Origin of the sequence: Microcoleus sp. S28C3 (assembly GCF_036700785.1) — a bacterium.
GTDB lineage: Bacteria > Cyanobacteriota > Cyanobacteriia > Cyanobacteriales > Microcoleaceae > Microcoleus > Microcoleus asticus.
On the sequence record NZ_JAUBPO010000062.1, the window covers coordinates 1 to 46,222 of the forward strand.

Below are 46,222 nucleotides of genomic sequence, written 5' to 3' on the forward strand. Positions count from 1 at the left end.
TGATTGCTGGTATTTATAATTATGAACTTTCTTTGAAGATAAATTAGCGATCGCCTGAGAATTTCGCAAGAGGTCTAATATCTCCTTTCTTATTCTGTTAGAGAGGGATTTTGTTTGACTATTGATCGGTTTAAACCGAGTATGCAATGAATTTTTAACGCTGATTTAGTATCTTAGGCAAAGTTGACTTATGAGCGAACATCGCTTAGCTGAAAATGTCATTGAGCGGCCTCGTGGAGGGTTGAGGATCAGCTCAAGAAAGGTAAAAGGGCAAAAAACATCTCTGGTAAAACTAACTGAAGAAGCTACTACAGATGGACTGCTTAGCCCCTACTTAATTAAGCCTAGAAACAAGACAAAATGGTTTTCCGATTGTCTGGGCCCGCTGTACCAATGGCTGCAATCTCATGTAGGTCAGTATTGGGATGATGTTTACAGCAAACTGTGTCAAATTCTCGATATCACTACTTTATCCGGTCAACATATTGTCTCTCACGTATGGGGCTATGTGGAACGGAATGCTGTGTTAATTGATGGGGTTCCTTATCGAAAAAAACGTGGATTTCATGGTACAGATCTTCCTCTTGGTTATTGGTACAAGCAACTTTATATCCATCCTGAGACTGGAATTCTTTGTTTAGCTAAGAGAATTCCGAAAGTACCTAAAAAAAAGCCAGATGATTTTGTATTCGTAGATGCTTATCATCATTATCGCAAAATAGATGATTTGTGGTATGCGTTCGAGCTAGCAGATATTGAACCCTTGGCAATAAACACAAATAAATCTTCTGTGAACCGGGAGAAGTACGTTGCGAGCAAACGTCAGTGCAACAAAAAACAAATTAAGTTAATTATGGAACAAATAGCTAAAACTAAGGACTGAAGTCCTGACTGCAAACGAAAGATGTGAAAGTGGTGAGGAAGGAGAATTAAATTATGAAAACTACAACTATAATTTACCGATCGCCCAAGGAGATAGACAGTCTAATTCATGCTTTCCAAGAATGCAGCTTGCCGCGAAGTCAATGGACTCACGAAGCGCATTTAACCGTTGCTCTGTGGTATCTGTTTTATGACTCCGAGCAAGAAGCAATCAATGCGATTCGCAATGGCATTAAACGTTACAACTCGGTTCAAGGAATTGAAACCACACAAAACAGCGGGTATCACGAAACGGTAACGCTATTTTGGGTGCGAAATGTTGGCCGATATCTCGCCGATGAAAGTCACAATCGCTCGATCGTACATCTGGCTAACGGTTTGATTGCAAAATATGCCGATTCCCTACGGGATAGCTCCGCTTCACGCACTTTACCATTTCGCTATTACACCCGCGATCGCCTGATGTCCTGGGAAGCCAGAAATAGCTGGGTTGAACCCGATTTGAAGCCTCTCGAATCCGAAACAGCCAGGGATTTCAATCCATCGCGGAATGAGGCGATAAGCACAAAATATTAGTTAACAATCAAAATGGGAGATTGTACAATGAATATGAATGCAGCCGAGCGCGATTTACGTTTGGAAATGCTCAACAGTCTGCTCACCACTCCTCACCGTCTATTAGAAAAAGTAGCAGAAATTCACAAGTTAATTATCGAATTAGACCCAATATTTTACGGTCATTTAGCAGTGTGGTATCAACGTCACGGCGACGTGCGCGATCACAAGGAAGTTTTTGCCGGAAACTTGCTAACTTCGGCGCTGACGGAACACCGAGATGCCGGTTTTATGATGCTGCAAGAGTTTCCTCCCTACGAGGTTTCGCGGATTGTGGACTTTATGAAGCGGCACCAGAATAAGGTGCCTCGCAGCGCGCGCACTGCTGTTACTCGCTATCTGAAATCGCGGGAAAAGAATTCGCAGTTTTTCGATCGCGCCGCCATCCGCAACCGCAAGGCGATGAAGCATTTGTACGCAACGCTGCACGTCAAGCCGAGCGATCGCGCTAATGCTATTCTGTTTAAAGACAATCCGCCGGAAGACTCTCTGGCATTCGTTTTGAAGCAGTTAGCAAAGGCGGCGACACCTGCGGAACAGGCGAATTTGATTGTTGAGTACAAGATTCCGTATACGATCGCAGTTGGTGCGATCAAACAGCTAACGCCAACGGTTTTGGCCGCGCTGATTAACTCGATGTCGCCGCAGGAAGTCATCAACAATTTGAAATCGATTCAGTCGCGCGGCGCGATGGATCACCCGGAAGTCAAGCAGTTGATTGACTCGAAGTTGGATGAAGCGGCAAAGTGCGATCGGGTTTCTGCTTACAAAGCGAGTGTTGCGGGTGCGGGCGCGAACTTGGACGCAGCAACGGCGGCGAAGCTGGAAGCGGTGACAAACGAACAGGTGAAGAAACGCGGCAAGATTGCGAAAGCAACTGGTTTGTTGATTGACAAGTCGGGTTCAATGGAAAGTGCGATCGAAGTCGGGAAGCGTCTCGCTGCTTTGATTTCCGGCATTTCCGACGCTGCACTGTTCGTTTATGCCTTTGACACGATGCCGTATCCAGTGCAAGCAAACGGCAGCGAATTGACAGACTGGGAACGCGCTTTCAAGCACATTCGCGCTGGCGGCGGCACAAGTTGCGGTTGCGCGGTGGAAGCAATGCGAATTAAAAAGCAGGTTGTCGAGCAATTCATTATGGTAACAGATGAAGGCGAAAACTCTTCACCTTACTTCGCGGATGCTTATCAGAATTACTGTCGCAGTTTGGGGGTAATTCCTGATGTTGTGATTGTGCGAGTTGGTTCTTGGTGCGAATATGTCCAGAAGCAATTGAAGGACAAACAAGTATCGGTGGAAACCTTTACGTTTGCGGGTGATTATTACTCCTTGCCGAATTTAGTGCCGATGTTGAGTCGTCCTTCGCGCTTGGAATTGTTGATGGAAATTCTGGACACGTCGCTGCCTGTGAGGGATGATAAGTAAATTGTAGGGTGCGCACTGCGCACCTTACTTATTATATGCTAAAATTGGCACGGAGCTGAAGGACAAGACACTATGAAACTAGCTGAAGCTTTAATTTTAAGAGCTGACTGTCAAAAAAGAATGGAACAACTGCGATCCAGATTGACAAGAAGTGCTAAAGTACAGGAAGGAGAAGAACCTCCGGAAAATCCCCAAGCACTGATGAGCGAAATAGATGCTGGGGTGCAAGAACTGGAAGACTTAATTAAAAAAATTAACAAGACTAATTCGCTGACAACTCTGGAAGAGGGAGTGACTTTATCGGATGCTTTAGCCAAGAGAGATGTTCTCGCCCTCAAGCGCGGCATCTACAATTATGTAGTTGACGCAAGCGCTTTGAGGCAAGACCGCTATACTCGATCGGAAGTCAAATTTTTCAGTACGATCGACGTTGGTGAACTGCAAACGCAAATGGATCGAATGTCTAGACAGTATCGGGAGTTAGATACTAAAATACAGCAAGCAAACTGGAATACTGAACTTATTGATTGAGCAAGTTGGTAGCCAAACCAATAGAAGCGAGCACAAAACCCTGCCAATTGGGTTAAGTTGGCACCAGCCTTTTAAGCTGGCATGAGGGGTCATGCTAAAACCTCACAAATTAAGCCCAGTATTGTTACAAGGGTACAGGGCATTGTTAAAGTTACTACCGCGTGCAGGTCTATTGATATTGGTGAGGGTGGGTTAGGGGTTTCTTGCTCAATTGCAAAAAATATTGGGAATTCCAGTATGATGTCAACTAAGATTACATACACTGAAGCTGAAGCAAATTTAAAAATCTGTGCGATCGCGCTGTTGAAACTGGGGAGGTAATAGTTATTACTAGACCGAACGGCAAAAATGCGGTTTTGATTTCTGAGGCAGAATTAGAAAGTTTGCTAGAAACGCTTTATTTGCTGAGGTCGCCTGCCAATGCAACTCGTTTGTTTACAGCATTAAAAAGAGCTAAAGCAAGAGTCATTCAACCTCAGACACTCGATGAAATTTGCAAAAAATTTGGCATTAATGAAGAGGATGATACTGAAAATGAGGTAGCGATCGCCAGTTAAACCATTGATGACCGAATCACAATCTTCCACTATACTCTAAACTTGGGAGGAGCAGTTGTTGACTTCAATATTAATCAAAGATTTAGAGGGATAATAAGTAAATTGTAGGGTGCGCACTGCGCACCTTACTTATTTTTAGGGTATCATAGACCTGACGGGGTTGTCACCCTGTCAGCTAGCGCTCAATATTTAAATGCTCTATCATTTTGGCAAACACCTAATGAGCAAAAAGAAACCTGAACCCAGACAAATAATTTATGAAAGTCCAAACCGTCACCCCTACGCAGCAAAGGTTGGAATCATCTTGGATAAAGGATATGAATTACCCTTTCAGGGTGAAGCGTGCCTTTTAGTTGATGATAAGTCTATTGTCCGTATATTACCATCACAAGATGTGAGCCAGTTGGGGAGTGAAAAGCCGCAAAAACTAGATGTATACGTGGAAGGATTTGCGACTGCGGGTGAAGCTGAACAGAAGGGATTAAAGCTCTCATTGGCTCTGCTATGGGCAGCCGTATCAAGGAAGCATCCACTTCGCCTTGATTATCATACTCCACGACCTTGTATGGTATACGATCGTACCAAAGAGAGCGGAAGTGGATGTATGGTAACGGCAAGTTTCACCGTGGTTATGAACAGCAGCAGAATGGTGCAGCTTGTCAAGGAGATATTTTCAGCTAATATTATTGATGTTGATGAAAAACTCTTAGTATCAATGGAGCTGTTTGCATCTGCCAGACTCGAAACTACTGAGCGTGCTCGATTTGTTGGACTGGTCTCTTCCCTTGAACCACTCGCCCAGCAAGAAGCTTATGAGAACGCAGAACTTAAAGAGTTAGTGAAGAGTTTTGTCGATCAATTAAAAACTACCTCTATTCCCGACGATATTAAATCGTCACTCATAGGTCGGATTAATGGCCTAAAGCAGGAATCAGTTTCTCGAGCGATTAGGCGCCTTGTCAAGGAACATTTTCCTGAAAATAAAGATGCAGTTTCTACGGTTGAAGAAGCTTATGACATTCGGAGCAAAATTTTGCATGAAGGTGCTTTTGATGCAGATTTGGCTCAAAAAAGCAACGAGATTGAGGATATTATTAGGCAAATCTACTCTCGCATCCTCAAATTAGAGTTGTATGTTCGGCCAAACCAATAAGCAAGCGAAAGTTATCTTATGTGGAGCAACTAGATCCCCTTGAGGCGGTGTTGGAGTTTCGAGAAAGAGTTAGAGAAAATTTAAGGGGAAGTTGAGATTTAATATCAATCTTTACTACCAAACATCTCCCTCAATATCCTCAAGCGACAACTTTTTACCTTTTTTAAATTATTCTCTACTTTGAGCAATAATTTCTTGTAATTCTGGATTAGCGATGGATGACACTAACTGGGAATCCGCAGCAGCCAAAGCCGCGCGCAACTTTTCCGAAGTGAGTGCAGGATATTTTTCTAACACCTGCTGTTCCGTCCATCCCGCAGCAAAGAGGCCCAGCAAGAATTCTACAGACAATCGAGTTTCTGGCGCTGCTGGTTGACTTGTTGAAGCTTTCGGGTTTGGATGAATGAGCTTTCGCCAGTCCATTGTTTTACTTAAACGATTGGGGAAGATTCCGCCGATTATACTGCATTTGGGTACAGTAAAAACACTGACCTCGTTGACTGACTTTGTAACAGTGCCACCGCAGGTCATACCATTTTAGATTTTAGATTTTGGATTTTAGATTGGGAATCACTGATGAGTTAAGGGTTTGGAGTTTGGCTAGAGTCACATTTTTTTTGAACTGGTGTCATTTCGCGGTTTTGCGATTAAATTGTTATTACGATCGCACTACAGCACTTTCTTATAGAGTAGAGTGATGGGGTAGCGACGGGGCGATCGCCCTTTTTCCTTTTGTCCGTTTAAATACCAAACCGCGTTAGCGAAGCCCTCGAAGAGGATCGTACTAAATCTCAACCCACTGTGTAACCCACGGTGTAGCCCACAATACAACTACTTTAACTTCTTAAAACTATGGGAAAAAAGTCGAAAGCCAAAAAATCCCAGGTCAAAAAACCCAGTTTGCTCTGCCAGCGACTGCAAGAAGCTCTCGATCGAGGCAGCAAAGTTTGGATTAAAACAAATAATAGCAGTTTCGGCGGCATCCCGATTAATCTGTTCGGGGAGTTTGCGGAACTTTTGGTAATAGTTCCCCCTCACGAACAGGCGGAAAATATCGATGCTTACGGACAAGTTACGTGGCTGATTCGAGTCTCTGATATTATTGCACTCGCTTACCCTACTGAATACTGGTCTAAAGATAGATTAGAAAGTTTGCTGCCACCTGATGCAGTTACTTCCGAAGTAGGAGATTCACTGTAAGGCGCGCAATGCGCACCCAACTTTTAGCGGAGTTGTATTTGGTAAGGTGCGCAATGCGCACCCTACATTTCCTATTTTTTAAGCGGTTTTACGAACGAAAATATACACCGCTCGGCTCAATTTTTATCAATTTAATTAGTTGTTGCAAGCTGAAAGTTGGACTTTACAGTTGCCGCCATCTAGTTCGCTGCAACCGGCGAGAGCTTGAGCTTCTGCTGCTGCTTTATCGTCGCCCCAGCCCGCACCTGCTCCTCCTTTGCCTACTGCGATCGCTCCACAATTATTGCTATTAGATGTCAGCGGTTCGCAGTCGTTAGCACCTTCGCTTTGTTCATTGCAGACGGCTACTGCTGCGTTTAGCGCTTCTTTCTCTGTAGCATGATCCCAACTAATACCAGTGGCGTCAGAAGTCGGAGAATAAGCAGTAGCTCCATAGGTGTCCTGAGCTTTAGCTACCTGGACTGAGCCAAAAAGAGGAAGTGTCAAAGCTGTCACTACAACCAACTTAGAAAAGAGCTTTTGCAGCATATTTACTTGAGAAATCTACAAGGTTAAATTTGGAGGTTCGCTCAATATTAGATTAGGATATTCATTCCTGTCAACACTCTTTACAAATATTTATATTAGTTAAATTAAAAGTGTGTTCTGTAAAAAAAAGTAAGATTACGGAGGTCAATTCAGTGGCAGATATCCGCAAAATCCTCAGCCAACTCGCGGCTAAAGAAGGGCAGCTACTCGATACCCAATTCCTAGCTCCCTGCGTGCGCGGGGGAAGCGTGCGGATAAGGGTTAGCTCAATGATTTATACTTTTCAACCGCAGCCGCGAAACTTTGAAGGATGGGCTATTTTTGAACCAATTAATGAGAAAATTGCTGCGGTGATTGAGGAGCCGAGTTTGCCGCAAGTGGCAGAGTATTTGCAACTGCTCGTACCCGTTCGCTTGCAGTTGGCTTGCGTGCTGCAAGGGCAAACTTGGCTGGCTTATCCTGTTAACGAATCTGATGCTAAACAGCGCACTGGTGTTGCGAAACCCGTACCAGTTCATTTAGTAACTGAAGGTTCGCAGTTTGAGCCGATTGTTGCGCGGTGGGACGGTCATTGTTTGTGGTTTGAAGAGATTGACAGGCGCGCCGCTCCGCTGCCGTCTGAGGAATTGAAAGCAGCTTTGAAAAAGTTGATTTTGCCTCAAGATGTTCGCTTTAAAGGGATGACGCCAGAAATGCGAACTGTTTACGGATTGGTGTCCCAAAATATTAAAGATTTCGATCCGAAAGTGCGGGAAGAAAAGCGCTTGCAGCGGGCGTTGAAAATGGGCGGCGGTGAATTGCGGGATTTTTTCGATCGCGAAAATTATTGGCTGGTTGAATGGACTAGCGGGAGTGGAGAACACCACACTTCTGCGATCGCCAAAAATGACTTGACAGTTATGAGTGCGGGCATTTGTCTCAGCGGATTGGACAAAGACTTCGACTTGCATTCATTGGTTGGAGTCGTCGAAAATCGATAATTCTTGATTACCATGAGTATATTTTTTCACGAACAACTTTACAGAAGTGCCGCAGTGATGTCGCTGGTAAAAAATTTCCCGGTAACGGTGTGCGGCGCGGGCGCTTTGGGTGCGAATATAACAGAAAGTCTGGCGCGATCGGGCTTTTGTCAGTTAAAAGTCATCGATCGCGATCGCATCGAGGAACGCAACCTTTCCACTCAACCCTATTATCGATCGGACATCGGCGCATTCAAAGCCAAAATTCTCGCCAACAACCTCTACCGTGCTTTGGGAGTCAGCATTGACGTTCACTCAAAAGAATTGACGCCTGCAAATGCCGATCGGCTGCTGGTTAACAGCGCCACAGTCATCGATACTTTTGATAACAGTATCGGCCGACAAGCAGTCAAGGATTACTGTGCGAGTGTGTCGATTCCCTGCGTGCACGTCGGATTAGCTGCGGATTACTCCGAAATAATTTGGAACCAGCACTATCGGGTTCCTTCAGCGGCGAATGATGACGTTTGCGATTACCCGCTGGCTAGAAACTTGGTAATGCTGACAGTTGCAGTTGCCTGCGAAGTAATTGTTACCTTTGCTGCTACCCAAGAGCAACAAAATTTAACTTGCACGATCGGAGATTTTGCCGTTAAGCCACTTATATTGTAGAATGTCGGTTGACTGTTGCCAGAAACCCGGTCGAGATTGGATATGTCCATCCCAGAAACCCGGTTTCTCACTCTCAAACAATCGTCAAACTTGCAAAAAACGCTTGAAAATTTAACAGGGAAAGTATGGCAGGATCGCAGACTTTTTATTTTGTACTAGCAATTCTCGGTCTATTAGTTTTGACTGGCGCAAATGGAGCCAACTATGCAGCGGGCGACGCAGTTTGCCACACTAATGATTGCCATAGACCAGAGGTGAGACACCATAAAAGGATTTTAAAATGCGGCTCGAAAGGGCACGATGTGAAGAAACTGCAAAAGTTGTTGAACGCGCGGGGCTTGTCCCCACACCCGATCGTAATTGATGGCGTTTTCGGTCCGACAACCGAAAATGCAGTGAAAAGATTTCAGCGGCAAGCTCATATTCCTGTAGACGGAGTTGTGGGAGGCAAAACTTGGGACAGACTGTTTGCTAGTTCGTAACTTGAAGCACCGGACAACAAAGGTTCCTAAGTCATCATTGCTAATCATTAATCGCTGCGGTTTGTAGTTGGACAGATAGCGCATTTTGTGCAACTACAGACACAGAAGCTTTAATCAACAATCAATCGCATATCTAGATTGCTAATGAATGAAGTTTTAGATTTTTGGTTTGGTCCATCGCACTCTCCTGAGTTTGGCAAAGTCCACAAGAAATGGTTTGAAAAAGATGCGGATTTTGATGCCGAAGTGCGATCGCGCTTTTTGCAGCAATACGAACTAGCTGCCTCCGGTCAACTCGACTCATGGCAAGATTCCCCCGAAAACTGCCTAGCATTAATTCTACTGCTCGATCAATTTCCGCGCAATATGTTTCGCGCCACACCTCAAGCCTTCGCCACAGACAGCAAAGCTTTAGCCACCGCCGAATACGCTGTTAATCACAACTTCGATCGCGAATTGCTGACTGTACAAAAATTGTTTATTTATCTCCCTTTTCAACACAGCGAAAACTTAGAAAACCAGCAAAAATCTGTGGAACTATTTCGCCAACTCAGCGGCGAACCCGACAGCGATTCACTCATTGAATACGCGTTGCAGCATTTGAAAATAATCGAGCGTTTTGGGAGATTTCCCCACCGAAATCAAATTCTCGGACGCGAAACAACCCCGGAAGAAGCAGAGTTTCTTAGACAACCCGGTTCGGGATTTTAAAGCGCGATCGCAAAACCTCGCTCGTTCTGATATATTCGAGGCTTGTAGAGGCAGTTTTAAGCCGCAATCAGAACCAACAGCAGACAATCTCTCTACCAAATTCGCTGCAACCCAACGCATCTCAAATTGAATAGTGAAATTAGAAAAGAAGATAAATTCTTGATTCAACAAAAAGTATACGAGGGTGAAGAATTTATCTACCGCCCAATCCTCACCCCCGATACTGCACCCGGTAAATCCGGTTGTTCGCTTCCTCAGTAAACAGCAAACTCCCGTCAGGTAAAACCAGCAAACCAACAGGCCGTCCCCAAGTTTTCGGGCCCGACGGATCTGTCAGAAAACCAGTCAGAAAATCCTCATAATAACCTTGAGGGCGTCCGTTCGCCGCATTAAAAGGTACAAACACAATTTTATAACCAGTTCCAGAGTTCCGATTCCAACTGCCGCGAAACGCCACAAACGCCCCGTTCAGGAATCTTTTGGGAAACGTTTTGCCGTCGTAAAACTGAAGCCCCAAAGCCGCCGAATGCGCCTGAAACAGCACGTCCGGCATTAATGTTTTAGCCGCTAAATCAGGTCGCTCGCTCGTACCGTTTCGGACGTGGCGCGGGTCGAGCAAATTCGGCTTAAAATAAGCGTAAGGCCAGCCGTAAAATTCGCCTTGACGAATTCTTGTCAAGTAATCCGGCACCAAATCATCTCCCAAACCGTCGCGTTCGTTGATTGTCGCGTAGAGTTGATTGGTTTTTGGGTGAAAATCCAATCCCACCGGATTTCGCAAACCGGAAGCAAAAATTTGCGGGTTCTTGCCGTCCAAATTCATCACTTGAACAGACGCCCTCGGCAGCGGTTCGACATTTGCATTAGACTGCGATCCAACTGATACGAAAAGCTTGCTATTATCTGGGGAAACGACAACATTCCGCGTCCAGTGTTGGTTATAGCCGCCGCCCGGTAAATCGGCAATTTTTTGACCGCTACCTGTCAATTGTTCCTGCCCTTTTGTGTAGGGAAATCGGCGGACTTCATCGGTATTTCCGAGGAAAAAATAGCGATCTGCAAAAGCCATGCCAAAGGGAATATTTAACCCGTTTTGGGTACTTGCAAAAGTTTTGCGAACCTCAGCAACGCCGTCGCCGTTGCCATCCCGCAGCAGCGTAATCCGATTCTGCCGGGTTTCTGTTACCAAAACATCGCCTGTGGGCGTCAAAGCCAGCCATCGGGGAGCGTCTAAATTGTCAGCAAAAACGTTGACGACAAAGCCAGGAGGCACTCGCAGCACTGGCGATGCGGGAATCGGTACTACTTGAGGGGATTTCGAGGCGCTTTCGCTGGCGAAAGGCTGCGGCAAAGAAGTTGCAACAATGCGGATTGGCTGTGGCGAAAGCGGTTTGGTCGGTACAATTTGACTTGTCCCAACCTTTGTCAGCGGTGCACGGGAGGGAATTTGCGACAGGGGGCCGTTGCCACCAACAGGAGGGGCGATCGCATCTGTAGCCCGATCGCACGCAATCAGCGGCAGCAGCAGAATTAGCAGCAAGAAACGCAGGTAATACATAGCAGCTATTTCTCAACAATTGCTGGACAATTCTATTATTCTAACTGTTATTAAACAGCGAAGCCACCGCGCACGCGGTGGCTTAATTTTGCTTACTCATACCAGTTGCAAAAAAGAATGCAACTGTAGGCCCGCGATCCAAACCTTGAGCTTCATCAGTCAATAGATTTTAGATTTTAGATTTTAGATTTTAGATTTTAGATTGAAGAAAACGACCCACTGATAAATCCGGTGGCTTGCGAATTGCTTTTGGTCATTCGCAATTCTCTAATCGAAAATCGAAAATCGAAAATGGTATAACCTAGCTCTACCAAAGTCCTCTCACAGGAGCCGGAGCCGGAGCCGGAATCGGACGGGGAGCCGGAATCGGAGCCGGAGCCGGACGCGGAATTGGAGCCGGACGCGGTACCGGTGCTGGGGTCGGACGCGGTGCCGGTGCTGGGGTTGGGGGACGAACCACCGTTGTGGCTACCACGTCATAATCGGGGATCACCGCGATATTTTGTATCTGAGATCCGGCTACGGTGGCTCTGACTTTCATTCCCGGTACGAGGCCAATAATTCTCAGGACGCATCTTTGAATCCTGAGAGTCCTGTACGGCGCGTTTTCTTCGCGAATTGTTACTACGTCGCCGACAATACTTTTGACAAAACCGATAATGGTTCGAGTGTTTGCTGTTGTGGTGGTCTGCGTTTGGGCTATTTCAGTTGCAGGGTTAGCCATCGCAGGATGCACGGAAACGGCCGAAATTAGCACGGACAGGGTTGCACCTGTCAATAATTTGATTTTCTGAAGACGCATTGAAACCTCACATTAACTGCTATTGAGGGTCGGGTTTGCTTCCGCTGCGCGAAAGTCCCAACCTCTAGACCTTATCTAGTTTAATCCCCAGAGTAGGAAATTTATGACAATCTCAAAAAAAGATTATCGAACAAGTATTAAAAGACTAAATTATACATTATAAGTTCCCGGTTTACAACAAGTTCAGCGGTTCGCAACTCTAGAGTGTTGGCGTGATATATTGAGTTTGTTCGATCGAGCGTTGCAGTTGTTTTAAGCCAACCTAACTGTTACTGCTGGGCGGGCAAATCTCCCAAAAGACAGATTGTGCTTGCTGGATGCAGCACCCCCATAGTTTCAATTCTCGATCTGCAGCCGGCCATTGCTAAACAATCAAATTAGTCGGAGGCAAAATTTAATCATTTTCTTGCATAATTTACGCATAAACCGGGTTTTTTCACGAAAATCTCTCACAGATCTGCACTGATCCCCTTATATAAACCCAGTTTTTTTGGTATTATTGTCTAAGCTTTGTATTGAGTTACAAGTTATCAGTTGTGGAATATAAGCTAAAAAATGCGTAGCATTGGCAGTGAAAAAGCCATCTCAAAACTTTAGTGAGCGGGTGCAGTTTGCGGATAATTACATAGGAACTTTGTAGGAACTGCTGGTGAGGAGTGTAGCGAACAAAAAAATGGTGAACAGCAAATTTTTATTTAACCAGCTAATTGTGCTGAGCTTGAGTGCAGCGGCGCTGTCGGTCGCCCTACAGCAGCAGGCGACTGCCGAACTGATGCCTAATTCAAGTCATAGTGCGATCGCAGCGGAGTCGGTCAAGTCCGATCGCAAATTGCCGAATCTCGGAGCACCAGAATTGCCGCCATTGGGAGAACCATTTCGGCATATTCCACAGGAACCCAAACCTCCGGTAACTCCAATTGAAGAAGTGCGTTTAGTGCTGAAATTGCGAGAACGCCGCGTCTATCTTTACCGACAAGATAAGGTGCAAGCCAGTTTTCCGGTTGCTGTCGGAAAAGGCGGCTGGGAAACTCCTACAGGCAATTTTAAAGTTATCCAAATGATCAAAGATCCAGTTTGGCAAAATCCTTGGACAGGAGAACTTATTCCTGCTGGGCCGGACAACCCATTAGGGAGTAGGTGGATGGGGTTTTGGACGGATGGCAAAAATGTGATTGGTTTTCACGGTACTCCGAATCCAGAGTCGATCGGGGGGGCGGCTTCTCACGGCTGCGTCAGAATGTTTGATAAAGACGCACAGGCTTTATTTGAGAAAGTCGCAGTTGGTACACCGGTGATAGTTGAGCATTAGTTATTAGCAAGTATAAAAACATCAATTCCCGGCGATTCAAATCGCGGCTACACATACAAAGTCCGCCTACGCGGACTGAGAAATTCTTCAGTCCGCGTAGGCGGACTTCGTTTGTATAGTAGCGGTTTCAACCGCCGAGGGATCAAGGGGTGTGGTTTCAACCGCCGAGGGATCGAGTAACGAACCCGGATTTGACCAAATATTAGATCGCACCTTGGCGGCTGGTTGGATAGTTGAAAAGCGATCGGGCATTTTCCCCGTTGGTACCGCATTTTGAATACCGCACCAATGTCAGCACAGAATTGGCTAAAGATTTCTTTACCCTCCGGATCGGTTGTGCGACTCAATGATAATACTAAAAGATTAAGGTAACAAAAAAATAGGTATCAGCAGCTATTGCTTGTAGTAATGGTGAAGCTGACTACCATATATCGTTAATTTAACAGGAGTTAGGCTCGCATGGACTTAAAGCAAAGGTTAGCTGATTTAGAAAAACGCATAAAAACTAATTATCAAAAACTCGCTAAGTTCCAAGAGAGGCTTGACTTCGCAGCAGGCGTTGCGGAACAGTATGATATTGAATGTCGCATTCGGAAGATTAGAGAAACTATACGCGATTCTCAGACTGAGTATTGGGGACTGCTGGTGCAAGAAGCATACACTTGTGAATTGGCAGAAGTGGATGCGAGTAATGCCATCATTGAGGTTGTGCCGAAAGTTGAACAAATTGTGAACAAATCCAGTGCCAACTATCCCGATGACTTGATGCGGAAGTTGCAGGAGATTCTCGACACGCTAAATGAACAGCATACACCTGCCGCAGCTAAGCTGATAGCTGCTCTGCCTCTTATACCTGGGATTCTGTCTTGTGAGATGGAACTTGGTACAGAAATATCGTTGACAAGCGTATTTGAGGGAATTAAAAAACTCTTAAAAAAAAAACAGTACCACTAGACTCACCAGTTCCACGCACACTACCAGAAATTGAGCCGGGTAGTCCTCAATTAATTTCCCCAGAAGCATCAGTTGTACGCTCACAACTTTATCAGGCGATTGAGCAACCAGGGGCATTAATATGCGTAAAAACTTCCAGACACAGGGACACAATCTATTTAATAGCCAATGAAATTATCAAGGAGCACACTCCGAAAGACTATGAAGCAGTTGGCGTGAACTTTCAGTGGGCAAACGCTGCTTTAACCAACTCAGATCAGTTATGGCAGTGGTTCTGCACCAAAATTACCAGGAAACTTAAGCTAAAAAATACACTACCTGAGTCTTGGGAGGGAGTAACACCGAGCAACAACTGTAGTAACTACTTTGAAACATACCTGTTACCGAAAATCCCAACTGCCCTTGTTTTGGTCTTGTATAACGTGGAATGGATTCTTGAACATCAAGCGATCGCAAACGACTTTGTTAGATTGCTGGTATTTTGGCATAATAATGCTGCGAACAACGATAGTTGGAAGAAACTACGGCTGGTAATTGTGCATTCTCAAGATATCAGAACCAATCGGGAGTTTAATGTAGGATTTGTGATTGATTTTCCAGAAGCCGAAACGGGACAATAATGTTTCGATTCGGTAGGATTTGTATCAAGAGTATTTTCACAGTTAGTGGAGGATTAATAGATGTACATATTATCAGGAAATTTGCCCCCTAATTCCCCCACCTATGTCGAGCGGGATGCAGATGAAAACTTGTATCAAGCCTTGGAAGATGGGCAGTTTTGTTATGTCCTGAGTTCGCGACAAACTGGCAAATCAAGTTTGAAAGTCAGAACAATGCAACGGTTGCCAGCAGAAAAATTTGATTGTATTAATATTGACCTTAATAATATCGGCACGGATATCACGATAGAGCAATGGTACGCAGGAGTTATTGATTGTCTGGCAAAAGGTATAAATCTCCCTGATTTTAATTCAAAGACATGGTGCAATCTTCATAGTCAACTGTCGCCGGTGAATCGATTGAGTAAATTTATTGAAGAAAAATTGGTTCCTCATTCCAAAAATATTGTCATTTTTGTAGATGAAATCGACTCGGTTCTCAGTGATAGTCTGAAGGGCAAGCTAGATGATTTTTTCGCATTGATTCGAAGTTGTTACAACCAACGGGCTAGTCAATCAGAATTCCAGCGTATAACTTTCGTGCTGTTAGGGGTAGCCACTCCCTCAGATTTGATCGCCGATCCAAACATCACTCCGTTTAATATTGGTACGGCGATTGAGCTTAAGGGCTTTCATCGAGATGAAGCTAGACCTTTGCTTCAGGGATTAGAGGGGAGAGTTAGCAATCCGCAGGCGGTGCTGCAAGAAGTCTTAAATTGGACAGGTGGGCAACCTTTTCTTACCCAAAAACTTTGCGATCTTATTGTACAAAATGGTATCGGGGTATCGGGAGTAGGAGGGTTGGTGCAACAGTGGATCGTCCAAAACTGGGAATACCAGGATAACCCGCAGCATTTGAAGACTATACGCAAGCGTATTGTTCCCGGTCGCTATGACCCCGATTTCATTGTTCACACTATCTCCAGTCTGCAAAGTGTACATCAATTACTAAAGCTATATGAGCAAATATTATATAATGATGAAATCCCTGCTGATGACAGTTATGAACAACAAGAATTGCTGTTATCAGGGTTAGTTATAAAATCGCAGAAAAACTTAAGAGTTTACAATCTGATTTATCCACTAATTTTTAATTATAAATGGATTAAAAATCAGCTAAGCTGGGTTGAAGAGCAGATAGCTTTAGTGAAAGCCGATCAATTTAATCAGATGTTCAGTAAACGACCTTACCGGACGAAAATAGAGGAATGGCTTACTAATAATCGACCCCAATCCAAACTGTTGACTGGAAAAGATTTAAAGGAGGCACTCGAATGGGGTAAGGATAAGACATTAACCTCAGAAGACGAGGAATTTATAAATGCCAGCCTAAAATGGAAATATCAAAAAAAACGGAAGTTAAAGTTATGGATTTTTAGGGTAATTTTATTGCTTTTGCTTGTGGGTATAGGTCGGTCTGGCTACTGGCTTTGGTGGCATATTAAAGATGTGAATGAGCCATTGAGCGAAGGTGAGCGGACTCTCTTTAAGGGTATTGAAAATTCCAATCGAGATAAAGGTATTGAAGCTTTAAAAAAAAATAATTATGAAGAAGCTTATAGGTTTTTTGACAAAGCGACAAAAGCCGATCGTAAAGATCCAGAAATAGAAATTTATTTCAATAATGCCAAAGCCTTGAAAGAGCAGAAATCAGGAAACAAGGAAAAGAAAGAATTAGTCACTCTTGCAGTAGTTGTACCTCTGGATACTAAAGACGAAATCGCTCAGGAAATCTTGCGAGGAGTTGCACAAGCACAATATAAGTTCAACGACAAAAAACAGAATCGGTTCTTGAAGATTCTAATAGCTAAGGATGGGAATGACCCCAATCAAGCAAAAAAAGTTGCTAAAAAGCTAATAGAAAACCAAGATATTATGGGAGTGATTGGACACAATACCAGTAAAGTTACGGAAGCTGCACTACGTGAGTATCAAACAGGTAAGCTAGCTCTAATCTCCCCCACTAGCACTAGCACTACACTCCCTAGCACTACGCTCACTAGCGCTAAACCGGAGAGTCAGGTTTTTTTCAGAACCGTGCCAAACGACACAGAAACTGCTAAAAAATTAGCGAGTTATGCTATAAACAACAACTACAAAAAAGTTGGTATTTGCAATAACCCTAAGAGTACATATAGTGGGAGCATAACAAAGGCGTTTAAAGACTCTTTTGAAAAAGAAGATAGAGAAGTTGTAGGAGATCCGATTGATTTGACATATCCTGCACTGGATGCTTCTGGCGTAGTTGCAACAATGCTTAATAATCAAGCTAATGCTTCTGTATTGTTGCCAGACACAGAGAGTATTTCTGTGGCAATTGAAATTGCCAGCGCCCAGGAAAAACTAAGCCAGTCTGGAACCAAAAAGCTACAGCTACTCGGAGGGGATGCTTTGTACAATCCACAGATTTTAGAAGGCGGAAAGGCTGTTGAAGGTTTGGTTTTAGCTGTACCTTGGTTTCGAGATCAAAAAAATTCAAAAACATTTGCTGCTGAAGCTAAGAAAAGATGGGAAGGGGATGTTAGCTGGCGCACAGCAACCAGTTATGATGCGACTCAAGCTTTAATTAAAGCTCTGCCTGTGGATAAAAAACCCTCCCGCGATGCTGTATTGAAAAACCTCCAATCTATTAATCTTACACCAAATGAAACTTCAGGAAGTCCACTAAGTTTTGTTAACGGTGAGCGCCAAGGCCAAAAACCAGTTCTCGTCAAGGTATTTAAAGGTAGTAATGGCCTCGATTTTAAACTGGAGAATGAGTGATAATTCCCGGCGATTGAAATTGCGGTTATACATACAAAGTCCGCGCAACACGAGACTAATAAATTTCTTAGTCCGCGTCGGCAAACTTCGTTTGTATAGTAGCGGTTTCAACCGCCGAGCGATTTTGATATTAGATAGATTGCTGGTATTTTTCCAGCAACTCCGGGATGTAATCGTAGCCGTCAACACCGATCGCCGGAATGATGTTTGCTCGACTTCTAGCCAAAGATTCTTTAAAAGATTCTGCCCCCATTTGACCCCGCAAAATAATCAGCAAACCCGCCGATTGGCGCCACTCCGCTGCCCCAATTTGCTCCAAAGTATACATCGCCAAACTGCCAGCGAATATCGCTTGTTCTAGTGCGTTGATTCTGTAATAAGCTTGAGCCAAATAAGCCAAATTCAGACCTTGCAAATACAAGTCGCCCGAAAATTGGGCAGCTTGCCAACCTTTTAGCAAATATTCGATCGCACCTTCAGCATTTTCCAGGGCAATTTTCGCGATACCGAGACTGCTGGAACAAAAAGCTTGACTTTGCCTGTCTCCTAATTTTTCCGATAGCAACAAACCTTGTTCCAAATAACCGATCGCACTCTCATAAACCTCCGGTTCCACCTCCTCCAACTGCCGCGCTTGAAACACTTCGCTGTAACCCAAATTAGCCAGGGCATTTGCCTCGCCTTGGCGTTCTCCCGTTTGTCGTGCCATAATTAAAGCCCGCTGGCTGTAATTAATCGCTTCTTGATAATTTTTTTGAGCAACATAGTTGCGGCTGATGTGATTGAGATTGGCAACTTCGCAAGCTTTGTCTCCTTCCAGACGGGCAATTTCCAGCGCTTGCTTGTGCAGCAAGATCGATCGCTCGTAGGCCCCAGCCGCCTGCATCGAATAACCAAGAAGCGTCAGAATCCGAGCTTTCGCTTGAGTGCCTTCAACTCGCCGCAGCGGTTCGTCTAAATAATCCAAAGTATGGCGCAGAGCTTTACCATCAAAGGAAGCAAAAATTCCGCCGTAAAGCGGAAAATATTCTCGCTGAGAAAAAGCGCGCAAAATTTGCAAAGTTACTTGAAAACAAGCATTTGCCAACTGTTCCCCGCTCTTGGTAGAATTATTAAACCCACTAGCTAGCTGACTCCAAATTACAGCAAAAGTAATGTAAGTAGAAATTGAAGCTTTTGTTGACACTTTGGAATCGTAAACTTGCTTGTCAAACCATATCGCTAACGCCCGCTGCAAGCACTGCAAGATAATCGCTAATTCCACCAATCCGCCTAACTCTAAATTCGATTGCTTGGCTGCGAATTGAACAACCGATTCACCCAGCGCAATAGTATTCAAAAGATCCTGGGGAAAGGGACTATTAACTTTTTTTGCCCAAAAAGCCCAAGGCCCATTTTGTTCGGGACTACCGGCAAATCCTAGCTGCTGCGGCTGATAAATCCAGCCGACGAGTTCCGGTTCCAACCGCTGCCAAGATTCTAAACCTTTGGCAATACCGGCGGTGATTTGCTGCAAATCTCGCTCGGTTTCGGGATTGGCAGTTTGCAGCATTTGTTGGTGCAGAGATTTTGCCAATTGCTGCAATTGAGCCAGAGTTAACGGATGTTCTTTATTCGGATCGATTACTTGCAACAATGCCAGGAGGCGGCCGCTAGATTCGGCGGTAAGGATTTGTTGGATTGAGGATGCAATTTCGCGATCTACCCGGTTATCTTTCTGCCAGCGTTCCCATTCTCCTTGGATGGTTTTGAGAGCTCGGAGGGTACGATTTGCCTTTGCTTGTTTGATTTCGTCTTTCTCATTTCTGAGTTGATTTTCTGCGGCATCAAGGCGTTCGCCGAAACAGCGTTCAAAGATTTCGCCGGTACCGGTGCCAATGTCTTGCACCAGCATTTGATAGACTTGTTCTTTAGAGCGAATTTGACCTTTGAGGGTCATTTCGACAATTTTGTCGATTAGGGCTAAGTAGCGATCGCGCAATGAGGTAGATTCTGGCATAATTTATTTTTAGTTAATAACTTTTTATGGACAGCGCTTGCAGCTTGCACCATTTCATGCTGCTATTTAATTTTACAGCTCCTCTGGATTAATGCCCATTGCTCTGAGGCGATCGGCTAATCGATTTGCTCGCTGACTTTCTAATTCTGCTCGCTGACTTTCTAATTCTGCTCGCTGCCTTTCAAACTCCTCTGGAGTCAGAACCCAATCGCCACTGACATCGTACCAACGCAGCCACAACCTCGAACAACCTTGATAACAACCTTCCCACAAACCTATACCTAATTCTAATTCCGGTATCCAGAATCGCGGCTCGGTTAAAACTTGTTCGCGGTAACGATTGCCAATCAAACGAAATACTCTCAGTTGATTGTTGTACCGACTGAAAACAAAGTAGTAAGGAATCTGCAAAATCTGTTCGTAAACTCGCCATTTAGTAGGCGGTTTATTTGGTGTTTCTTCTGTGATTCCTAAATCCTCATCTTCAGTCCCAGGTGACACCAGTTCCACTACTACCAGAGGACTGACATTTTCTTGCCACATCACGTAGCTGAGGCGCAATTCGTCACCTCGATAAAATCTCGGAGCCCCCAATACGACAAACCAATCAGGTCTTTTGTACCAATTGAAATGGTTAGAATCGTAGTAGAGATTGAGGTCTGTCGCTATAAATATTTGTTCTGGTGGATGGTTGGCGGGGCGGCAGGTTAGACGCAGCAGTTCGGGTTGAAATTCGTGAAATTCGTCAGGCAAACCGGGTTCCTCCGGGTCTTCACTGGGTAAATCATACATCGTAGGGAGGACTTTTGTTTGCGAAGGTTGCGAATCCGGTACGTACATCGTCATAAGATTACCCGGGCTAGACGGCTTGAGGAGATTGAAGCGGTACGGCAATTGTAATATTATAGCGGTTTTCCGTTGAATCAGCTAGATGCCTGGTAATTAATAAGCGGTAATTGGTAATGAGTAATTGATTTGAGAGCGCGAGGCTATTTATTTAAATCCCAATCTGAGGCATAATTAGATTGCCGATATTCTCTAGTTTTTTGTGATTTTAAACAGCAATCCTCTATCAAAAAGCAATCCCATCTTAGAAGCACAAGGATTAACTCGCCGCTTTGGTGGTTTAATTGCTGTAAACGATGTATCTTTTACAGTTCAAAAACACGAAATTTTTGGATTGATCGGCCCGAACGGTGCTGGCAAGACCACTCTATTTAATGTAATGACTGGACTGATACCTGCCTCTAGTGGCACTCTGGTTTATCAAAATGAAAATATTTCCCAATTGAAGCCTTATCAAATTGCTAATAAAGGTATTGCCAGAACTTTTCAAAATATTCGGTTGTTTGGGGAACTTTCTGCTGTGGAAAATGTGGCGATCGCCCGACACATCCACAGTCGATCGGGCAATCCAGTTTTATCGGTGCTGGCAGGGATTTTCGGCTTGCCAGCATCTAACGCAATGGAACGCAAAACCCAGCGAAAAGCCTTAGAATTGTTGGATTTAGTCGGATTGGGCGATCGCGCGGGCGAACAAGCCAAAAACTTACCCTACGGCGACCAGAGGCGCTTAGAAATTGCCCGCGCTTTAGCCCTAGAACCGCAAATACTCTTGTTAGATGAACCGGCAGCGGGGATGAATCCCAATGAAAAGCACAAATTAAGCGAATTTATCCGAGAAGTGCGCCAACAATTCAATTTAACTGTAATATTGATCGAGCATCATGTACCGCTAGTTATGGGATTGTGCGATCGGATTGCCGTTTTGCATTTCGGTCAGCTTATTGCCTTGGGCGAGCCTGCTGTTGTGAGAAATGACCCGGCGGTGATTGAGGCTTATTTGGGAGATGAAACTTAGATAAATTGAAATTATGTCATCTTGAGTCGCCGCGTAATTGGAAATCATGTCTACACACACAAAGTCCGGAGGGTGCGCGGACTAAGAATAATAGTTAGTCCTAAATGTATCTGCCAGCCTTCATAGGACTTCAGCTATGAACCTGGCGTAATCGCGGAATGACTGACTCGCAAACTGCTGGAAAAAAAACAGTTTTTTATTAAAAATTAAGTCACACAAAATGCAACATACCCCACCCGAAGTAGCGCAAAATATCCTCTTGGAACTAAAGAATATTTGTGTAAATTACGGAGGAATTCAAGCCCTGCGAAATATTAATTTAACCGTGAATGCGGGGGAGGTTGTCAGTCTCATCGGCGCTAATGGTGCGGGCAAAAGTACCACACTCAGGGCTATTTCCAAAATAGTTAATATAAAGCAAGGACAAATTATTTATACCGGGCGCGATATTACCCGCCGTCAAGCTCACGAAGTTGTAAAATTGGGAATCGCCCACAGTCCAGAAGGGCGGCGGGTTTTGGCGCAGCAAACGGTGTTGAGTAACTTAGAATTAGGGGCGTATATTCGATCGGACTCGGCGGCCGTAAAAGCCGATTTAGAGCGCCAATTTGAGATATTTCCGCGCTTAGCAGAAAGACGCCGCCAGCTAGCAGGAACCCTCAGCGGCGGAGAACAGCAAATGCTGGCGATCGCCCGCGCGCTGATGAGCCGCCCGAAACTGCTATTATTAGACGAGCCTAGTTTAGGCTTAGCACCCGCGATCGTCAAAGAGATTTTCGCAATCATTCAAAACCTCCGTTCCACAGGCGTTACAATCCTCTTAGTCGAACAAAACGCCAGTTTAGCACTGCAAATTGCCGATCGGGGTTACGTACTAGAAGCTGGTAATATTACCCTCACAGGTATTGGAACGGATTTGCTAAACGACGAGCGAGTCAGGAGCGCATATTTAGGTTGACTTGGTTAATTCTTGGAATCTTGACCGCTTTCTTTGAAGCCGTCAAAGACGTTTTTGGCAAACAAAACCTCAAAAAAAGTGACGAATATGTCGTCGCTTGGTCTTTCTCATTTTTTTCAGTCATCTTTTTGATTCCCTGGGTACTTTATACAGGAATTCCGCCATTAAACTCTCAATTTTGGATCGCCCTACTAATCGGAGGTAGCATCAACGCTGTCACAGCCCTCCTCTACATCAAAGCCATCAAACTATCAGATTTATCCCTGACACTACCGCTGGTAGCTTTGACACCATTATTCATGTTGGTAACTTCACCGTTAATGGTCGGTGAATATCCCAAATTTTTTGATTATATTGGCATTTTACTAATCGTAGCAGGCTCTTATTTATTAAATATAAAAGAGAAATCTAAAGGATATTTAGCTCCATTCAAAGCACTGCTGAATGAACCCGGGCCAAAATTGATGTTAATCGTCGCATTTCTATGGAGTATTGCCTCAAATTGTGACAAAATAGGAGTTACAAATTCCTACCCTATTTTTTGGGTATTCTCTTTGTTCGGTACAATGAGTGTTTTGCTACTGCCAGTTTTATTGTACAAAACCCAAAATCCAGGGCGACAAGTTCTCAAACAATTACCAATGCTAGCTGCTATGGGGTTTATCAATGCTACTGGAGTAATTTTTCAAATGCAAGCTTTGACATTAACTTTCGTAGTGCGAGTGATCGCGATTAAGCGTACTAGCGTGTTAATGGGTGTATTGTTCGGTCATTTCATTTTTAAGGAAAAAGATATTAAAGAAAGATTATTAGGGGCCGGAATCATGATTTTGGGAGTTTTATTTATCAGTTTATAGGTTGAGATTTCGGGGACTTTGACGCTCATTCTCCCCCCGAATGTAGGGGCGTTGCCCCCGTGCCCGCCCTCTCTCGGTTGGGCGGGGATGTCTGGGTGAGAAACACGCCCTAGCCTCTATTGATGTATAAGTCATGTTATACTCAAGGCGATCGCACTTTCTCTCACTATTTATTAACATAAAAAAAATTAATGCACAAAATAGCCGCCACACCAGGAGGTTGGAACCCTCAAGCAGAAGGAGTAATTTTTATTCAGCAAACCCCAGCACCAATAGTATTTATTAGTGCTGCTGACACCGACATTCAAACTCTCGCAGCCGCCGCATCCAAAATGCCGGCAGCATTCCCCAAACTGCGCGCAGTAAACCTGCTTCAGTTGCAGCAACAACTAACAATTGACACCTATGCCGAAGAAGTTTTAGAACGCGCAGAGGTCATAATCTTAAGACTGTTAGGAGGGCGTTCTTATTGGTCTTACGGGCTAGAAATTCTGCGAGAAACTGTGCAGAAAACTAACGCATCACTGATTGTAATGCCGGGAGAAGACAGTCCAGATCCCGATTTAATCAGCCATTCAAATGTATCGCTATCAGCAGTAAATCAACTGTGGCGCTACTTTACAGAAGGCGGAGTCCAAAACTTTGTTAACGCACTAAAATTTGCCGCCGATACTTGCTTGAAAACTGCTTACAATCCACCCCTACCTCAAACAGTTTCCCGCGTGGGAATTTATGATTGGACAAATCTTGTGGGGCAGGCATCTTGCCTGCCCTTACAAGAAGATAGCAGGCAAGATGCCTGCTCCACAATACAAAATAAGTTACCCGATAATTTATTAAATTTACCAACTATAGCTAAGGTGGGAATTTTATTTTATCGCGCTCATTATTTATCAGGAAACTTAGCACCCATTGATGCACTTTGTCAAGCTCTATCAGAGCGAAACTTAGTACCGATTCCCGTCTTTGTGTCTTCTCTGCGGGAACCAGATTTGCAAATAGAATTGCTGGAATATTTTCAACCTAAAGAATCCGAACCAATTCAATTATTGATCAACACCACAAGTTTTGCAGTCTCCGGTTTCAGCAGTCAAGAACCGGAACAAAACAGCTTAAAATCCTTAGACGTTCCCGTATTGCAAGCAATCTTCAGCGGTGGCGGTTTGGAACAGTGGGAAACGGAACTTCAGGGACTTTCGCCGCGGGATGTGGCGATGAATGTAGCATTGCCGGAAGTAGACGGAAAAATCATTACTAGGGCTGTTTCTTTTAAAGCGGTACAGACTTGGAACAGCGAACTAGAAACAGATGTAGTAGGCTATGTAGCAGCGGACGATCGCATTCAATTTGTAGCAGATTTAACCGCGAATTGGGTGAAGATGAAACAAACCCCAACCGCCAGCAGACGCATCGCCATAATTCTAGCAAATTACCCTACTCGCAACGCCCGCTTAGCCAACGGGGTCGGCTTAGATACGCCCGCTAGCTGTGTCGAAATCCTCAAAGCTATGCAGCAAGCTGGCTATCAAATTGAAAACATCCCCGCCAGCGGCAACGAGTTAATTGAACTGTTAACTTCGGGCGTGACAAATGACCCGGAAGGACGCGAATTGCGGCCTGTTCATCAATCTTTGGATTTGGCTGAATATGAAGAATATTTTGCTAGTTTGCCGCAGGAAGTACAGGATGGAATTTGTCAAAGATGGGGGCTGGCCGAAGGTCATACACAAGGTAGGGACACGGCATTGCCGTGTCCCTACTTTCCGATTCCGGGGATTCAGTTTGGCAATGTGTTTGTGGGAATTCAACCATCGCGCGGATATGAACTTGACCCCGCGTTAAATTATCACGCCCCAGACTTAGAACCAACTCATAATTATCTAGCTTACTATTACTGGCTGCGAGAAAAATTGGGAATTGACGCTATAATTCATGCTGGAAAACACGGCAATTTAGAATGGCTTCCCGGTAAAAGTATAGCCTTGTCTAACAAATGTTATCCAGAAGTGGCATTAGGCGCGATGCCGAACTTTTATCCGTTTATTGTCAACGATCCGGGGGAAGGTTCCCAAGCAAAAAGACGATCGCAAGCTGTGATTGTTGACCACCTGACACCGCCGATGACTCGCGCCGAACTCTACGGGCCTTTGCAGCAGTTGGAAACCTTAATCGACGAATATTGCGAAGCCCAAAGTTTAGATCCGTCCAGATTACCGATGATTCGCGATCGCATTCTAGCCCTCACCAACAAAGAAAACTTAGATAAAGACTTAGGAATACAACTAAATAAATCGGAATTTACCGAATTTATCACTCGCACAGACGGCTATCTTTGCGAACTCAAAGAATCCCAAATCCGCGACGGATTGCACATTTTCGGTCAGTGTCCCGAAGGTAGACAGTTGAGAGATTTGATAATTGCGATCGCCCGCCATCCCACCAACGGGCGATCGGGCATAACCCGCGCCCTAGCAGAAGACTCAGGCTACGATTTCGATCCCTTAACCTGCGATCCAACGTCGATAATTCAGCACCGCACAGCAGGCGATTTAACAGCAGAACTCGAAGAAAAAGCCGCTGAATTAGTAGATAATTTAATCAAAAACATTCGCGTTTCTCCGCGTTCATCTGCGGTTGCAAATCCAGAAATAGGAGAAGCAACCCAACTAGAATTAGACTGGATAAATAACTATCTTTTACCTTCACTCCTCCAAACAAATCAAGAAATTACAAACCTTTTGCGCGGACTTGATGGGCAGCACATACCAAGCGGCGCATCCGGCGCGCCCACTCGCGGCAGACCAGATGTATTGCCCACAGGTCGCAATTTTTACTCAGTAGATATCCGCGCCATTCCCACAGAAACCGCCTGGAGAGTTGGCAGAGTTGCTGCTGAAACTTTAATCGAAAGATACACCCAAGAAAACGGGGAATATCCGAAAACTTTGGGTTTGTCAGTGTGGGGAACATCCACCATGCGGACGGGGGGAGACGACATCGCCGAAGCCTTGGCGCTGATAGGAGTTCAACCAGTTTGGGATGGCCCTTCGCGCCGGGTTGTAGATTTTGAAATCTTGCCAGTTTCAGTTTTAGGGCGGCCGCGCGTTGATGTTACTTTGCGAATTTCTGGCTTTTTTCGAGATGCTTTTTTTAACTTAATTGATTTGTTTGATAGTGCGGTAAAAGCTGTGGCAGATTTAGATGAACCTGCAGAAAGCAATCCTTTAGCAGCAGAAGTTAAGAAAGAGATTTTGTATTGGGAATCTACAGGTTTGAGTCAGGAAGAGGCGCAAGGGCGATCGCAATTTCGAGTGTTTGGCTCAAAACCGGGTGCTTACGGCGCAGGACTTCAAGGCATAATTGAAGCTCAAAACTGGACAGACGACAGCGATTTAGCAAAAGCTTACATTAATTGGAGCAGTTACGCCTATACAAGTACCCCCCCAACCCCCCCTTATCAAGGGGGGGCTAAATCTAATTCCTCTCCTTTACAACCAGGAGATACCCCCCCAACCTCTCCTTTACAAGGGGGGGCTAATTCCAACTCTTGTCCTCCCCCTTTACAAGGGGGGGTTAGGGGGGGTGAATGGGGATGTTCTGCACCCGAAGCATTTGAAAAACGCCTCGGCAAAATGCAAATAGTTCTGCAAAACCAAGACAACCGCGAACACGACATCCTCGATTCCGATGATTATTATCAATTCCAAGGCGGAATGGCTGCCGCAATTCGCAATTTGCAAGGCAAAAATCCTGAAACTTATTTTGGAGATAATTCAATTCCCGAGAATCCAAAAGTGCGGCAACTGCGAGAAGAAATTGCGCGGGTTTATCGCAGCCGGGCTGTGAATCCCAAATGGATAGAAGGTGCGATGCGACACGGTTATAAAGGTGCTTTTGAAATTGCAGCAACTGTTGATTTTTTGTTTGCTTACGATGCTACGGCAAATTGTGTAGAGGATTTTATGTATGAAGGAATCGCAGAGGCTTACATTTTTGATGAGAAAGTACAGACATTTATTCAAGAAAACAATCCTTGGGCACTGCGAGATATGGCGGAAAGATTGCTAGAAGCTCGTCAGCGGGGGTTATGGCAGAGTGCGAACCAGGATACATTGGATAAATTGAGATCGATCGCCCTGCAAGCCGAAGCAGTCATCGAATCCCATACTGGTTTCTAGTCTGAACGGAGAAATGATAGAATATAGTTAATATGCGAGGAATCCATGTTGCGCGATCTCACCATCCAAAATTATCGCTTTTTTAAAGATTTTCATATCGACGAGCTAGCTAGGGTTAATCTGATAGTCGGTCAAAACAATAGTGGGAAAACAACTTTTTTGGAAGCGATTTATTTATTAGTGAAACAGCAGAATATTCAAGCTGTGTTTGATATACTAAATAGTCGCGGTGAAACGAGCTACATACAGATACAAGGTGCATCTAGTCAAGTAAACCGCATCAAATATCACTTTGAACATATTTTTTACGGACATCAACTAACTCCAGCTAGAAGTATTCACATTCGATCTCAGCAAGAAGAACAACTATCGCTCAAAATTCAAGCAAGTCCTAAAAATGAACAGGTATTAGTTCCCGCAGCCGACGAATTAGAAACAAGATTTTTAGCATGGGAATTAATTGCTTGCTACAACGAGAATGCAAAATTCAAAATTTCACTGTTGCCCAATGCAACTATTTCTAGTTTTGTCTCTCCTCAATCGAGCGAAAAAAATAATAACTATTCATCGCTGGTTGGTACTAATAAAGATAACTTTAATTTAATCAAAACTACGGAAATATCTTTTAAAGAATTGGCTCTGTATTGGGATGCGATTACACTGACCCCAAAAGAAGAAAACGTAGTAGCAGCGTTGCAAATCTTAGAACCAGATGTAGAACGTATTAGTTTTACCAGCAATCCCACTAATTACAGCGGTATTTTGATTAAAATTAGAGGGCAAAATAACCCAGTTCCTCTTGGCAGTATGGGCAATGGTATGCACCGAATTCTTAGTATAGCAATGGCAGCAGTATCGTCAGAAGATGGGTTTTTGTTGGTTGATGAAATTGATACAGGTCTTTACTATCAAACCCAAACTGATATGTGGCGATTGATATTTGAAACAGCACAGCGATTGAACGTTCAAGTCTTTGCAACTACCCACAGTTGGGACTGCATAGCCGCATTTCAAGAAGCCTTAGAACAGTCAGAAGATAGTTCTGTTGGCAAATTATTTCGCTTGAGTCGGCGCGGTGAGGATATTCGTGCAGTTGAATACACTCCCGATGAATTGTCCGTTGCAGTGCGCCAAAGTATCGAGGTGCGCTGATGCCAAAAGCACGAAAACCTCCTCAATCAAAACCTCAACAGTTATTGGTAGAAGGTAAGAATGACCGACACGTAATCTGGGCTTTGTGCCAGCAATATCAACTGCCAGAAACATTTTCCGTCGAAGTACCGCAAGAAGAAGGTAGAGAAGGAGGTACAGAAGGAGTTGAAGCGCTGCTAAAAGGCTTACCAGAAAGATTGAAAGCAGAGGATTTACGCACGTTGGGAATTGTGGTTGATGCCGATCGCAATTTAAGTGCGCGGTGGCAATCTATTAAAGATAAACTGAGTTCGATCGGCTATCGAGACATCCCCCAATCTCCCCCTCCCGAAGGCTGGGTTTGCACACCTTCAGATCCATACTTGCCTCGCGTGGGAGTTTGGTTGATGCCAAACAATCAACTTCCTGGAATGTTAGAAGATTTTGTCGCCTATCTCATCCCCCCTGGCGACACGCTGCATCCGAAAGCCGAAGCAATTTTACAAGAGATCGAACAAGCCGGACTTAACCGCTACACTTTAATTCATCATCCCAAAGCACTAATCCACACTTGGCTGGCATGGCAGAAAACGCCTGCAATGCCGATGGGACAAGCAATAACAGCGCAGGTGCTGAGCTGCGATTGCCCGATCGCCTTAATTTTTATTGAATGGTTAAAACATCTGTTTTAGCTAATTGCTCGATCCGCCGGATAATTAGTAATATCTAGTAATATTTCGCGATCGCTGAAAGCTTTATGATTCGCCGCTACATTGCTAGCATGCTCAAACGTACCTGCGCCGCAACCGCCTTGCTAGCCTTAACTTTGGGATGTTCGTCAACGAAGCCGCCCAACACCGCAGCGACATCGGGTTCGATCGAATCCCCAGTCCTAGCGCAGTCGCCAACGTCTCTGTTAGCTAAAAACGCCAACCTAACCCAAAAACCCCTCAGCGCTGCTTCATGCCCTCAAAACGATGCCTTCACGGAGTCAGTTAACTTTGCCACCCAAGCTTCTAATTTAGCTCAATCAGCCAATTCAAAACAAGACTGGGACGAAGTAGCCACCCTGTGGGTGCAGGCAGTCGCCTGGATGCAAGCCGTTCCCCCAGGCAGTCCCAAACGGGCGTTTGCGGAGAAAAAAGTAATCGAGTACATGAAAAACCTCGTTTATTCCCAACAGCAAGCGGGCGCAAACGGATCGCAAGCCAGTACAGTCAGCTTCAGCAGCGATTTGCTCGACGAAAAGCTAGAACTCTACTTATCTTACGTTGCTGCCGTCGGCCCGCCAGACGTTTTGATCGTCGGCAGTTCCCGCGCATTGCAGGGCGTAGATCCCAAACAGCTAAAACAATCTTTGGCCCAAAATGGCCGTCCGGGCTTAAAAGTATTTAACTTTTCAGTCAACGGCGCAACTGCACAAGTAGTTGACTTTCAACTGCGGCGGCTTTTGAAGCCGGATCATTTGCCTCAAATGATTGTCTGGGCGGATGGTGTGCGGGGGTTTAACAGCGGCCGGGACGATCGCACTTTTAATTCGATCGTCGATTCTGAAGGCAGCCAACTTTTAGCCGCAGGCGTTCGCCCCGAACTGGAGTTCGATGAACCGAATGTGATTCCCCAGTGTTACAGATTCCCGCAGCCCTGCCCTAACAACACTTTCCGCAGAGCACGGGCATCTGTCGATCGACCTTTCAGGGGCGGGCAAGATGCCCACCCCACAATCAAATTCATGTCTCGTGGGGTGGGCATCTTGCCCGTTGCTGAGAATGCTGCAAGATATCAGTTAAAACCGATCGCAGCGAATGCAGCAACTCAAAAAGCAGAATTGATTCCAGTCTGGCAGCCGACAACAGTAGCAATGAGGCAAGTCAGCGAATTGGCAGATTCGATCGACTCCAACGGATTCATGCCTATATCTAGCCGTTACAATCCCAACACTTATTATCGAGAACGCGCTTACGTTTCAGGTCAGTACGATCGCGACTACGAAAACTTCAACCTCGGAGGCAAACAAGCAACAGCCTTTAATTCAGTTGTAGCATTTACCAAAGCTCGCAAAATTCCCCTGATTTTCGTCAATTTGCCCCTCACCGACGACTACTTAGATGGAACTCGCCTGTGGGCAGAACAGCAGTTCCGGCAGCGAATGGACCAACTCTCCCGGCAAAAAGGCTTCGCTTTCCGCGACTTATCGCAGCGGTGGCCTGGCCGCAACGACTATTTTTTTGACCCCAGCCACCTCAACCGCTTTGGGGCGATCGCAGTTTCTCGCCTACTTGCGACAGATTCCAGCATTATCTGGCCGCGGCCCAAATCCAGGCGCAGCGACGGGTGAAGGAAGAAGGAAGAAGGAAGAAGGAAGAAGGAAGATGTGGAAATGCAGTCATAATATTTCTTATTCCCGGCTTTCTCCTTACCAGGCAGATCCTGGTAACGCAGATCCGCAGCCTCTGCCTCGCAATGCTCAAAAATAGTTTAAAATCTAACCTGATGTCCAAAACCAATTTGTGCGATCGAACATTTTAAGATCTTTCACTGAGCCTAAAATCTAACAATCGAAAATCCAAAATCGATAGATTGTGAACTCACTCTAAAATCTAACAATCGAAAATCCAAAATCTAAAATCTAAAATCGATAGGTTGTGCAACTAAAACAAGTAATTATTGCCCACAAAGCCAGAGATACCCTCAGCCAGCGGTGGGCAGAACAGTGTGCCCGCCAATTAGAAAGTCGCGGCTGCGACGTTTTAATGGGCCCGAGCGGCCCGAAAGATAACCCGTATCCGGTGTTTTTAGCTTCTAGTAACAGCCCAATTGATTTAGCTGTGGTGCTGGGCGGCGACGGTACGGCCCTAGCTGCGGCCCGGAATTTAGCTGCTGACGGCATCCCGATTTTGGCAGCGAATGTGGGGGGACATCTGGGTTTTTTAACCGAGTCTTTTGAGGATTTCCAAAATACCGAGGAGATTTGGGACAGACTTTCGGAAGACAAGTATGCCGTGCAGAAGCGGATGATGTTGCAGGCGGCAGTTTTTGAAGGAAACAGAACTAATCTCGAACCGGAAAGCGAGCGATTTTTGGCACTCAATGAAATGTGTATCAAACCTGCTTCAGCCGATCGAATGCCGAGCTGTATTCTAGAAATGGAAGTTGACGGCGAAGTAGTCGATCAATATCAAGGCGACGGTTTAATTGTGGCAACTCCCACCGGTTCGACTTGCTACACCGCATCTGCCAACGGGCCGATTATGCACTCGGGAATGGAGGCGATCGCAGTTACTCCGATTTGCCCTTTGAGTTTATCCAGTCGGGCGATCGTACTCCCGCCCGGTTCAGTCGTCAGCATTTGGCCTTTAGCAGATTACGAACTCAGTACCAAACTCTGGACAGACGGCGTTTTGGGGACAGCAATTTGGCCGGGACAGCGCGTAGACGTGCGCAGGGCAGACTGCGAAGCCCAGTTTATTATTTTGCGGGAAAACTATTCTTATTACGGCACTTTGAGGGAAAAACTTCACTGGGCAGGAGCCAGAATTCGGTACAGCAACAATCACCGCAATTAATCCGCATCATCCACCGTGAAACTGCATTAATCAGTGGGGCCCGCAAGCGTCAAAAAACCTCTGAAATCACCAACAATCTAGATACAAAAACCGCCCTCAGCCAACGCACAATTTCTGTACTCTGTTAAGATCGCTCAATATCTTGACAAACAGCCTGATCTATGCTGACTTTCAAAAAATCAACCCGACCTTTCAACCCTCAAGATACATATCCCTGTCCCGTGTGCCGCACCGGTCAAATTTCCACCATGCCGATGATGGACGCCCTAGCTTGCAACTTCTGCCAGCACATTTATACCGCAAGCGTTGAAAGACAATCGCTCCAAATGGCCGATCGCCAACCGCCCGTAACATGGCACTGGAACGGCAAACAGTGGATAGGAGCCCACCTCGAAGGCGTAGAATTCGGATGGCCCTATTTTGCAGCAGCGATCGGTCTAATTTTCCTTCCCACTACCTTGCTGGGACTTTCAGCTTACTATTTTCCCCCCGTTCCCGGCAGCCGGTTGTCGTGGCTGCCCGCAGCTTGGACAGGCTTAGCTTTTTTGTCCCATTTAGGCATTGTGCTGTGGTTGGTAGGTGAATTTTATCAATTCCCGGTGGCAACTTACTTCAGAGCTTGGGGGCGCAGGATTGGCCGGCGCTAGCTTGATGCTCTCAAACAGCCGATCGGCCCAGGGTGGCGCACGGGGATCGATCCAGGTAAAATTAGAGGCGATCGCAAAACTCAATTCCCAATCAGCACTTAAGCAGCTATAATCGATAGCTATTCTAAATAGTCAGATACAAACGCATTGCGATTTGTGAGGAGACGAATGAACATACTTGGAATCTCGGCGTACTATCACGACAGCGCCGCAGCCTTAATTCGCGACGGAGAAATTATAGCCGCAGCGCAGGAAGAAAGATTTTCCCGCAAAAAGCACGACGCCAGATTTCCCAAGAATGCGATCGCTTATTGCTTGAAAGAAGCGAACATAGATTTGCGGGAACTCGATCGCATAGTCTTTTACGACAAACCTTTAGTCAAATTCGAGCGCCTTCTCGAAACTTATTTAGCCTACGCACCCCAAGGTTTTCGCTCTTTCGTAACCGCCATGCCGATATGGCTAAAAGAAAAGCTTTACCTCAAAACCATGCTCAAAAGAGATCTGGCAGCAATAGCAAACTGCAAAACGAATAAACTGCCATCTCTGCTATTTACCGAACACCACCAATCGCACGCAGCATCGGCATTTTTTCCCAGCCCGTTTCAAAAAGCAGCCGTTTTGTGCCTCGACGGCGTGGGCGAGTGGGCCACAACATCGGTTTGGTTGGGAGACGGCAACGAACTTACACCTCAGTGGGAAATCGATTTTCCCCACTCCTTGGGTTTGCTTTATTCAGCTTTCACCTATTACACCGGCTTCAAAGTCAACTCTGGCGAATACAAACTCATGGGTTTAGCTCCTTACGGCGAACCCAAGTATGTAGACAAAATTCTCAACTATTTAATCGACCTCAAAGATGACGGAACTTTCCGTTTGAACATGGATTATTTCAACTATACTGTTGGCTTAACCATGACAAACAAGAAGTTTGACGAACTGTTTGAAGGGCCGCCGCGTCAAGCTGAAGGAAAATTGACTCAGCGAGAAATGGACATTGCAGCTTCCATTCAAGTTGTTACCGAAGAAGTTGTTTTGCGGCTTTGCAGAACAGTTAAAAAAGAATTGAATGTCGATTATCTTTGTCTTGCCGGGGGCGTTGCTCTCAACTGCGTTGCTAACGGCAGACTCTTGCGGGAAGGTATTTTCAAAGATATTTGGATTCAGCCGGCGGCGGGAGATGCTGGCGGTGCTTTGGGCGCGGCTTTGGCGATTTGGTACCAGTATTGCGAACAAACTCGCACTGTGAGCGCGAACTCGACAGCAAATAGTATAGAATCCCTCAAAACAGAACTTGTCACTACAAACGCAGCGGTTGAAGAGAGGACTGAAGTTCTCACTGCAAACCAAGCGGTGGCAACTGTGGCGAAGTCTGTTGCTCATTTAACTTGTCACGACCAAATGCGCGGCTCTTATTTGGGCCCGAGGTTTACTGACGCAGAAATTCTTGAATATTTGGATGCTGTAAAAGCCAGCTATCACCGATTGGACGATGCCGAATTAATGCCGCAGTTGGCTGAGATTTTGGAACAGGGAAATGTGGTGGGATGGTTCCAGGGGCGGATGGAATTTGGGCCGCGGGCTCTGGGCGGTCGATCGATCGTTGGCGATCCCCGCAGTGCTAAAATGCAGTCCGTGATGAACCTGAAAATTAAATATCGGGAATCATTTCGACCTTTTGCGCCGTCAATTTTAGCCGAACGAGTTGCGGATTATTTCGAGATTGACCATTCTAGCCCTTATATGCTATTGGTAGCACCTGTCAAAGCAAGTCTCCGCATTCCGATGACTCCCGAACAAGAGCAGTTGTTTGGCATTGAAAAGCTCAACATTCCGCGATCGGAAATTCCGGCTGTCACCCACGTCGATTACTCGGCTCGCATCCAAACTGTTCACAAAGAAACCAATCCTCGGTACTATGACTTAATCAGCCATTTTGAAGAGCGATCGGGCTGTTCTATTGTGGTAAATACGTCTTTCAACGTCCGAGGCGAACCCATTGTTTGCACTCCAGAAGATGCTTACCGCTGTTTTATGCGAACCGAAATGGACTATCTCGTTTTGGAAAATTACTTGCTTCCCAAGTCCGAACAAATTCCTTGGAAACAAGATGATGCTTGGAAAAATGAATTTGAACTAGATTAGTCATTAGTCATTAGTCATTAGTTATTAGTTATTAGTTGGTACGAATAACTAATAACTAATTCCCAATTCCCAATTCCCAATTCCCCATTTCTAATGAGCGACGAAATTAAAAAACTCGATAAAAAAGGCCTGCGCGATTTCGGGCTGCTAATTGGCGGCTTGATTGCAGTGCTGTTCGGTTTAGCAGTACCTTTACTGCGGCGCCATTCTCTACCTTGGTTGCCCTGGGCAATCGGCGCAGTCCTAATCGTGCTAGCATTGGTTGCGCCGAAATCGCTGAATCCCATTTATCACGGGTGGATGCGGTTTGGACTTATCCTCCACAAAATCCAAACGCCGATCGTCCTAGGGATAGTTTTTTACCTGATAATTTGGCCGATGGGAGTGATCAAAAACATTTTCGGCGAAGATGCAATGCGGCGAAAACTCAATCCGAAAATGGATACTTACCGCATCCCAAGTAAAGCAAGAACAAAAGTTAGTATGGAGCGTCCTTTCTAAGTGTTTGAATCAACATTAGACTTTATCAAAGATTTGTGGGCGTTTATGAGAGAACGCCAAAAGTATTGGCTGTTGCCGTTAATTGTGACTTTAGTCTTTTTGGGAGCTTTGATTGTATTGAGTCACGGTTCTGTGATTGCTCCGTTTATTTACACCCTGTTTTGAAAGAATGAGCAAGTTGAAAAATTTGGGTGTCAATTTAGGTTTGACACTCGGTGGTTTATTGATGGGGGTGATAATTGGTGAAATTGGATTGCGAGTTGCGAGGATTGAAGGCTATCCAAAAATAGGAGATTTCGTAGACTCGGCACCAACTCGTTTTCACACTTCCGATCCGAACTTGGGCTGGAAGCTGAAACCGGGTGCGTCGGGGGAATGGAATGGGGAAGGTGCGAGTTTTGTGCAGGTGAATAGCGAGGGCTTGCGCGATCGCGAACACACAAAAGCAAAGCCTCCAAATACTTTGCGTGTGGCGGTTTTGGGCGATTCTTTCACCGAAGCAGTTCACGTACCTGTCGAACAAACTTTCTGGTCGAAACTGGAACGAAAGTTAGGCAACTGCCAGGCCGTTAAGGGACGCAAAAATGTTGAGGTAATCAATTTTGGCGTGCAGGGTTATGGTACTGCTCAAGAATTGATAATGCTGCGAAAAAAAGTGTGGGATTACAGTCCTGATATTGTAATTCTTGCTTTTTTTATTGGCAATGATGTGATAAATAATTCTCCTAAACTGGAATACGATCGCTACCGACCATTTTTTGCTTATGATGCTAGCGGCAAGTTAGTAGCAGATATGTCTTTTCGCAATCTGGCGCCGATCGACCGCAACGAAAGAGCAGTTTCCTTTGTAGACCGAATGCCCAGTTTTATCGTCAACAATTCGCGAATTTTGCAAGTCATTAAAAAGGTAGACTTAGATAGGAAAAAACGAGAGTTATCCGGGGATTTTACCACATTAAGTACCCTGAACCTCAAGGAACCTCAGGATGCAGCTTGGGAAGAGGCTTGGAGGGTGACAGAGGGTTTGATTGTGACAATGCGGAATGAAGTCGTGCAGAAAAAGGCTGATTTCTTGGTTGTGACGATCGGCGATCCGATGCAAGTTAGACCGGAGGCCCAGAGGCGAAAAAATTTTATGAGAAAAAACAACATTCAGGATTTGTTTTATCCCGATAGGCGGCTGGAAAAATTGGGCGCGCGCGAGGGTTTTCGGGTACTGAATTTATCCGAACAGATCCAAGGCTACACTGAAAAATATCAAGTCTGCGCCCACGGTTTTGAGAATTCTGTACCCTGTGGGGGTCACTGGAATGAACTAGGACACCGGCTGGCTAGTATCTTGATTAACCGAAATTTGTGCCAAAATTTGAAGCAGTCTCAAGTCCCCAAAAAACAACCGTAATCAGTCAAATTTCATGAAAGATTCAACGCCACTCGAAAAAGGCAAAAATATATTAATTATAATCGCGGTTAATTTGGCGATCGCCTTTATCTGTCTGGAAACTTTGTCGCTAGCTTTTTATTTTATCAACCAAAAGCAGTTTTTTTATACCAGAACGAAAGCTAAAGAAAAAGTAGTAGAAGATATTGAAAGGATCGGAATTAGGCTAGATGAATCAATCGTAGAAAGACTGCACCCGTTTTTTGGCTACGTGCTCAAACAAGGTGCTTTTACTAATGAAAAACTAAAGTTAAAGGTCAACAAACAAGGCTTTTTTTCCCTGTACGAATATCCCTTTATTAAAACCAATAAGAATCAATTTATTATCGGAGTTTTTGGCGGTTCAGTTGCTAACAACTTTGCAGTAGATGAATATGTCAGCCAAAGATTGTCTAAAAAATTGCAGAGTTATCCAGAATTTGCCGGTCGCGAAATTGTGGTTTTAAATTTTGGCAACGGTGGCTACAAACAGCCCCAGCAGTTATTAATTTTAAATTATTTTCTGGCTTTGGGTCAAGAGTTAGATTTAGTCATCAATATTGACGGTTTTAACGAAGTAGCACTGTCAAATTTAAACAATAAAGCCCAAGTTGAAGTAGGAATGCCCAGCGTTCAACACATACAGCCTTTGACGGGTTTAGCCAACAACAACTTGTCGCCGGAAGCGATGAGTTCGATCGTGCAAATTAACGAAAACAAAAAACAGTTGAAAGCAGGTATTGACAAATTGCAAACTTGTCAGCTTGCTTTGTGTCACGCTGTTACGTCGCTACAGGTGAAACAATTAGTCAACAATTACCAGCAAGCAGTTGTCAAGTACGATCGGCAAGTCACACAATCCAACCCAGATACGGCAAATAGCGGTATAGTATACATTCCCAAAGCTGACTTTGTTTTGCAGGATGCCGCTGCTTTTGATAAAATGGCATCGATGTGGTACGAATCGTCGATCGGGATGAATCAAATTTTATCAAGTAGAAAAATTAACTATTTTCACTTTATCCAACCCAACCAGTATTATCCAACCAAGCGAGCGTTTACCGCCAAGGAAAACGAAATCGCTATTGACAAGAAGAGTCCTTACATTGAAGGGGTGAAAAAAGGTTATCCGGTGCTTTTGTCCAAAGTCGATGATTTGCAAAAAGCTGGGGTTAATGTTTTTAACGCCGTGAATATTTTAGACAATACAAAAGAGACTGTTTACAAAGATGCCTGCTGCCACTATAATTCAGTGGGAGAGGACGTATTAGCCAATTATGTTTCCAGTTCCATTATTAAAGTAGTAAGAAAGTCGAAATAGATATTTATGACAAATTTTAACTTTATTAACAAAAACCAAGAAATCATAAAAATTGCTTTAATTAACTTAGCGCTTCTACTTTTTTTCGTCGAACTCGGTTCCTTGGGATGGTATTTTGTCAAGCACAAGCAATTTTTCTATACTAGACAAAATACGCAAGATAAGTCGGCTTTAGGAATTAATTTAGAAGGAGTGCGGCTCAACGAGTCGATTGTCGAAAGGTTTCATCCTTTTTTTGGGTTTATTCAAAAACCCAGCGCAGATTTTCGACCTGGTTTTAAGGTTAACAACTACGGATTTATCTCTCCTTATGATTACCCTTTAAAAAAGACCAATAAAAATCAATTTATTATCGGAGTATTTGGCGGCTCCGTGGCTTCAAATTATGGGATATTTGAAGTTCAAAATAAAATTTTACCTCGATATATAAAGCAGATTCCGGCTTTCAAAGATCGAGAATTTGTAATTTTGTCATTTGCTACCGGAGGTTACAAACAACCGCAGCAATTATTAATTTTAAACTACTTTTTGGCTTTAGGTCAAGAATTAGATATGGTCGTCAATATAGATGGCTTTAATGAAGTAGCACTTTCTAATTTAAACAATAAAAATCAAGTCGATTTGGCGATGCCAAGCATTCAGCATATTTTGCCGCTGACTAACTTGGCAAATAATAGCCTTTCTACAAAAGCCATGAAAGCAACGATCGCAATTAAAGAAAATAAAGCTAGGATTAATCAGGGTTTGGAAAGTTTGCAACACTGTTCTTTAGCTGCGTGCGATGCTTTGACTTCTGTTTACGTTCAAAATTTAGTAAATAATTATAAAAGAGATGTCATTAAGTTTGAAAAAGCACGGACGAAACAACAAAAAGATGATAGTGGCAGCGTTATTTATATCAATACTAACAAGTCAGTTTTACAGGATTCAGTAGCTTTTCAAGAAATGGCGTTGAATTGGGCAAAAAGTTCAATTTTTATGCACAAAGTTCTCTCTGCTAGTAATGTGCCTTATTTTCATGTTCTTCAGCCTAATCAATATTATCAGACGAAAAGAGTGTTTAGCGAAGCGGAAAAGCAGATTGCTTTTAACAAGGATACTCCTTATGCTAAAGCTGTGCAAATTGGATATCCGGCTCTTTTCAAAAAGTTTCCGAATTTGGAAAAAAATAATATTGATATATTGAATGCTGTCAATGTTTTTGACAAGACTAAAGAGGCTGTTTATGTAGATAGCTGCTGCCACTACAATCAAGCTGGAGAGGTGGTTTTCAGCAATTATGTGGGCCGTTCTATTCTGGAAGCTTTGCGGAAGGATGAAATACAAAAGAAGAAGTAGGGGTGGCTTCCACTAACCATCAACGACTCAAACAAACAGTCTCAAAAACCCGCCCCCGCCCTGCTAAATTTGAATGTACATTTCGATTTACCGTGGGGTGGGGGCGGGTTTATTTATATTTTGAATTCTTGCGGAGATTGTTTGTCAAACCCGCCCATATAAAGGAAATTTACTTTTTATCTGGGCTGATGAGAACCATTGACTGTGGTGAATGGTTTTTAGGTTTTAGGTTCGGTTTTAGGTCGATCGCCCGCTGAGTCGATCGGCATTACCAATATCTTATCAACTCGATTGCCGTCCATATCGACTACTTCCACGCGCAAACCGTTCCACTCAAAATGCTCGGCTGCTGTCGGAATTTTGCCCAAATGTGTAATCACAAAACCGCCCATTGTGTGGTAACTTCCTTTGTTTTCTGCTGATATTTCTTCGAGGCCAAACAGCTCAAAAAAATCTTCGACTGGTAGCATTCCGTCTAACAGCCAAGAACCGTCTTCGCGCTGCACGGCTTCCGGCTCGTCAGCATCTTCAATCGAGGGAAAGTCGCCAACGAGTTCGACTAAAATGTCGTTAACTGTAACCAATCCTTGAATCACGCCGTATTCGTCTACCACCAAGGCAATTTGATTGCTAGATTGCTTGAAAAGCTCTAATACTTTTAACCCCCGCGTGCTTTCAGGTACAAATAAAGGCCGCCGTAAAGAAGCGCTTAAATCGAGAGGTTGACCTGTTAAAGTCCTCGACAGCATATCTGTAACGTGTACTAAACCGAGCACGTTGTCGAGGCCTCCCTGACACACTGGAAACCGAGAATGACCGCTGCCGAGCATTTTTTGGCGGTTTTCTTCTACGGAGTCGTCGAGGTCGAGCCAAGTAAGATCGGGACGCGGGGTCATTAAGGCGCTGACTCGCCGATCGCCCAAACGAAAGACTCTTTCTACCATGTCTTGTTCGGCTTCTTCAAAGGTTCCGGCTTCGGTTCCTTGCTCTATTAAAACTTTAATTTCCTCTTCTGTAACTTGCGGTTCTGTCGAGGGCGATATCCTCAGCAGTCGCATCACTAAGTCAGTGGAATAACTTAACAGATAAACCGCAGGAGCGCCAATTTTGGAGAGCATTCGCATGGGAATTGCTACGCTTGAGGCGATCGGCTCCGGGTTGTTGAGCGCTAGCCGCTTCGGCACGAGTTCGCCGATAATTAAGGTCAGATAGGTGATGGTTAAAATTGCTACTACTGAGGCGATCGTCTGAGAGTAGGGCGCGAGGCCAGGAATCAGGCGCAACAAAGGCTCTACTCTTCTAGCAACCGTCGTTTCTCCGAAAGCGCCCGATAGAATGGCCAGCATAGTAATCCCGATTTGAACTGTCGGCAAGAACTGATTGGGGGCATTAGCCAGATCCAAGGCTACGCGGGCATTGGCTGAACCTTGGTTGGCCATCTGTTGCAGTCTCACCTTCCGTACAGAGATGATGGCCATCTCTGACATCACAAACAAGCCATTGAGGAAAATTAGCAGGAGAACAATCAGAATATCGGTACTTGGGGACATTTCTAAAATTTTCGGTAGTAACGGCGAAGCGCTCTGCCCGGTTAGTCGATTTTAGATTTTAGATTTTAGATTTTAGATTGACTCCGCAGCCAGTATCTGGGGGATTTCCCTAATGTCTAAAATTCTTCGATCTTCACAACTTGAGTCGGGGGCTTGTATCCGTCTTTGGGTGCAGTCACAGGAGAGGTCTGGAAGCTGCGAATCTCGATCGCAAAATCGAAATTTTTTCTAAACCTGGCCCTATATTAACGGAACTGGCTCGATCGCGATCGCAGGATCGAGATATTAGAGCAAAAATCTATCGCCAGTTAAGTTCCAAGGCATCAACAGCACATCGGCACGATCGTGGATGTTTGTCGTACAATCTCCTTAACAGGCAAAGGGAAAGAGCCTTCGCCGATCGGGGATTAAAATTAAAAGCGCATGACTTTCTCTTCAATAATTCGTACCCTCGGGCGATCGCCCCTAGCAACAGAACTCCTCAACAAGCTCAAGCGCCATCGCTACGTGCAACTCAACGGCTTAGCCCGCTTGCCCAAAGGTTTGGTAGCTTCCGCCCTCGCACAGCAAGAAGGGCGGAGTTTACTGGTAGTGACGGCAACTCTCGAAGAAGCCGGTCGCTGGGTGGCCGGGCTGGAGGCTATGGGGTGGCAGACTGTGCATTTTTACCCGACTTCGGAGGCTTCGCCCTACGAGCTATCTTACTCGGATGAAAGCGAAATGACTTGGGGGCAAATGCAGGTGCTGGCGGATTTGGTCGAGAAACGAGAAACAAACGCTAATTCTAAGCCGATCGCGATTGTATCGACCGAAAGAGCTCTCCAGTCTCACTTGCCGCCGCCTGCTGCTTTTGAACCCTACTGTCTGACGCTGAAGCGAGGTATGGTTCAAGACTCGAAGATTTTAGACCGCCAACTTGCCTCGATGGGGTACGATCGGGTGGCTCTGGTGGAAATGGAGGGCCAGTGGAGCCGTCGGGGAGATATTGTCGATGTATTTCCGGTGGCGGCTGAGTTGCCGGTGCGGCTGGAGTGGTTTGGGGATGATTTGGAGCAAATTCGGGAGTTTGACCCGTCTTCGCAGCGATCGCTTGATAAGGTCGAGCGGTTGGTGTTAACTCCTACTAATTTTAACGCAATTATTAAAGCAGTTTTAGCTGAAAAAAAGGTTGACGAAATCAACCACCTAGGTTCTGCTGACACAGAAAATGAAACCGAAAAATTTGTCCGCAGGCTGTTGGGTTTAGCGTTTGAAAAACCCGCATCTTTGTTGGATTATTTGCCAGAAAATACTTTAGTTGTTGTTGACGAACCGCAAGGGTGCGAAGCTCACAGCGACCGCTGGTTTGAGAATGCAGAGCAACAGTGGAAAAATTGCGAGCGGGAATCTGTGGTTGCGGATGCGGGAACAGAAAAGTTGCCAATTTCTCATTTGCAAGTTCCGAAAATTCACCGCACTTTTGCTGAATCTATGGCAGATGTCGCAGGTTTCGACAGGCTAGAACTTTCAGAATTGGCAGAAGATTCGACCGCTAAAAAATTTCAAAGCTCTGCGGAGGGCGACCAGCTACCGTCTGCGATTAATTTGGCTTCTCGGCCTGTGCCGGTGATGCCTCACCAATTTGCAAAGCTGTCTCAAACGCTCAGGGAAGAGCGCGATCGGGGTTTTACTATTTTCCTGGTTTCGGCTCAACCAAGCCGATCGGTTTCTCTGCTTTCGGAACACGACTGTCCGGCGCAGTTTGTGGTGAATCCGCGCGATTATTTGGCGATCGACAAGTTGCAATTGCAGCACGTTCCGGTTGCTTTGAAGTACAGCGGGCTGGCAGAATTGGAAGGTTTTATTCTGCCGACTTTTCGGATTGTTTTAATTACGGATCGGGAATTTTACGGTCAGCATTCTCTCGCTACTTTTAGCTACGTCCGCAAGCGCCGCCGCGCTGCTTCTAAGCAAGTAGACCCGAATAAATTAAGCCCGGGTGATTATGTGGTTCACCGCCAGCACGGAGTGGGTAAATTTCTCAAGTTGGAACGCTTGACGATCGATCGCGAAACTCGCGAATATTTGCTGATTCAATACGCTGACGGTACTCTGAGGGTGGCGGCAGATCAATTGGGCGCTTTGTCGAGGTTTCGGACTGTAGGCGAGAAAGTACCAGATCTAAACAAGCTGACAGGTCAAACTTGGGAAAAAACTAAAACCAAGGTTCGCAAAGCTGTTAAAAAATTGGCAGTGGATTTGCTGAATCTTTATGCTAAAAGAGCTAAACAAACAGGTTACGCTTTTCCTCCCGATATGCCTTGGCAACAAGAATTAGAGGATTCTTTTCCTTACCAACCAACCCCGGATCAGTTGAAGGCAACTCAGGATGTGAAACGCGACATGGAGGGCGATCGACCTATGGATCGCTTGGTGTGCGGCGATGTCGGTTTTGGCAAGACAGAAGTGGCTCTGAGAGCGATTTTTAAGGCGGTTACGGCGGGCAAGCAGGTGGCTTTGCTCGCGCCGACGACGATTTTGACCCAACAGCACTATCACACGCTCTCGGAGCGTTTTTCCCCTTATCCGATCGAAGTTGGTTTGCTCAATCGCTTTCGCACTGAAACCGAGCGCCGGGAGATTCACAAGCGTTTGGCGACTGGGGAATTAGATGTGATAGTCGGTACTCAAGCTGTTTTGAGCAAAGCCATTAAATTTCGGGATTTGGGCTTGTTGGTGGTGGATGAAGAACAGCGGTTTGGTGTTAAACAAAAGGAAGCAATTAAAGCTCTCAAAACAGAGGTAGATGTTCTGACTCTGACAGCAACGCCGATTCCCCGGACTTTGTATATGTCGCTGTCGGGGATTCGCGAGATGAGTTTGATTGCGACTCCGCCTCCCAGCAGGCGCCCAATTCAGACGCATTTGGCTCCCTATAACCCGGAAGTGGTGCGATCGGCAATTCGTCAAGAATTGGACAGGGGCGGTCAGGTTTTTTACGTGGTGCCACGGATTGAGGGGATTGATGAGTTGGCCGCTCAGTTGCAGGAGATGGTACCGTCTGCCAGAATTGCGATCGCCCACGGTCAAATGGAGGCTTCGGAATTAGAATCCATTATGCTGACTTTCAGTGCGGCAGATTTCGATATTTTGGTGTGCACGACGATTATTGAGTCGGGTTTGGATATTCCGCGTGTCAATACCATTTTAATTGAAGACTCGCAGCGCTTTGGTTTGGGTCAGCTTTACCAGTTGCGGGGACGGGTGGGACGCGCGGGGATTCAAGCTCACGCTTGGCTGTTTTATCCGAAGCAGAACAAGCTGTCTGATGCTGCAAGGCAGAGGTTGCGGGCAATTCAAGAGTTCGCGCAGTTGGGTTCGGGCTATCAGTTGGCCGTCCGAGATATGGAAATTCGCGGTTCGGGTGATGTTTTGGGTACTGAACAGTCGGGTCAAATGGAGGCGATCGGTTTTGATTTGTATGCTGAAATGTTAGAGGAGGCTATTCGGGAAATTAAGGGTCAGGAAATTCCGAAAGTGGAGGACGCGCAAATCGACCTGACTTTGACGGCGTTTATTCCTGCTGATTACATCGCAGATTTGGATCAAAAGATGAGCGCTTACCGGTCTGTGGCGAATGCTAATACTTCAGAAGAGTTACAGCAGATTCAGGCTGATTGGTGCGATCGTTATGGGCCAATTCCTCTTCCAGCCCAGCAACTTATCCGTGTTGTCGAACTCAAACAAATCGCTAAAAAAATCGGTTTTTCTCGGATCAAACCGGAGAATAAGCAGCACATAGTTTTAGAAACGGCTATGGAGGAGCCTGCTTGGAATTTGCTCAAGGCTAATTTGCCGGAACATTTGCGCTCTCGTTTTGTCTACAGCAAGGGGAAGGTTACTATTCGAGGTATGGCGGTTTTGACGGCTCAAAAGCAATTGGATAATTTGATTGATTGGCTGGGTAAAATGCAGGGCGCTTTGCCGGAAGCAAATCTTTAATTTTAATATATAATCCCCAAATCTCGCGCACCGCCTAAACCACAGAATAATTCCGATGGAACCAGAAAAAATATTACTGCTGTTTTCATGATTGTTTTAGCGACAGAAAGGATTAAAATCGTGAAAAAGTTAGTGAGTATTTTTTTGGCGATCGCGCTAGTGCAAGGAGTCCCAATGGCGGTTCAATCTCAACAAATAATTGACCCGATCGATCGGGTTGTGAATGCAGGATTGATGAATAAAGATGCCAGCGGCAATTTTAATGCTGAGGGCCTTGTCAGTCGCGCTGACTTGGCGGTTATTTTAGTGAAAACTTTTGGTTTGGAACGCCGGAAAACCGCTCAAAAACCGGATATTGAATTGCCGGACGTACCGAAGAGTTACTGGGCTTACAGTGCGATTCAAACTGCTTTGAAAACGGGAACGATGAGTGGATATCGCGACGGAATGTTTTTCCCAAATCAAAGGGTGAGTCGCGCGGAAGCTTTGGCGATTTTTGCTCAAGCTTACGGGGTTTTTCAGTTTCCAGATGCCAGCATTTCGGAGATTTTAGCTAAGTATCCAGATGCAGGGGAAATCCCTAATTGGGCTAGAAAGTCTATGGCTACTGCACTTTATGAAGGGTTTGTTAATGTTGAACTCGGAACTAATAAGATTAATCCTTTGAAGCCGATGAATCGCGGAGATATCGCTTACGCTTTGAGCAAGTATTTGGAGCGGCAAGTAAGGCCAACTTCTTTGCCTGTCCGGGACGAGGAGCCTCCTAATCGCGGCATGGGAAGGTGATAGTTGTTCTGCATTTAAATTAATTTTGTGGGGCGGGCAGGATGCCCACCCCACAATAGTTTCAATAAAAAGGATTGTGAAAATTAAATGCACACCAGCTTAGTTGTAAGTTGTGGGAACCGTCTTGACGGTTACGACGTTCTTAACTGGAGTTTAGACTAAGCACAAATTTACTCAGAAGGAGCTGAGTAGAAATTATGGTGAATTTAGAGAGAGATTC

At 45.1% G+C, this 46,222-nt stretch carries 40 protein-coding genes; 33 read left to right on the forward strand and 7 right to left on the reverse strand.

Annotated features, from left to right (window positions below; translation table 11 throughout):
* The first annotated feature begins 190 nt into the window (after nt 1-190).
* The 6 genes from QUA13_RS18705 (at nt 191) to QUA13_RS18730 (ending at nt 5,166) form a co-directional block, all read left to right on the forward strand.
* Entirely contained in the window at nt 191-883 is a 693-nt protein-coding gene (locus QUA13_RS18705; RefSeq protein WP_333200847.1) for a hypothetical protein, read from the forward strand.
* 53 nt (nt 884-936) lie between these two features.
* Entirely contained in the window at nt 937-1,458 is a 522-nt protein-coding gene (locus QUA13_RS18710) for a hypothetical protein (protein ID WP_333186633.1), read from the forward strand.
* Nucleotides 1,459-1,485: 27 nt separating this feature from the next.
* The gene (locus QUA13_RS18715) at nt 1,486-2,925 is read left to right on the forward strand and encodes a hypothetical protein (RefSeq protein WP_333200849.1); all 1,440 of its coding nucleotides are present in this window, start codon (nt 1,486-1,488) and stop codon (nt 2,923-2,925) included.
* 72 nt (nt 2,926-2,997) lie between these two features.
* Nucleotides 2,998-3,456, forward strand: coding sequence for a DIP1984 family protein (locus QUA13_RS18720; RefSeq protein WP_333186628.1), 459 nt, complete (start codon nt 2,998-3,000; stop codon nt 3,454-3,456).
* A gap of 326 nt (nt 3,457-3,782) precedes the next feature.
* Nucleotides 3,783-4,013, forward strand: a complete 231-nt coding sequence (locus tag QUA13_RS18725; RefSeq protein WP_333200907.1) for a type II toxin-antitoxin system Phd/YefM family antitoxin — start codon at nt 3,783-3,785, stop codon at nt 4,011-4,013.
* A gap of 220 nt (nt 4,014-4,233) precedes the next feature.
* On the forward strand, nt 4,234-5,166 hold the full coding sequence (locus tag QUA13_RS18730; RefSeq protein WP_333200851.1) for a hypothetical protein: 933 nt from the start codon (nt 4,234-4,236) through the stop codon (nt 5,164-5,166).
* Nucleotides 5,167-5,334: 168 nt separating this feature from the next.
* Here QUA13_RS18730 and QUA13_RS18735 read toward each other — a convergent pair whose 3' ends face one another.
* Entirely contained in the window at nt 5,335-5,589 is a 255-nt protein-coding gene (locus QUA13_RS18735; protein WP_333200853.1) for a DUF433 domain-containing protein, read from the reverse strand.
* 429 nt (nt 5,590-6,018) lie between these two features.
* Here QUA13_RS18735 and QUA13_RS18740 point away from each other — a divergent pair, with 429 nt between their 5' ends.
* Nucleotides 6,019-6,366 (forward strand): hypothetical protein, encoded by a 348-nt coding sequence (locus QUA13_RS18740; protein WP_172192009.1) that lies wholly within the window; start codon nt 6,019-6,021, stop codon nt 6,364-6,366.
* A gap of 135 nt (nt 6,367-6,501) precedes the next feature.
* On the opposite strand, the gene QUA13_RS18745 is transcribed toward QUA13_RS18740, so the two are convergent.
* Nucleotides 6,502-6,894 (reverse strand): DUF4189 domain-containing protein, encoded by a 393-nt coding sequence (locus tag QUA13_RS18745; RefSeq protein WP_172192011.1) that lies wholly within the window; start codon nt 6,892-6,894, stop codon nt 6,502-6,504.
* A 152-nt stretch (nt 6,895-7,046) separates the two neighbouring features.
* On the opposite strand from QUA13_RS18745, the gene QUA13_RS18750 reads away from it, so the two are divergent.
* The 4 genes from QUA13_RS18750 (at nt 7,047) to QUA13_RS18765 (ending at nt 9,718) form a co-directional block, all read left to right on the forward strand.
* A complete protein-coding gene (locus QUA13_RS18750; protein ID WP_333200856.1) occupies nt 7,047-7,874 on the forward strand; it encodes a hypothetical protein in 828 nt (275 codons plus the stop codon).
* A gap of 12 nt (nt 7,875-7,886) precedes the next feature.
* Nucleotides 7,887-8,525, forward strand: a complete 639-nt coding sequence (locus QUA13_RS18755; RefSeq protein WP_333200857.1) for a ThiF family adenylyltransferase — start codon at nt 7,887-7,889, stop codon at nt 8,523-8,525.
* Between the two features lie 125 nt (nt 8,526-8,650).
* Nucleotides 8,651-9,007: a peptidoglycan-binding domain-containing protein gene (locus QUA13_RS18760; RefSeq protein ID WP_172192017.1), complete on the forward strand. Its 357-nt coding sequence runs from the start codon at nt 8,651-8,653 to the stop codon at nt 9,005-9,007.
* A gap of 144 nt (nt 9,008-9,151) precedes the next feature.
* A complete protein-coding gene (locus tag QUA13_RS18765) occupies nt 9,152-9,718 on the forward strand; it encodes a DUF924 family protein (RefSeq protein WP_333200859.1) in 567 nt (188 codons plus the stop codon).
* Between the two features lie 211 nt (nt 9,719-9,929).
* On the opposite strand, the gene QUA13_RS18770 is transcribed toward QUA13_RS18765, so the two are convergent.
* On the reverse strand, nt 9,930-11,276 hold the full coding sequence (locus QUA13_RS18770) for a sorbosone dehydrogenase family protein (RefSeq protein ID WP_333200860.1): 1,347 nt from the start codon (nt 11,274-11,276) through the stop codon (nt 9,930-9,932).
* Nucleotides 11,277-11,583: 307 nt separating this feature from the next.
* Complete coding sequence (locus tag QUA13_RS18775) at nt 11,584-12,078, reverse strand: autotransporter (protein WP_333200862.1); 495 nt, start codon at nt 12,076-12,078, stop codon at nt 11,584-11,586.
* 673 nt (nt 12,079-12,751) lie between these two features.
* Here QUA13_RS18775 and QUA13_RS18780 point away from each other — a divergent pair.
* The 5 genes from QUA13_RS18780 to QUA13_RS18800 all read left to right on the forward strand — a co-directional run bounded on the left by QUA13_RS18780 (nt 12,752) and on the right by QUA13_RS18800 (nt 17,763).
* Nucleotides 12,752-13,387, forward strand: a complete 636-nt coding sequence (locus QUA13_RS18780) for a L,D-transpeptidase (RefSeq protein ID WP_333200864.1) — start codon at nt 12,752-12,754, stop codon at nt 13,385-13,387.
* Nucleotides 13,388-13,538: 151 nt separating this feature from the next.
* Nucleotides 13,539-13,664, forward strand: a complete 126-nt coding sequence (locus QUA13_RS18785) for a hypothetical protein (protein ID WP_333200866.1) — start codon at nt 13,539-13,541, stop codon at nt 13,662-13,664.
* A gap of 182 nt (nt 13,665-13,846) precedes the next feature.
* Nucleotides 13,847-14,341, forward strand: coding sequence for a hypothetical protein (locus QUA13_RS18790; RefSeq protein ID WP_333200868.1), 495 nt, complete (start codon nt 13,847-13,849; stop codon nt 14,339-14,341).
* 53 nt (nt 14,342-14,394) lie between these two features.
* Entirely contained in the window at nt 14,395-14,961 is a 567-nt protein-coding gene (locus QUA13_RS18795; protein ID WP_333200910.1) for an AAA-like domain-containing protein, read from the forward strand.
* A gap of 60 nt (nt 14,962-15,021) precedes the next feature.
* Nucleotides 15,022-17,763 (forward strand): AAA-like domain-containing protein, encoded by a 2,742-nt coding sequence (locus tag QUA13_RS18800; RefSeq protein ID WP_333200870.1) that lies wholly within the window; start codon nt 15,022-15,024, stop codon nt 17,761-17,763.
* Between the two features lie 130 nt (nt 17,764-17,893).
* Here QUA13_RS18800 and QUA13_RS18805 read toward each other — a convergent pair whose 3' ends face one another.
* Together QUA13_RS18805 and QUA13_RS18810 are read right to left on the reverse strand one after the other, a co-directional pair.
* Complete coding sequence (locus QUA13_RS18805) at nt 17,894-19,762, reverse strand: tetratricopeptide repeat protein (RefSeq protein ID WP_333200872.1); 1,869 nt, start codon at nt 19,760-19,762, stop codon at nt 17,894-17,896.
* Between the two features lie 72 nt (nt 19,763-19,834).
* Entirely contained in the window at nt 19,835-20,608 is a 774-nt protein-coding gene (locus QUA13_RS18810; RefSeq protein WP_333200874.1) for a Uma2 family endonuclease, read from the reverse strand.
* A 202-nt stretch (nt 20,609-20,810) separates the two neighbouring features.
* Here QUA13_RS18810 and QUA13_RS18815 point away from each other — a divergent pair, with 202 nt between their 5' ends.
* From QUA13_RS18815 to QUA13_RS18885, 15 genes are all read left to right on the forward strand, one after another.
* Nucleotides 20,811-21,623: an ABC transporter ATP-binding protein gene (locus tag QUA13_RS18815; RefSeq protein WP_333200876.1), complete on the forward strand. Its 813-nt coding sequence runs from the start codon at nt 20,811-20,813 to the stop codon at nt 21,621-21,623.
* Nucleotides 21,624-21,843: 220 nt separating this feature from the next.
* Nucleotides 21,844-22,581 (forward strand): ABC transporter ATP-binding protein, encoded by a 738-nt coding sequence (locus tag QUA13_RS18820; RefSeq protein WP_333200878.1) that lies wholly within the window; start codon nt 21,844-21,846, stop codon nt 22,579-22,581.
* A complete protein-coding gene (locus QUA13_RS18825; RefSeq protein WP_333200879.1) occupies nt 22,578-23,438 on the forward strand; it encodes an EamA family transporter in 861 nt (286 codons plus the stop codon). The genes QUA13_RS18820 and QUA13_RS18825 overlap by 4 nt, the downstream gene beginning before the upstream one ends.
* A gap of 191 nt (nt 23,439-23,629) precedes the next feature.
* Entirely contained in the window at nt 23,630-27,616 is a 3,987-nt protein-coding gene (cobN, locus tag QUA13_RS18830) for a cobaltochelatase subunit CobN (protein WP_333200881.1), read from the forward strand.
* Nucleotides 27,617-27,661: 45 nt separating this feature from the next.
* Nucleotides 27,662-28,768 carry an AAA family ATPase gene (locus QUA13_RS18835; RefSeq protein WP_333200883.1) on the forward strand — a complete coding sequence of 369 codons (1,107 nt, stop codon included), beginning with the start codon at nt 27,662-27,664 and terminating at the stop codon, nt 28,766-28,768.
* The gene (locus tag QUA13_RS18840; protein WP_333200885.1) at nt 28,768-29,439 is read left to right on the forward strand and encodes a DUF3226 domain-containing protein; all 672 of its coding nucleotides are present in this window, start codon (nt 28,768-28,770) and stop codon (nt 29,437-29,439) included. Before QUA13_RS18835 ends, QUA13_RS18840 begins: the two co-directional genes overlap by 1 nt.
* Nucleotides 29,440-29,504: 65 nt before the next feature.
* Nucleotides 29,505-31,085: a hypothetical protein gene (locus tag QUA13_RS18845; protein ID WP_333200887.1), complete on the forward strand. Its 1,581-nt coding sequence runs from the start codon at nt 29,505-29,507 to the stop codon at nt 31,083-31,085.
* Between the two features lie 307 nt (nt 31,086-31,392).
* Nucleotides 31,393-32,313 carry an NAD(+) kinase gene (locus QUA13_RS18850; RefSeq protein ID WP_333200888.1) on the forward strand — a complete coding sequence of 307 codons (921 nt, stop codon included), beginning with the start codon at nt 31,393-31,395 and terminating at the stop codon, nt 32,311-32,313.
* A 161-nt stretch (nt 32,314-32,474) separates the two neighbouring features.
* Nucleotides 32,475-32,960 (forward strand): hypothetical protein, encoded by a 486-nt coding sequence (locus tag QUA13_RS18855; RefSeq protein WP_333200890.1) that lies wholly within the window; start codon nt 32,475-32,477, stop codon nt 32,958-32,960.
* Between the two features lie 168 nt (nt 32,961-33,128).
* Nucleotides 33,129-35,105, forward strand: a complete 1,977-nt coding sequence (locus tag QUA13_RS18860) for a carbamoyltransferase (RefSeq protein WP_333200892.1) — start codon at nt 33,129-33,131, stop codon at nt 35,103-35,105.
* 93 nt (nt 35,106-35,198) lie between these two features.
* The gene (locus QUA13_RS18865; RefSeq protein WP_333200894.1) at nt 35,199-35,606 is read left to right on the forward strand and encodes an SxtJ family membrane protein; all 408 of its coding nucleotides are present in this window, start codon (nt 35,199-35,201) and stop codon (nt 35,604-35,606) included.
* On the forward strand, nt 35,607-35,771 hold the full coding sequence (locus QUA13_RS18870; RefSeq protein ID WP_333044816.1) for a DUF5989 family protein: 165 nt from the start codon (nt 35,607-35,609) through the stop codon (nt 35,769-35,771). It begins immediately after the preceding gene.
* A 4-nt stretch (nt 35,772-35,775) separates the two neighbouring features.
* Entirely contained in the window at nt 35,776-37,008 is a 1,233-nt protein-coding gene (locus QUA13_RS18875) for an SGNH/GDSL hydrolase family protein (RefSeq protein ID WP_333200896.1), read from the forward strand.
* A 13-nt stretch (nt 37,009-37,021) separates the two neighbouring features.
* The gene (locus tag QUA13_RS18880) at nt 37,022-38,347 is read left to right on the forward strand and encodes a hypothetical protein (RefSeq protein WP_333200898.1); all 1,326 of its coding nucleotides are present in this window, start codon (nt 37,022-37,024) and stop codon (nt 38,345-38,347) included.
* A gap of 6 nt (nt 38,348-38,353) precedes the next feature.
* Nucleotides 38,354-39,685: a hypothetical protein gene (locus QUA13_RS18885; RefSeq protein WP_445242725.1), complete on the forward strand. Its 1,332-nt coding sequence runs from the start codon at nt 38,354-38,356 to the stop codon at nt 39,683-39,685.
* 218 nt (nt 39,686-39,903) lie between these two features.
* On the opposite strand, the gene QUA13_RS18890 is transcribed toward QUA13_RS18885, so the two are convergent.
* Nucleotides 39,904-41,235 carry a hemolysin family protein gene (locus QUA13_RS18890; protein WP_333200902.1) on the reverse strand — a complete coding sequence of 444 codons (1,332 nt, stop codon included), beginning with the start codon at nt 41,233-41,235 and terminating at the stop codon, nt 39,904-39,906.
* Nucleotides 41,236-41,658: 423 nt separating this feature from the next.
* Between QUA13_RS18890 and mfd the strand changes: the two genes are divergently transcribed.
* Both mfd and QUA13_RS18900 read left to right on the forward strand, forming a co-directional pair.
* Nucleotides 41,659-45,216 (forward strand): transcription-repair coupling factor, encoded by a 3,558-nt coding sequence (mfd, locus tag QUA13_RS18895; protein ID WP_333200904.1) that lies wholly within the window; start codon nt 41,659-41,661, stop codon nt 45,214-45,216.
* Nucleotides 45,217-45,336: 120 nt separating this feature from the next.
* Complete coding sequence (locus QUA13_RS18900; RefSeq protein WP_333200906.1) at nt 45,337-46,002, forward strand: S-layer homology domain-containing protein; 666 nt, start codon at nt 45,337-45,339, stop codon at nt 46,000-46,002.
* The last annotated feature ends 220 nt before the right edge of the window (nt 46,003-46,222 follow it).

What these genes read in the sequence shown, in the direction of transcription:
- QUA13_RS18705 (WP_333200847.1), top strand. Translation starts at nt 191, where the DNA reads ATGAGCGAACATCGCTTAGCTGAAAATGTCATTGAGCGGCCTCGTGGA.
- QUA13_RS18710 (WP_333186633.1), top strand. Translation starts at nt 937, where the DNA reads ATGAAAACTACAACTATAATTTACCGATCGCCCAAGGAGATAGACAGT.
- QUA13_RS18715 (WP_333200849.1), top strand. Translation starts at nt 1,486, where the DNA reads ATGAATATGAATGCAGCCGAGCGCGATTTACGTTTGGAAATGCTCAAC.
- QUA13_RS18720 (WP_333186628.1), top strand. Translation starts at nt 2,998, where the DNA reads ATGAAACTAGCTGAAGCTTTAATTTTAAGAGCTGACTGTCAAAAAAGA.
- QUA13_RS18730 (WP_333200851.1), top strand. Translation starts at nt 4,234, where the DNA reads ATGAGCAAAAAGAAACCTGAACCCAGACAAATAATTTATGAAAGTCCA.
- QUA13_RS18735 (WP_333200853.1), bottom strand. Translation starts at nt 5,589, where the DNA reads ATGGACTGGCGAAAGCTCATTCATCCAAACCCGAAAGCTTCAACAAGT.
- QUA13_RS18740 (WP_172192009.1), top strand. Translation starts at nt 6,019, where the DNA reads ATGGGAAAAAAGTCGAAAGCCAAAAAATCCCAGGTCAAAAAACCCAGT.
- QUA13_RS18745 (WP_172192011.1), bottom strand. Translation starts at nt 6,894, where the DNA reads ATGCTGCAAAAGCTCTTTTCTAAGTTGGTTGTAGTGACAGCTTTGACA.
- QUA13_RS18755 (WP_333200857.1), top strand. Translation starts at nt 7,887, where the DNA reads ATGAGTATATTTTTTCACGAACAACTTTACAGAAGTGCCGCAGTGATG.
- QUA13_RS18760 (WP_172192017.1), top strand. Translation starts at nt 8,651, where the DNA reads ATGGCAGGATCGCAGACTTTTTATTTTGTACTAGCAATTCTCGGTCTA.
- QUA13_RS18765 (WP_333200859.1), top strand. Translation starts at nt 9,152, where the DNA reads ATGAATGAAGTTTTAGATTTTTGGTTTGGTCCATCGCACTCTCCTGAG.
- QUA13_RS18770 (WP_333200860.1), bottom strand. Translation starts at nt 11,276, where the DNA reads ATGTATTACCTGCGTTTCTTGCTGCTAATTCTGCTGCTGCCGCTGATT.
- QUA13_RS18775 (WP_333200862.1), bottom strand. Translation starts at nt 12,078, where the DNA reads ATGCGTCTTCAGAAAATCAAATTATTGACAGGTGCAACCCTGTCCGTG.
- QUA13_RS18780 (WP_333200864.1), top strand. Translation starts at nt 12,752, where the DNA reads ATGGTGAACAGCAAATTTTTATTTAACCAGCTAATTGTGCTGAGCTTG.
- QUA13_RS18790 (WP_333200868.1), top strand. Translation starts at nt 13,847, where the DNA reads ATGGACTTAAAGCAAAGGTTAGCTGATTTAGAAAAACGCATAAAAACT.
- QUA13_RS18800 (WP_333200870.1), top strand. Translation starts at nt 15,022, where the DNA reads ATGTACATATTATCAGGAAATTTGCCCCCTAATTCCCCCACCTATGTC.
- QUA13_RS18805 (WP_333200872.1), bottom strand. Translation starts at nt 19,762, where the DNA reads ATGCCAGAATCTACCTCATTGCGCGATCGCTACTTAGCCCTAATCGAC.
- QUA13_RS18810 (WP_333200874.1), bottom strand. Translation starts at nt 20,608, where the DNA reads ATGACGATGTACGTACCGGATTCGCAACCTTCGCAAACAAAAGTCCTC.
- QUA13_RS18820 (WP_333200878.1), top strand. Translation starts at nt 21,844, where the DNA reads ATGCAACATACCCCACCCGAAGTAGCGCAAAATATCCTCTTGGAACTA.
- cobN (WP_333200881.1), top strand. Translation starts at nt 23,630, where the DNA reads ATGCACAAAATAGCCGCCACACCAGGAGGTTGGAACCCTCAAGCAGAA.
- QUA13_RS18835 (WP_333200883.1), top strand. Translation starts at nt 27,662, where the DNA reads ATGTTGCGCGATCTCACCATCCAAAATTATCGCTTTTTTAAAGATTTT.
- QUA13_RS18840 (WP_333200885.1), top strand. Translation starts at nt 28,768, where the DNA reads ATGCCAAAAGCACGAAAACCTCCTCAATCAAAACCTCAACAGTTATTG.
- QUA13_RS18845 (WP_333200887.1), top strand. Translation starts at nt 29,505, where the DNA reads ATGATTCGCCGCTACATTGCTAGCATGCTCAAACGTACCTGCGCCGCA.
- QUA13_RS18855 (WP_333200890.1), top strand. Translation starts at nt 32,475, where the DNA reads ATGCTGACTTTCAAAAAATCAACCCGACCTTTCAACCCTCAAGATACA.
- QUA13_RS18860 (WP_333200892.1), top strand. Translation starts at nt 33,129, where the DNA reads ATGAACATACTTGGAATCTCGGCGTACTATCACGACAGCGCCGCAGCC.
- QUA13_RS18865 (WP_333200894.1), top strand. Translation starts at nt 35,199, where the DNA reads ATGAGCGACGAAATTAAAAAACTCGATAAAAAAGGCCTGCGCGATTTC.
- QUA13_RS18875 (WP_333200896.1), top strand. Translation starts at nt 35,776, where the DNA reads ATGAGCAAGTTGAAAAATTTGGGTGTCAATTTAGGTTTGACACTCGGT.
- QUA13_RS18880 (WP_333200898.1), top strand. Translation starts at nt 37,022, where the DNA reads ATGAAAGATTCAACGCCACTCGAAAAAGGCAAAAATATATTAATTATA.
- QUA13_RS18885 (WP_445242725.1), top strand. Translation starts at nt 38,354, where the DNA reads ATGACAAATTTTAACTTTATTAACAAAAACCAAGAAATCATAAAAATT.
- QUA13_RS18890 (WP_333200902.1), bottom strand. Translation starts at nt 41,235, where the DNA reads ATGTCCCCAAGTACCGATATTCTGATTGTTCTCCTGCTAATTTTCCTC.
- mfd (WP_333200904.1), top strand. Translation starts at nt 41,659, where the DNA reads ATGACTTTCTCTTCAATAATTCGTACCCTCGGGCGATCGCCCCTAGCA.